We start from the raw sequence: 57671 nt of genomic DNA on the forward strand, positions 1-57671 counted from the left end.
GAACTAAAAATCATCGAATAATAGGCAAAATTTACTTATCACTAATGTTTTTCACCGCTATGGTAAGTTTATTGATCCCTGCAAAGGTTGGTAGTCAGCTTTTAAATCATTTTGGATGGATTCATTTATTTAGCTTACTAACACTCTATTCCGTTCCCACAGCAATAATAGCCGTAAAAAAAGGAGACATTAAAGCTCATAAAATAAAAATGAGAATGTTATACTTTGGAGCGCTTATAATTGCAGGAGGATTCACCTTAGCACCAGGTAGGTATTTACATAACTTGTTTTTTGAATAAAGAATAAGTATCAAAAAAGTTTAAAACGAAAAAAAGCATTCAATATAAAATTGAATGCTTTTAAATATTATAGAAAAGTAAATATAGCTTATGCTAAAGAAGCAATTTGCTTAGATAATTTACTTTTTAAGTTAGCCGCCTTATTAGAATGAATAATATTACGCTTAGCTAATTTATCAATCATACTAACAACAGTAGGAAATAAAGTTTCAGCCGCTTTCTTATCTTCTTCAGCACGTAACTTTCTTAACGCATTACGCATTGTTTTATGTTGATATTTGTTACGTAAACGTACTGCTTCGTTTCTTCTAATTCTCTTTAATGCTGACTTGTGATTTGCCATTTTATTTTTTGTTTTGTTTAATCAGGATATTATCCTAAATTTTTTAAAAGTAGTCCGTAGGGGAATCGAACCCCTGTTACCAGGATGAAAACCTGGCGTCCTAACCCCTAGACGAACGGACCAAATAATTATGTAATAAAACTTAAATTACTAAAAACAACTTACAAAAGTCATACTTAGTTAATCTGTAGTCCGTAGGGGAATCGAACCCCTGTTACCAGGATGAAAACCTGGCGTCCTAACCCCTAGACGAACGGACCAATATTTTGCGTAATTGCGGATGCAAAAATACAACTATTTTTCACTATTGCAATAGCAAATTATATTTTTTTTCAAAATTAATATGCCTTTGCGAATAATACGCGTTTAGTTGAAGGTTTTCCACTCACGATACACACACCACTTTCTTCTTTTGCTTCTATGGGAATGCAACGTATCGTTGCCTTTGTCTCATTTTTAATTTGTTCTTCTGTTTCTTTTGAGCCATCCCAATGCGCTGCAATAAAACCTCCTTTATTTTCTAAAATTTCTTTAAATTCTTCATAAGAATTTACTTCTGTGATATGATTTTCACGATAATCGAGTGCTTTATTGTAAATATTTTCCTGAATATCTTCTAGTAAAAACTCAATTTTCGCTACAATATCATCTGCATTTATAGTCTCTTTTTCAAAAGTATCTCTACGTGCAACTTCGTAGGTGTTATTTTCCATATCACGCTTACCAATTGCCAAACGAATAGGAACTCCTTTTAATTCATATTCAGCAAATTTAAATCCTGGCTTATATGTATCTCTATTATCAAACTTCACAGAAACACCTTTAGAGCGCAATTCTTTAATCAGTGGATCAACTCTATCTGAAATTTGATCTAATTGTTCTTCCCCTTTATAAATAGGCACAATAACCACTTGTATTGGCGCTAATTTTGGTGGTAACACCAAACCATGATCATCACTATGCGTCATTACTAAAGCCCCCATTAATCGTGTAGAAACTCCCCAAGATGTTGCCCAAACCAATTCTTGCTTACCTTCTTTTGAAGCAAATTTAACATCAAAAGCTTTTGCAAAATTCTGTCCTAAAAAGTGAGAAGTCCCCGCTTGTAACGCCTTACCATCTTGCATTAACGCCTCAATACAGTAAGTTTCAACAGCACCAGCAAAACGCTCGCTTTCCGTTTTAAATCCTTTTATAACAGGCACAGCCATGTGCTCTTGAGCAAAATCAGCATAAACATTCATCATTTGTTCCGCTTCTGCAATTGCTTCTTTTTCAGTAGCATGAGCAGTATGTCCTTCTTGCCATAAAAATTCTGCAGTACGTAAAAATAAACGAGTTCTCATTTCCCAACGTACAACATTCGCCCATTGATTTACTAATATTGGCAAATCTCTATAAGATTGAATCCATTTTCTATAAGTATCCCAAATAATAGTTTCTGACGTTGGTCTAACAATTAACTCTTCTTCTAATTTTGCTTCAGGGTCAACAATTACACCACTACCATCTTCTGCATTTTTCAACCTATAATGTGTTACTACAGCGCATTCTTTTGCAAAACCTTCAACATGGCTAGCTTCTTTGCTTAAATAAGATTTAGGGATAAATAATGGAAAATAAGCATTTTCATGCCCTGTCTCTTTAAACATTTTATCTAAAGCTGCTTGCATTTTTTCCCAAATAGCATATCCATAAGGTTTAATTACCATACAACCTCTAACTCCTGAATTTTCAGCCAAATCGGCTTTAACCACAAGTTCATTGTACCATTTAGAATAATCCTCGCTTCTCTTCGTTAGTTTTTTACTCATTATTGTAAGTTTGGCACAAAACTTGCGCCTTATTATATGAAATAGTTCGGTAAAACTAACTATTTTTACATTGTTCAACAATTAAATTTTTTAATGATGACTCATTCTCCTACCAGTAACAAAATCAGATTCGCAATATACACGCCAATTTTGGCTTTACTTGTAATTTCATGTGGTTCATATCAACAATCATCTTATTATGATAATGATGGTATTTACTCAAATGAAAACCAATATGTTTCAAGGCAACAACCGCAACAGGTTCAAAATACAGAAAACAAGTACGCTACTTATTTCGGACAAAAAGCAGATGAATATCAAGAAATTTTAGATAATGAAGACAATGAAATTTTTACTGATATTGATGGTTATTATAGCCAAGCTTACATTGAGGGAGAAGACGATGTTGTTTATGATGACGAGGTTTATTACGAAGATGACTATTACAATGGTTATGGAAATTGGGGTGATAACCCAACTAGTGTTTCCATTTCGTACAATGATAACTGGGGATACAATGGCTACAATAATTGGGGTTATTACGGTTACGGTTATAACAATTGGGGCTGGGGTGGTTACTACAATGGCTACTGGGGCAGACCTTGGGGATGGAACAACTGGGGTTGGAATAGTTATTACGGCTGGAACGGATTTTACGGATACAATAGACCTTATTACAGCAGATATAACAGTTACAATAGATTCAACAATAGGTATTTAACTTACAATAGAGCTAGAATAAACTCAATAAACGCTAGATATTCTAACAGTAGATCAAACGCGACATCAAGAAGAGCTTCATCTACCACAGGACGTTCATCTGCTACAACTTCTAGAAATTCACAATATAGAACTAGCAGAAGCACAAGAACGCAACCTACGTATACACGTTCAGCGTCTGGAAGAATTTATAGAACTGGCACAACAAGTAGAACATATACTCCCAGAACATCAAGAAGTACAACTACTTCCCGTTCAACATCAAGAACATATACTCCTAGAACATCAAGAAGTAGTTCTACAAGCAGAGCTAGCACACCTTCAAGGTCATCATCTTCAAGCCGTAGTTCTAGTAGAAGCTCTAGCAGCACCTCAAGAAGTTCTGGAAGTTCTAGCAGAAGTTCAAGTGGCTCTAGGTCATCTTCAAGTAGAAGAAATTAATTGATTAAAAATTTATTTAAATTCATAAAATGAAAAAACATATTCTTTTCATAGTAGGACTTACATGCTTTTTTTCAAATGCTCAAAACATTAATGATGTTCTTTTATACAGTAAAGACAACACACAAGGAACTGCCCGTTACCAAGCAATGAGCGGTGCTTTCGGGGCATTAGGTGGCGATTTGTCTTCATTAAATGTAAACCCTGCAGGATCAGCAGTTTTTAACAATAGTCAATTTACTATCTCTGCTTCAAACTACAATGTGAAAAATGAAGCATATATGAACGTTGATTTTGCTCCAAAAACTTCAACAAACGAATTTAACTTCAATCAAATAGGTGGTGTTATTGTTTTAAATAGCAAAAACCCTAATAGCAATTGGAAAAAAATTAGTTTAGGTTTCAATTTTGATAAAGTTCAAGATTTTAATAGCGAATACACAGCTTCTTATAATACAGCAAACGGCATAGATAATTATTTTTTAAGCTTTGCTGATGGAGAACAACTTGGTCTTTTACAAATACAGAATGGAGAATTTATTGAAGAAGCTTATTTAGATATCGGTGCCAGCTTAGGTTTCGGTAGTCAACAAGCCTTTTTAGGTCTATATGGGGGGTTAATTAATGCTATAGACCCTGATGATGAAAATAATATTGCTTACGAAAGCAATGCTACTTATACGACCGTAGATCAAGAATACAGAAAAGTTACGAGCGGGTATAATGATAGATACACGTTTAATATTGGAGGACAATACCGAGATGATCTTTATTTAGGAGCTTCAATAAATATTAATAGTATTTATTATGAGCAACTTAATGAGCTTACTGAAACTGGTTATGATGCAAGTTCTCAAATACAATTTGCATATTTTGACAACTTTTTAATTACCGATGGAAATGCTTTTTCTTTTGACCTTGGAGCTATTAAAAAAATTAATAATAACGTAAGATTAGGTGCTAGTTATAAATCACCAACATGGTACAGACTTGAAGATCAATTTTCACAACAGATTAATTCTGATTTAGCTGACAATGAAATTGACTTTATTAATTTTAATATTGTTAATCTATATGAAAAGTACACCATAAAAGTTCCTAGCGAATTAACAGGTAGTGTGGCAGTTATATTTGGCACTAATGGCTTATTAAGTTTAGATTACAGTTACCAGGATATGTCAAAAGCAGAACTTAGACCAGAAAGTGACCCATCATTTGAAAGCCAGAATGAATTAATAAGCGAAGAGTTGGGAGCAGTATCTACTTTTAGACTTGGTGGAGAATACAGAATTAAACAATTTAGCTTAAGAGGTGGTTTTAGGTACGAAGAAAGCCCTTATAACAACAATACTATTGGAGACTTAACAGGCTATTCCAGTGGTATTGGATTCAATTTTGGACCTAGTAAACTTGATTTGGCTATAAATACATATTCGCAAGATAGTAAAGAATCAGTTTTAAGCACAGATGCTACACCAACTTTAAATGTTGACCGTACAAACACCAATGTAACTTTATCATATACGGTGAATTTTTAATAAATTTAACACCATATAAATTTAATATCTAAAAGACTCACAAAAGTGGGTCTTTATCTTTTTAAACTAAAATGAGTTTGGAGTGGTCTTGCAACAATTAAACCATCTTCTTGATCGCCGGATTCAAACTTAAACCAATAATCAGAAGCTGGCATTTGTTTCCCTACAAAAGTACCATCCCAAGATGTATTAGCATCTAATTGCTTTAATAATTTACCATATCGATCAAAAATGTACACCACAGGATCGTCAAAAGTATCTATACCTTGAATGTTCCATGTGTCGTTAATACCATCACCATTAGGAGTGAAAAATTTAGGATAACCTACCATTAAAAATTCTTCTGGCTCAGTGATTCCACAACCATTCAAATCATTAATAGTAATTGTATTTAAACCTGGCGGGATATCATAAAACTCTGGATCTTCTTGAAATTCACCGTCGTTTAAAGCATATTCGTAAGAACCGTTTCCTCTCAAATCCTCAACAATAACTCTAATATTATTTTGATCAGGATCATTTGAAACATTTGAATTTACAATTACTATTTCTTCTAAAACCGGAATTGTAAATATGGTAATTAAAATATCATCTACATAGGTATCCGCCAAACTTGTAGCTATCTCAACAAAATACCTACCTGAACTCGCTAAGTCAGTTGTTACAATTAGCTCTTCTTCCGCTGGCCCAGTTGCCAAAACTGCATCAATTACTCCATCGTCTTCATAATCAACGCTCCAAGTAACATTTGCTATATCAGGTCCTGCAGGTGACCTTAAAGCACTTAAAGTAATATCTTCATCACCTTCACATGCAAAAATATCGAGCCCCAAAAACTCATCTCTTAACGTACAATCCAGAGCAGTATCTTGATCAGCTTCAACTGAACTACCTGTAAATGTTAATTCAAACGGTTCGGAATCTCCATCAAAATTTGTACTAAAATTATTTATTAAGATATAATACAGTTCGCCTTCTTGAACATCTAACCACTCATCATACGTATTTAAACTCTGCGTAAGATTAGGCATTCCTTCTTGTCCATTTTCAGGATTTACCCCTACACCTGTAAAGCTAGTTTCATTCACCTCATAATTACAACGAATGGGTTGCGCTGTACCATCACTTATAGTGGCGCAATCAACATCAGGACCATAAACAGCAAAATCCCATTCTGCTGTATCAGAAAGGGCTTCAATATCAAAACCAACTTCACCATCAGTTCCTGCTCTAAACACAAACCAAGATGTGTTATGCTCAATATTTGCAGAACTTACACTTCCTTTTTCCAAACAACCAGTTTCCGTAATAACCTCAGGGTCAAAATCTTCAATATCTCCTAAACCATCTGCAGTTCCTAAATACGGAGTATCTGCACATACAGGTATTGCTGTTCTACAATCTGGAGAATTTTGTGCGCTTACCGCAGAAAATAGTGCTAAAAATAGAAGGCTAAAAAATAATTTCATCTCGTTAAAAACCTGTTATACCTATAAATAACATGATTTACGCAATTTTAGTACAATTAGCCTTGAATAATTGCTTTTAATCGATGAAATACGCTTTAAAAGAGAATTACCTTTTTAAAGAAAAATGACTATTTAAGTATTTCGCTTCGGTTCTGGCGCCATCATTATTCACGTACGTGAGTTTAAACCAATAATCAGAAGCTGGCATTTGAATGCCATTATAAAACCCTTCCCAATCAGGATCTGTAGTTGATAATTGTTTAATTAACTTACCGTAACGATCAAATATTAAAACACTTGCATCGGTTAATTCATCCCAACCAGCAATAGACCAAGAGTCATTTATACCGTCGCTATTAGGTGTGAAAAATTTTAAAAAACCAATTACTACAATACTTTCAGAGACTTCACCACAACCATTTAAATCGTTTACGTAAACAATATGCTCACCAGCCAATACATCCTTAAAAATAGGTGATGATTGGTATGCTCCGTTATCAAGTTTATATTCATAATCACCGTTGGTGGTTGTTTCAATAGTCACAGAGTTTTCTTCCTGAAGATCATCAATAATTACGTTTGAAATTTCAGGACTTAAAGACACAATTACCTCAATTTCAAAAGTTTCACTACAAATTATAGCACCTATTGCATTTGTAATGGTTAGCTCATAAACACCTGATGATGGCACATTTATGGTAGCTGTATCTTCACCAGAATCCCACATATAACTGTAACTAGTATCAGGCGTATCATCACCAACAACTACATTAGATTCACCTTCACATTGATACACAACTAATGGAAAATCTTCTTCAATTTCTTCTGAAATAATGAGATTAAAGTCTTGCGAAACGTCATAACACTTTGGGTTTTCAAAAGAGCTTAACCTAACATAGACAGTCTCAGTACCACTAGTTTTAAAATGATTTACATCAAGTGCGTTTTCACCATTTACAGCATCATTAAAAGTTGCATAATACGAAACCACAAAATCGTCTGAACTTTGAGAGCCCAATACTTCAGCATCAAAACTTGTTAAATCAATAAACTCATCATCATAACAATAAGTGGAATCAACTACATCATTTGCAATAGGATTTAGAGTAAAATAAACCTGTACTTCACCAACAATATCTTCGGTAGTTGTACGTACCATAGCTCTATATAAAGCAGACTCAGTAACTTCTAAAGTTGCATTATTTTCTCCAATGATTTGCTCATAACCACTACCAATATCTTTAAACCAATCATAAGAAATCGCATCGCTAGTAGTTGCATCTAATTCTACAAAATCAGACTCACAAGCAGCAATTGGTGGGCCCAATAAAGTATTATTAATAAAACAATCTAAAGCATCATATGGGTTTGCTACAAAAATATTACCAGAGAATTGAATAGAAAAACCTGAGTTTACATTCGAAAAATTATTAATTAATAGGTAATAATCCTCACCAGGTTCAACCTCAAGCCAATCTTCATAATTAATATTTTCGGTATTACCAGTGGGGTCTTCTCCTACCCCAAGAAATTTATTTTCATCATCATTATCTAAAAAATTACAACGAACAGGTTCACCTAAATTATCACAATTATCAGAAGCATAAAGAGCAAAATCCCAATCTTCAGATTCATCTACGCTAATATTAAAACCTAATTGCCCTGACGCGCTTGTTCTAAATCTATACCAAGCCGAGTTAGATTCAATTGCACCCGATAATGTTTTCTCTAAACACCCTGAAGTATCAGCATCATCAAAGTCATCTACTCCATACCCATTTGTACCACTATTTACAGGCGTATTATCGCAAATTGTAACAGCAGTAGAACAATCTGGAGATACTTGTGCTACCAAAAAATTATACAAGAATAAAAAAGTAAAAAGTAGACAATATCTCATTTAAAATTGGTTGAGCGTAAGTTCAAAATTAAAAACACGACAAACGACGCACTAATTAATGTTGTGTAACAAGGTAAACATGCTGTTAAATATTAGATTATGTATATCTTTGCACGACTTAAGAGATGATTAAAAATGAAAATTGATAGCGCAATAGAAGAGCAATTTGACCAAATGGGTGATGATCACATATCTTCTTCTGAAGATACGCCTTTACGCGACAATGCTTTTGCATTAAGTGATGATGAAAAAATTGTCAAAATTAAAGAAAACGTTACTCAAATACTTGAAACACTAGGTCTTGACCTTACAGATGATAGTTTAAAGGGAACTCCTAACCGAGTTGCTAAAATGTTTGTAAACGAAATATTTTCTGGTTTGCACCCAGATAAAAAACCGAAGTCTTCTACATTTGATAACAAGTATAAGTACGGTGAAATGTTAGTTGAAAAAAACATAACACTTTACAGTACTTGTGAGCACCATTTACTACCTATAGTTGGGCGAGCTCATGTTGCCTACATATCAAACGGTAATGTCGTAGGTTTATCAAAAATGAACCGAATTGTAGATTATTTTGCAAAAAGACCTCAAGTACAAGAGCGTTTAAATATTCAAATAGTTCGCGAATTGCAGAAAGTTTTGAATACTGAAGATGTTGCATGTATTATTGATGCTAAACATTTATGCGTGAACTCAAGAGGAATCCGTGATATTGAAAGTAGTACAGTTACTGCAGAATATGGTGGTAAATTTAAAGAGGAAGCTACAAGACGTGAGTTCTTAAATTTTATAAAACTAGAAACTAAATTTTAAAGTTTTTATCTCGAATGCAATTATATAAAAGCCAGCCTTTAAAGGTTTACAATTCATTAAACGGACAAAAAGAAGTATTTGAATCAATTAGCGAAGGCTATGTTGGCATGTATGTTTGCGGACCTACAGTCTATAGTAATGTACACTTAGGTAACTGCCGTACTTTCATGTCTTTTGATATGATTTTTAGATACCTAAAACATTTAGGTTATAAAGTAAGATACGTTCGTAATATTACCGATGCTGGCCATTTAGAGAATGATGCAGACGAGGGTGAAGATAAGATTGCAAAAAAAGCTCGTTTAGAACGTATAGAACCTATGGAAGTAGTACAGCGATATACTGTAGATTTTCATACGATTCTTCAAAAGTTCAACTTTTTACCTCCTAGCATAGAGCCAACTGCTACGGGTCATATTATTGAGCAAATTGAAATTATAAAAGATATTATTGAAAAAGGTTTTGCATACGAGATAAATGGTTCTGTTTATTTTAATGTACCAAAATTTAACGACTCTCATAATTACGGGAAACTTAGTGGTCGTAAGCTTGAAGATATGATATCAAATACTCGTGAGCTTACCGCTCAAGACGAGAAAAAAAGTCCGCAAGATTTTGCCCTTTGGAAAAAAGCAGAGCCACAGCATATTATGAGATGGCCTTCACCTTGGGGAGATGGTTTCCCTGGTTGGCATCTTGAGTGTACTGCTATGAGCACAAAATACTTAGGCAAAACTTTTGACATTCACGGTGGCGGTATGGATTTAAAATTCCCACATCACGAGTGTGAAATTGCACAAGCAGAAGCTAGTAATGGTACTTCACCCGTTAAATATTGGATGCATGCTAATATGCTTACCATGAATGGTAAAAAAATGGCTAAATCAACAGGCAATAACATTCTACCTGAAGAAATATTTACTGGAGAAAATAACATACTCTCAAAAGCTTTTTCACCTACTGTTGTTCGCTTTTTTATGATGCAAGCACATTACACGAGCATATTAGATTTGAGTAATGATGCACTATTAGCATCAGAAAAAGGGTATACAAAATTAATGGATGCTATTAACGCTATTGAAGCTCTGAACACATCAAACACTTCTACTTTTGATGTTAGTGCATGGAGACAAAAGTGTTATGATGCTATGAATGATGACTTTAATTCTCCTACACTTATTGCTCATTTATTTGAAGCTGTTAAACAAATAAATGCTTTAAAAGAAGGTAAAGCTAGCATAACTGAAAGCGATAAAACACTTTTACAAGAAACCTTAAATGCTTTTGTATTTGACGTTTTAGGTTTAGAAAACAAAAATACTTCTGCTACAGACAGTGACAAATTACCTGATGTAGTTTCGCTATTAATACAATTGAGAAAAGAAGCTCGTGACAATAAAGATTTTGCCACATCCGATAAAATTAGAGATCAATTAGCTGCTTTAGGTATCCAACTTAAAGATGGTAAAGATGGCACAACATTTAGTGTATCTTAATACAGATGTTGCTTCATTTTTAATTGATATTCCCCTGGAGAAATATGTTGTTTGGTTTTGAAAACACGGTTGAAATAAGACCTGCTTTCAAAACCACACTCCATATAAATATCTTTTATCTTTCTTTTAGAATTTTGAAGAAGACTTACTGCTAGTTTTATTCTTTCATTATTTATAAAACCAATAGGTGAAAGCCCTAATTCATTTTTAAAAGTGCGATGAAAATGTGACGGACTCATACAAGCCTTTTTACTTAATTCTTCAACAGTTAAAGATTCATGTAGGTTTTCTCTAATATATTTCACAATAAATGTAAGCCTACTCTCCTCGGCTAATGCTAATGTTTCTGGCGTATAAATCATTCGTTCATTAGTCTGCAATATTCTAATAATTAGCTCTCGAAGCATATTATCTACAAAAAAATCTTTTGATTGATGGTTTTCTGTAAACAAAAAAAGTAGTCTTTGTAGTATTTGATATATCCCTAAGTCATTTACAAAATGAAAATTGTAATCCATTAACCCCCACTCATTACCGTTATCTTTCGGCATATTTTCATTCATTAACCTTAGCACATTCTTAATTTTATCTTCAGAAATAGCCATTGCTAAACATTTTGTTGGGTTTTTATATTTCGCTTCAGGAAAATCAATGCACATGGTTTCATTTGCTGGTAATATTAAAGACTCTCCTGGTAAAAAATCAAATGATTGATGCTCTCGTAAATGCATCACTTTTCTACCTACAATCATACTTGCTAAAACAGGCTGATCAAAACTCAACAGAACCTCGCTAGCTTGTTTATGAGTTTCAAAAATATGCAAAGCTGCACTCTTTAAAGTATAAGAAGTTTTATTTTCAACTAAAGACTCTAATTTTCTATTCTTTAGAAAATCATCGGACAACTCAATCATAACAAATAACGATTTAAATAATTTATCACCTTACATTATATTGAATATATAAAATTATAAGTTAAAAAATCTTAAATTAATAATAAATAGCAGAATTGTACATCAAATTGATAGAATTATTCAATCAATTTAAAAAGATGAAAACTAATTTTATAAGGTGATTGACAATCAACATATAACAATTCATATCACAGAAAATGTTATTAATCTTATAAAATATTTAAACTATGAGCAATATACAAACAGCAGAACGCAACACATTAGAAAAACCAAAATTCAAAAATCAATATGACAATTATATTGGTGGAAAATGGGTTTCACCTACAAATGGAAAATATTTTGAAAACAAATCTCCCGTAGACGGCAACAACTTCACCAAAATTGCGAGGTCAACGTCTGAAGATGTAGAAAAAGCAATTGATGCCGCTTGGAAAGCTGCACCTGAATGGAACAGTTCATCTGCAACCAAAAGAAGTAATCTGCTTTTAAAAATTGCTGATGTTATGGAGAAAAACTTAGAAATATTAGCAAGAGCGGAAACCTGGGATAATGGAAAGGCATTACGTGAAACAATGGCTGCTGATTTACCTTTAGCTATTGATCATTTTAGATATTTTGCAGGAGTTATTAGAGCCGAAGAAGGTTCTGTTAGTGAGTTAGACGCTAATACTGTAGCTTTAAATGTTACTGAACCACTTGGTGTTGTTGCTCAAATAATTCCTTGGAACTTCCCTATACTTATGGCAACGTGGAAGGTTGCACCGGCATTGGCCGCAGGAAACTGCGTTGTATTAAAACCAGCAGAACAAACACCTGTTAGTATTTTGGTTTTAATGGAACTTATTGAAGATATTTTACCAGCTGGTGTATTAAATATTGTAAATGGCTTTGGTGCAGAAGCAGGCAAACCTTTAGCTTCAAGTTCACGAATTAACAAAGTTGCTTTTACAGGTGAAACTACTACCGGACAATTAATTATGCAATATGCGTCAAAAAACATTACACCTGTTACGCTTGAATTAGGTGGAAAATCACCAAATATTTTCTTTGAAAACATTATGGATGCTGATGATGATTTCTTTGATAAATGTATTGAAGGCGCAGTAATGTTTGCTTTAAATCAAGGGGAGATATGTACCTGCCCTTCACGCATGCTTGTTCAAGAAAGTATTTATGACAAATTTATTGAACGCGTAGTTGAGCGTACTAAAGCAATTAAAATCGGCCATCCGTTAGACCCAACAACCATGATGGGTGCACAAGTATCAAATGATCAATATGAAAAAATACTAAACTATATTAAAATTGGTAAAGAAGAAGGTTGTGAACTTATCACGGGTGGCGAAGCTGCTTACAATGAAGGTTTAGAAGGTGGTTATTACATTCAACCAACTATATTAAAAGGAAATAATAAAATGCGTGTTTTTCAAGAAGAAATTTTTGGCCCCGTATTATGTGTCACTACTTTTAAAGACGAAGCAGAAGCTATTGAAATAGCAAATGATACACTATATGGTTTAGGTGCTGGTGTTTGGACTAGGGACACACACCAAGCATATCAAATATCGCGTGCTGTGAAAGCGGGTAGAGTTTGGGTAAACTGCTACCATTTATACCCTGCACATGCTCCTTTTGGTGGTTACAAAAAATCTGGGATAGGTAGAGAAAATCATAAAATGATGCTTAGCCACTACCGTCAAACTAAAAACATGCTAATTTCTTACGACAAAAAAGCGCAAGGATTCTTTTAAAAAAAATGATATGAATGTACCAAGAGTCTTAATTACCGATGAAGCAAAAAACATAGTATCACAACTAAAAGCCACACATGGTGAACTTATGTTTCACCAAAGTGGTGGTTGCTGTGATGGCTCTGCTCCTATGTGTTTTGAGAAAGATGATTTAATCTTAAATGAAAATGATGTTTTTTTAGGTATCATAGCAGGTTGCGAATTTTACATGTCAAAAGATCAATTTGAATATTGGAAACACACCCAACTATTAATTGATATTGTTGAAGGCCGAGGTGCTAGTTTTTCTTTAGAAATACCTTTAGGTTATCGGTTTATGACTAAATCACGTTTATTTACCGAAGTTGAAGAAAAACATTTAAAACCTATTTCTTTTGCTACAACATAATTATTAAATAATACTTAAAAACCCGCTATTCAGCGGGTTTTTCTTTTTTAGATTATTGTATTTTTGTTTAGAATATTTTCTGAATGAAAAAAATATTAATCGCTCCATTTATTTTGCTAGTTCGTTTTTACCAAGTGGTAATTTCACCTTATACACCAGCAAGTTGTAGGTATGTACCAACTTGCTCACAGTATACACTTGAAGCATTAAAAAAGCATGGTTTATTTAAAGGTGGTTGGCTAAGTTTAAAACGTATTATAAGTTGTAATCCTTGGGGAGGAAAAGGTCACGACCCTGTACCTTGATTAAATTAACCATTTACTTTTTATAAATTTATTTTTTCTTTACACAGCAACTGGCTGTCTAGCTGGTATTTTCTTATCTTAGCCCTTCAAAATTATTATAAATGTACTTTTTAGGTATTACTTGGAATCCGAATGACACTTTATTCAACATCGGTTTCATCCAAATAAAATATTATAACCTACTTTGGATCGCCGCTTTTGCTGTGGGATGGTATATAATGAAGAAAATTTTTCTGAAAGAAAATAAAACGCTTGAACAATTAGATTCTCTTTTTATTTATACTGTTTTAGCAACTATGTTAGGTGCTCGTTTAGGTCACGTTTTCTTTTATGATTGGGCGTATTACCAAAATCATTTATTAGAAATTTTACTACCAATTCGCGAAACAGCCGATGGCAATCTATTTGGTTTTATTAGTGGTTATGAATTTACTGGTTTCACTGGGCTTGCTAGTCACGGCGCAACGATAGGTATTATACTTGCTATATTTCTATACACTAAAAAACACCCTGAATTTAAAGTTTTATGGATTTTAGATCGTTTGGTAATACCATCAGCAATTGGTGCATTTTTTGTTCGTCTGGGTAACTTTTTCAACTCTGAAATTGTTGGTAAAACGGTAGAAAAGTCATTTATATTTGCAACAAAGTTTGTTCGTAATTCTGATGATTTACCTGCTTATAGAGCAATGCAATTAACTAAAGCAAAAACTGCAAATGTTGCTTATGATTTAATTGAAAACAACCCTAAATACGCTGATGTTTTAAATGCTATTCCATATAGGCATCCAGGACAATTATACGAAGGCATTTGTTATATTTTTGTGTTTTTAATTTTATCGTATTTCTACTGGAAAACTGATAAAAAAGATAAACCAGGATTCTTATTTGGTACATTTTTAGTGCTTTTATGGTCTGTTCGTTTCTTTGTTGAATACGTAAAAGAACGCCAAAACTCACTTGACGCATCCATGGAAGTATTAGCTATTGGGCAATGGCTAAGTATCCCTTTTATTATTATTGGCCTTTATTTCATGTTCAGACCAACTAAATCATAATTAAATGTTTAGAACGTTATTTGTTATACTTTTCTGCGCTTCAATCTGCATTACTTCATGTAAAGATGAGCAAAAAAATATTGTAAAAACTGAAGCGGTAATCTTTGAAAAAGAAGGTGAGCTTAAAATTTATAAAGAAAAGACAGATTCTATAATTGCGCAATTTGATATTGAAATTGCTGACAGTGATTATGAAACTGAAACAGGATTAATGTACCGAGAGTCAATGAAAAAAGATTGTGGTATGCTTTTTATTTTTCCTGATGTTGCTATGCATTCTTTTTACATGAAAAATACTGAAATCCCATTAGACATTATTTTTATTGATGAGAATATGCGCATTGCAAGTTTTCAAGAAAATGCCGAACCACATAACGAAATAGGATTATCATCTCAAGTTCCTGTAAAATATGTTTTAGAATTAAATGCGGGCTTAGCACAAGAACTTCTTTTAGAAGTTAAAGATAGTATCTCTTTTACAAAACAATAAATTTCCACTACCAGATGAATGACTATTTAATGGATAGCGTAACATCTGAACGTTTATTATTCAGAAAAATCACTTCTAATGATTTTGAAAAGTGGTTGCCCTTTCATAAAGACAAAAGAACTTCTGAATTTTGGTCAGGACTACCAAAAAACCCAATAGAAGCTTGTCATCAAGATTTTGATCGAACATTGTTTAGATATGAAAATAATTTGGGCGGCAAACTTGCGCTGATTAACAAAAGTAATGGTGAATTTATTGGCTTGTGTGGTTTATTGGTTCAAAAGGTCAATAATATAAAAGAAATTGAAATAGCCTATTCACTTCTGCCTGAATATTGGTATAAGGGTTTTGCAACAGAAGCGGCTCAGAAATGTAAAATATATGCGATTGAGAATAAATTAGCTAAGTCATTAATATCTATAATACATATTGACAATAAACCATCACAAAAAATCGCTCAAAATAACTTGATGAATATTGACAAAACAACCACATACAATAACAATCCTGTTCATATATTTAGAGTTCATATTTAATTTTCACTTACACAAGCATGCAACACTTTACAATATTTATTAATAACACTACTGATACATCAAGTTTCATTAACGGTATACTTGAAAAAAGAGCTACTTCTGTATTTGAGAAATTTAACGCTTTAAAAGGTTCAATTCTATCAAAAAGCAAAATAGATGAGTTTATTAATGAAGAAGAAAAACATGATATTAAAACGGTTACAGAAGGACTTTCACAGACCTTAAAGTCAATGTCTAGTGGTGAGCAAAAGAAAATTGTTTTAAAACATTTACTCACAACCAATCTTGACTATATAATCTTAGATAACCCTTTTGATAATTTAGATTTTAGCTCAAAAGAGCAACTTAAAATCACACTTAAAGAGTTAGCTTCTGAGATTACTTTTATTCTACTTATCAGCAGAAAAAGTGACGCCTTAGATTTTATAAAAAATGAATTTAAATTTCAAACTAATGGTAATTTAACTGAAGTTGAAAAAAATGAAGAAACTATAATTCATAAAGACTATTTTAAATTTAAAATACCAGGACCATTAGAAAAAATAGCTTACACCGATGACATTTTAATTTATTTAAATAACGTATCTGTAAGTTATGAAGACAAACCAATAATTACTAATATTAATTGGGCAATTAAAAAAGGAGAGTTTTGGCAGCTAAAAGGTAAAAATGGTAGTGGAAAAACTACGCTACTATCTATGATTACTGGTGAAAACAGTAAGGGTTATGGTCAAGATTTGTATTTATTCGGAAAAAAGAAAGGTAGCGAAGAAAGCATCTGGGATATCAAGAAAAAAATAGGTTACTACTCTCCTACTTTAACCAATAATTTTTATGGTGAACACACTGTGCAACACATGCTTATTTCTGGCTTAAATGATTCTATTGGCCTATACAAATACCCAACTGAGACACAAATTAGCTTAGCACAAGAATGGCTTAATGTTTTAAATATTCAACACTTAAAAAATAGTATTTTTATTGAACTACCCATTGGACAACAACGATTAATAATGGTAGCTAGAGCAATGATAAAGCATCCTTTATTACTAATACTTGATGAGCCTACTGAAAATTTAGATGATGAAAGTGCTTCTTTATTTGTTGCCTTAACAAATAAAATAGCTCAAGAAAGCACAACAACCATATTATTTGTTTCTCATAGAGATGAACCTGGTTTACTGCCTGAAAATATATTTGAATTGAAGAAAAGCAAAAGTGGCTCTTACGGAACTATTATAAAATAAAAGAGAGCTAAAATAAGCTCTCTTTCAAAAAAAGTATAAAATTTAATTGTCCTGAAACAGTTCACTAGGGATAACTAACTCCTATATTTGAAACAAGTTTTGTTTTTCAATAGCTTTCAACTCCTATATCGCTAGCCTAAAGTTTAAAAAACAAATAGATCTTTACGATTATCAAGATTAAGTTCTACTCTAATTACTACTATTTCACATCTTAATTTATTCGGAAACATTTAGCCATTGAAGACTTAACTTAAAAAAATCTTCAAGAAGTGGTTTACTAAGATTTTTAGTTTTTGTAAATAAAAGTATCACAACAACCTTATTACAGGCATAAAATATTCAACAATCAAATTAAATATAATCTCCTGCTTCACAAAAACTTATTTGAAAAAAAAATCAAAATAAGCCAATCCTAAATAATTAAAGTTTCTGCAACATTTGTAAGGAGCGCTTTTTAATGACTACTAATAAAAAACGAGTTTCTCCTGAACCTCATTTTTAGCCGTTTACCTATAAATCAAAATCTGTGATACTTCCGTGATACTTTTTAACTTCATTCGTATTTAATTATGAAAAACATCTTAATAATTGAAGATGATTTAGAAATAGTACAACTATTAGAAATTCATCTTACCGACCAAACATACAAAACCTCAAAAGCAACCGATGGCGCAATGGGACTTAAAATGGCCCTTGAAAATAATTACGATCTAATTATACTTGACTTAACACTGCCAAGTATGAATGGTATTGAAATATGTAAAAATGTTAGAGCCGAAAAAAGCACTCCTATTATTATGCTAACAGCAAAATCTGAAGAGATAGACCGTGTATTAGGACTTGAAATTGGAGCTGATGACTACATTACCAAACCTTTTAGTATTCGTGAACTTTTAGCGCGTATAAAAGCAGTTATGCGAAGAACAAATACTATTAAAGAAGATAAAAAAGATTCTTCATTAATTACCATTGACGGCTTAAAAATTGATGTAGACAAACGCAAAGTTTTACTTAACGAAGACAAAATAGAACTTTCTCCAAAAGAGTTTGAACTACTGGTTTTAATGGCTAACAATCCAGGGAGAAATTACTCAAGAACAGAATTATTGAATATTATTTGGGGATATAATTTTAACGGTTATGAACATACTGTAAACTCACATATAAACAGACTAAGAGCTAAAATAGAGTCTGACATGGCAAACCCACATTACATACTCACCACATGGGGAGTTGGTTACAAATTTAATGAAGATATATACTCATGAGTACAGAATACAAAACACTTACCCCTAAGTTAATTAAAAAACTATGGCTTGCATTTGGCTTTTTAGTACTATTGATGGGCGTCTCTTATATATTTATAACGGGTTATTACGCTAATAAATACAATAAGGCTACCATACAGCAAGTAAATGCAAATGTTGCAAACCATGTAATACAAGAGAAATTTTCAAATGCTTCACCATTTTTAGAAGATGGAAGTGTAAACAAACAATTGTTTGGTGATTTGATGCATGATATGATGGCAGTAAATCACAGTATTGAGGTTTACCTATTAAATGACATTGGTGAAGTTTTATATTCTGTGGTGCTTGATAATGACAGTTCAGTAACCAAAACAGTAGCATTAGCACCTATTAAAAAATTTATAGCTGCAGATGGTAAAATATTTATTGAGGGTGATGACCCTAGAAATCCAGATTCAAAAAAAATATTCTCTGTTGCACCATATAGTGTTGAAGAAAAAAAAGGCTTCGTATACATTATTTTAACAGGAGAAGATTTTTTAAATATTAGCGAAAACCTATTAAGCTCATATTTTAAACAATTAGGTTTTGGAGCAACACTTTTAACTATGGTATTCTCTGCAATAATTGGTTTGTTGAGCATCTGGTTCTTAACTAAGAATTTACGAATCATTACAAATACTGTTATTAGGTTTAGAGAAGGAGATTTAAATGCAAGAATTGAAAACCCAGAAGGTTCAGATATTGAAGTATTTGCACATTCGTTTAATGATATGGCAGACACAATTGTTGATAATATGGAAAAAATGAAATCAGTTGATACACTTAGAAGAGAATTAATTGCAAACGTATCACACGATTTACGTACACCGTTAGCAATTTTAAAAGGATACATTGAAACTTTACAAATTAAGAAAGATTCATTATCAGAAAAAGAAAAGGATAACTACTTGCAAATTACACATGATAATGTAGACAAATTATCTAATTTAATTAATCAGTTATTTGAGTACTCTAAACTAGAAGCTGAACAAATATCACCAATTAAAGAACCATTTTCTATCACCGAACTGTCTTACGATTTGATTGCTAAATTTAAAGTTATCGCTCAGAAAAAAGAAATAATCTTAACATTAGATTGTCCTGAAGAAAACTGTTTGGTTTTTGCCGATGTAAGTTTAGTTGAAAGAGCATTACAAAATCTTCTTGAAAATGCTATTAAGTATACTGATCCTTATGGGGCCGTAACTCTTTCATTAAGCAAATTATCTAAAAATATTGAAATTAATATTTCAGATACCGGAACAGGAATACCTGTAAATGAACAGCCTTTTATTTTCGATCGTTACAAACAAGTTGATAAAGCTAGTAAACAAGGTTCTGGCTTAGGTTTAGCAATTGTTAAAAAGATAATGGATTTACATGAAACTACGATTACAGTTTTAAGCAAGCCTAAAGAAGGAAGTTCTTTTGTATTTAATTTACCAGCATATCAAGGTTAATTAAGTACCAAATAGCTCTAATATTAAAAAGCCTTAGAAACCTTAGTTTCTAAGGTTTTTTAATTATCTAAAATCATAACTAATTCATTATTTACTACAATTAATAATAAACAACATTAAAAATCTAACTAACAACTTTAACTAGCTCTTACTAAATAAATAAAGCCCTGAAAGTTATACTTTCAGGGCTTCATTATTATAATTTAAAATGAAAATTAGAATCTATTCTTCTTTTCCACCTTTTTGAATTTTACTTTTTAATGTATCAAACATTACAGGAGTTGCAATAAATAATGAAGAGTATGTACCTACTAATACACCTATAATCATTGCAAACATAAATCCTCTTAATGAATCTCCACCAAAAGCGAATATTGCGATAAGCACAATAACAGTAGTTAATGAAGTATTCAGTGTTCTACCTAATGTACTGTTTAATGCTAAATTTGTGTTTTCACCAGCTTTCCAACCTCTTTCACCAACTATTTCTCGAATACGATCAAATACAACCACCGTATCATTCAGTGAGTAACCAATTACAGTTAAGATTGCCGCTATAAATGCTTGATCAATCTCCATATTAAAAGGCATTATTTTTCCGAAGATAGAGAATATGCCCAATACAATTAAAACATCATGGAAAACTGCAACTACAGCACCTAATGAGAATTGCCATTTACGGAAACGGAATAAGATATATAAAAATACCACTGCTAATGAACCTATAATTGCCCATAAAGCATTGTTCTTAATATCATCTGCAATAGTAGGACCTACTTTTACAGATTGCATAATACCTACCGTTTTTACATCACTAGCAACAGTAAACTCTTCATAAGTTAATCCGTCTGGCAAATATTTCTGTAATGTTGTATAAAGCTTTTTTTGAATTTCATTATCAACCTCAATACCTTCAACCTCTACTTTATAAGGTGTTGTTATTTTCACTTGATTGTCATCACCAAAAGTTTTCACATTAGTACCACTACCAAATACACTGTTTAATTCTGTTGCCATTTCAGAAGGACTTACAGCCTGTTCAAAACGAATTTGGTAAGAACGACCTCCAACAAAATCAACACCTTGCTGTAAACCAGGACCGAATAGTAATGAATACAACCCAACAACAACTAAAGCTGATGATAAAATATATGCGATTTTTCTTTTAGATAGGAAATCAACATTAATATTTTTAAATAAGTTTTTAGTAATTCCTGTTGAGAATTCTAATTTTCTGTCTTTACCAGATAAGTACCATTCGATTAACAATCTTGTGACAAATATCGCTGTAAATAAAGAAGTTAAAATACCTATAATTAAAGTAGTAGCAAAACCTTTAATTGGTCCTGAACCAAATATGAAAAGAATAATTGCAGTAAGACCAGTTGTAATGTTTGCATCTAAAATAGATGATAATGCGTTACTAAAACCATCTGCAATAGCTAAGGCTTTACCTTTACCATTTGCAATTTCTTCTTTTATACGCTCAAATATAAGTACGTTCGCATCAACCGACATACCAATTGTTAATACAATACCAGCAATACCAGGTAATGTTAATACAGCTTTTATACTTGTTAATACACCAAATATTAATAAGATGTTGAATAATAAAGCAATATCGGCAAAGGCACCTGCTTTACCATAATAGAAAATCATCCATAACAACACAAATAACATTGCAATTGCAAATGAATTGAAACCACTTGTAATTGCTTCTTGACCTAATGAAGGACCAACAATTTCTGATGCAATAATTTCTGCTCTTGCAGGTAATTTACCCGCTCTAAGAACATTTGCAATATCTTTTGTTTCATTGATTGTGAATGTACCTGTAATTTCAGTACGTCCACCAGATATACCACCTACTACAGAACAACCTGGAGCAGTGTACACTTTATTATCAAGTACAATTGCAATACCAGTACCATTAACATTAGCATCACTTGTAAGTTTTTGCCAATCTTTAGCACCTTTAGTATTCATACTCATACTAACTGCAGGTCTGTTACTAGTATCGAAAACATCACTAGCATCACTAACAACATCACCACTAATCCTTGGAGCAGCAGCTCTATTTGATTTTAAAGCATATAGTCCAACTACTTCAGCTCCTTCAGTTGGTCTTTCCCATAAGAATTTTACAAATTGTAATTCTTTAGGAATAATTCTTTTAATTTCTGGCATATTTAAATATGCGCTTATTTGAGCTGTATCATTAACTGATGCTCTAATAAATGAGAAACCATTTGGATCTGCAGGAATTAATAAATCAATTAATGGATTTACTTGACTAGCAAAATCAATAGAATCTTGAGATACATCTGAAAGTAAAGAATCTATCTCAGACTCTTGTTTAGAAACCGTTTCTGGCTCTTCAACCTCAACAATAGTTTTTAATTTTTCATTTACATCGTATAAGAATCTACTTAAATATTGATTGTCTGGTCTGTAAGTTTCCCAGAATTCTAATTGCGCTGTACTAGAAAGTAACTCTTGTGCTCTTGCTATATCTTTAGCTCCTGGTAATTCAACCAAAATACGACCTGAAGTACCTTCTCTTTGAATGTTTGGTTGAGAAACACCAAAACCATCAATACGTTCTCTTAATACTTCAAAAGCAGACACAATTGATTCGTCAATTTTAGTTCTAATGATAGGCTTTACCTCGTCATCAGACATTTGAAAATTAACAACATCACTTAATCCTTTATTAGCAAAAATTTCAGGAGAAGCTAATTTTGAATCTCCTTTTAAGTTTTCAAAAGCTTCAAAAAATAGATCTACATACGTATCACTACTATTTTTTGATGCTGTATCAGCTTCAGCTAAAGCCTTGTTAAAAGCTAAATTTTTAGTGTTATTTGCTAATCCTTTTAAAATATCTTTTACTGATATTTGTAAAGTAACATTAATACCACCTTTTAAATCTAACCCCTTGTTAAGCTCTTTTTTCTTCGCATCATTATAGGTTGTAAAACCTAAAATTGATTCATCTCCAATAGAGTCTAAATACTTGACTTCTAAATCTTTTCTTTGACTTAGGTAATCACTTTCAGTACTAGCTATACTGCTTGCTGCATTACTTGCCGCTTTCTTCTCAACACTGTTCGCGATGAACGTGTATGATAACTGGTAAATACTTACCAATCCAAACAAAAAAGCGAAAAGCTTTATAAGACCTTTATTTTGCATTAGTTACTATATTAATTTCTGGTTTTTTTTGTAAGCGTGCAAATATATCATTAAAGAAAGGAAATGACAATAATTTTTTGCATTTATAAGCAAGGGCAGTTATCACATTGACAACTGCCCTTTCAATTTTATTAAAATAAAGCATTAAAGCTCTAACAATGCATTTGTTTTCTTAACTCCTGCAGCACTTTCTTGTATCTTTGTTTTGTCAGCGTCACTTAATGGAATATCAACTATTTGCTCGATTCCGTTTTTACCTAAAATAACTGGAACACCAATACAAATATCGCTTAAATCATACTCACCTTCAAGATAAGCTGAACATGGGAACATTTTCTTTTGATCACAAGCAATTGCTTGAACCATACTAGAAACCGCAGCACCTGGAGCATACCAAGCACTTGTACCTAGTAATTTTGTTAATGTAGCACCACCAACTTTAGTATCAGCCGCTACTTGCTCTAATCTCTCTTCTGACAAAAATTCAGAAACTTTAATGCTATTACGTGTTGCATGCCCAGTTAATGGAACCATACCTGTATCACTGTGTCCACCGATAACCATACCGTCAACATCTGAAATTGGAGCCTCTAAAGCTTCAGCTAAACGGTATTTGAAACGTGCGCTATCTAAAGCACCACCCATACCTATAATTTGATTTTTAGGAAGACCTAAAGTTTTGTGTACTAAATACGTCATTGTATCCATAGGGTTACTTACAACGATTAAAATACAATTAGGAGAATGCTCAATAATACTAGAAGAAACCATTTTCACAATTCCGGCATTAATACCTATTAACTCTTCTCTAGTCATACCTGGCTTACGTGGAATACCTGATGTGATTACAGCTACATCACTACCTGCTGTAGCAGCATAATCATTAGTTATACCTGTAATTTTTGTATCAAAACCATTTAAAGAAGCTGTTTGCATTAAATCCATTGCTTTACCTTCTGCATAGCCCTCTTTAATATCTAATAATACTACTTCAGATGCAAAATCTTTAATCGCAATGTACTCAGCACAACTTGCACCAACAGCACCTGCTCCTACTACTGTAACTTTCATTTTATATTTTTTTGTATTGAATTTATTATATTCAAAAGTACTGAAATTTAATAGAATAACTGTTGTAGAAATTGTTTTTTAAACGACGTCTTTGTTAGTTTTTACTTAAAATTAAAACCCTCTTTTGTTAAAAAAACCTACCATATATCGAAAAATCAATCCAATTAACACCGTACATCGAAAAAAAAATTGAAAACCAGTCATCTTCACTAAATTTAAATTCCCAAATTAAACCTACTTATTATGAAAAAGCCCCTGTTTTTCATGGCACTTTGTGCTACAACAGTTTTTGTGAGCTGTTCAAAGACTACCACAATTAATGATGATCCAATTATTGGTATTTGGACAAATACCATAGAACTTAATTCATCTACTACAGAGAAAACTTCAGAAACTGAATACGAATGGATTTTTAATGATGCCTATTTAGGCCGTTACCACGAATATAGTGACGACGTATTAATTATGCAGACAGATTTTTCTTGGAGTATTGAAAATGGCTTATACACAATTCAATACCCAGGAACCGATTTACCTGAAGAAACTGCCACACTAATAGAGTCATCTACACTACAAGACAGTGACGGCGAAATATTAGCCACTAGAGAATAGTTATAATAAAAAAAAAAAAAAAAAACGTATTAAGTAATTTATGAATTTTCAAAATGACTTAATACTCATTGTGTACGCATTTCTGAAAAAACTTCTGTAAGCATTCCAGACAATTTTTTTTCTGAGATAGGCTTTACGATATACCCTGTTAACTCTTCGTATTCTAGTGCACGCTTTTTATCTGCTGGCATTTCTGAAGATGTTACTAAATAAATAAAGATTTTATCATCAAAATTTACTTTTAGCTTTTTGAACTCATCTAAAAAGCCCCAACCGTCTAAAAATGGCATATTAACATCTAAAAGTATAACTTTAGGAGCTAGCTGCTTATCTTCATCACACTTTCTTATAAAGTCTAAGGCCTGTTCACCATCAGTAGATGTGTAAATTTCCACTCCGTTTGAGAGCTCTCTTAACACTCTTTGTATAAGGTATAAGTATATTTCATCATCATCTACAATTAATACATTTTCTTTTCCCATATTAAAATTTAATTTTGAATGTTGTTCCCTTTCCTACTATACTTTCAACACTAATTTGAGCGTTCAAAGCTTCAAGTTGTGATTTTACTAAAAATAACCCCATACCCTTCCCAGAAGTATTGCGATGAAACCTTTTGTACAACTTAAACATATTTTCACCATGTCGGTCTAAATCTATTCCTCTACCATTATCTTTTACATAAAGCACTTTACGTGAATCTTCAATTTTGGTTGAAAAAATTATATGAGAATCCACATCATCCTTTTTATATTTTATCGCATTAGATAATAAGTTCTGTATAACACTTTTTAAGTAAAATTTTGAAAAATTTATCACATTCCAAGCTTCCAATTCTAATATTACATTAAAATCACCTAAAAGTGTTTCAGGAAAATCATTTTTAATTAATGCTATTTGGTCATTTAACTCAATAGACTCTATAACAACCTCGTTCTGCTCAAGAATAGTCACGTATTCTCTAATATCCTCTGTTAAAACTGTTACACTTGTTGATACATCGATTAACTTAGGAAGCAATGTTCTCACATTATCTATATTATCTTCCTTCTTAATCATATCAACAATTATCGACATACTAGTAACCGGAGCTCTTAAATTATGACACACCAAATAATTAAACTCTTTCAATTGATTATTTCTAACTTTTAATCGAGTATTGATCTCTTTTATCTTATTGTTTGTAATCTGCAATTGTTCTTTATTTTTTTCCAATGAATTGTTTTTTTCTTGCAATTCAACATAAAACTGACCTTCTCTTTCCCTGCTTTTTACAAAAGTAAATGCAATTATCGCCAAAGTTAATATTGCGAAACAGTTGAAAATCACAAACTCATTATAAACATGGCCTAGCGTTTTTTTTAATAGTTTAGGATAAATTTCATGAACAATTATCCAATTAGAGGAACTTATAACTTCTGGCTGACTTTTTAAGTTTCCTCCTAGTTTTGATAGCGTATTCTCTAAGGAAAAATTTTCAAAAGTCCATAAACTATTTTTTTCAATAAAACTTGACTCATGATTAGCAAAACCTTCAATATTTAAACTGAATTTTTCTAATACTTCTTCTGAGTCATTTTTTAATTTATAACCCAAATCTAATGACGTGGTATTTGAGGTTATAATATTATAATCGTCATCTATTAAATAAAAGTTACTATTTGATATTTGCGATTTTAAAAGACTCAAAATTCTAGTCATTTTAAAATTTATGACAACAACACCTATTTTTTTATCTGTTGAATCAAAAATTGGAGCAATTCCTCTTAAAACTGGTTTATATGGCCTTTCATACACTCCATTTTCTTTATTTAAATCAATTGAAGTAAGATAAATTTGTCCTTTTTTCAACTTAAGACCATTAATAACATAGTCTCTATCTGACTTATCTTGCAGCATTCCACGAACCATATCACCCCCACGCTTCCTTTCATACCTAACAAATTCACGTCCGTTTACATCTATAAAACGAAATTGATCATAATCTGTAAATCCATTTATAAAATTAATGTAAGGACCTATAAAACGAGATCGGTTTTTACTGGTATTAAAACCTACAGGATATTCAATATTACTCCAATATTGTGTGGAATAAATTAGAGAATTACATAAATCGGATAAAAAATTCTTTTTATAAGCTACTCCCCTCTTTTCTATTTCCTCTAAATTCAAGTACTGTTCTTTCTTTTGAACTACACCTAGAATAATGGACAATACCAATAATGGAATATATAAAAGAGTAAATATTTTAAAAAACTTTCTCCACATAAAATACAACAGATTACATCAATTTTTTACTTTAATCCAAAACCAATTACGGGAGACACTTTGAGTAAATATAATTAATTTTAGATTCAAATATAATAAAAAAGGTGTTTTTTATTTATAAAAAACACCTTTTAAAGTAGTAAAAATACTACATATATATTTCAATAATTATCATACAAAATAAGCAAGTAAAAATCTTACTTACATCAAGATAATCACCTAAATCCAAAGTTTACACCTACTGACAAACTATTAAATTCCGCTATTGCATAATCCGCATGAAGTCTAAAGAATCCTAATTTTAATTTAGTACCGATATTTGCCGTAACACCACTAGCTTCCTTAGTTAAAGAGAAAGGATCTGTAATTGTTTGCTGAAAAGGACCTGAAGTTACTTCGTAAGTTCCTAAAACATCTGTTTCTGATTTACCCGTTAAATAACCAATACCACCATAAAAATTGATTATTGGCATTTTTGTAGATACAACAGCTTGAAAAACCCACGTATTTACATCCGTTTCTATTCTTTGATCTTCTCCTGACACAATACCTGTATCTGTAAAATCATAACTTCCATCTAAGTGCGTATACCCTATAACACCAGAAATTGCAATTGGCCATACTTTTTCTAAAGGTAACAAACTCGTAAACTCATGTTGCAATCCTACACCATAAAAACCCATTGATGCATTATCTGTATCTATTTTTGGCAAAAATCGCGCTTTAACTTCAAAACCCTTAATTAAACCTACACTTACTTGAACAAATGCTGATGGAACAAAATTTATATTTTCCGATGCCAAACCTGTTGGAAGCTCAAATTCTTCTCTAAAAAGTCCATTTTCATCTTCTACATACACCATAACATTTTCAATATCACCTAAACCTGTAGAAACAGATTTTGAAGTACTGCCATCAACAAATTGAAGATTATCATAGTCTGCTGTATTTAAAACAAAAGCTTTTTTATCTTCATTATTTTTAAAAGAAGCCCCATTTGCTATAATTGAAATTTCAAAACCCGCCAATGGTTTTGAACTTGCCGAATTATACCACCCATTGGATATACTGTAAATTAAGCCTTCAGAAACTGGTGCCATATAATCGTTTGTAAAGCGTTCCGCATCATCTACGCCGGCCGCAAAAACTTCATTAATATTAGCTTGAGACATTAGTAATGTACTGCACAACAGTAACACAAAAAATAAAATAGATTTCATAATTTTTACATTTTGCCTTAAAACTAAAAAACTCGCACTGTTAGTGCGAGTTTTTGTTGTGTAACTATATTTTTTTATGCATCAATGTTCGCATAAACAGCATTTTTCTCAATAAACTCTCTACGTGGCGGAACTTCATCACCCATCAACATAGAAAATACACGATCCGTTTCCGTAGCATTATCAATAGTAACTTGTCTTAATGTTCTAAACTCAGGGTTCATTGTTGTATCCCATAATTGTTCAGCATTCATCTCACCAAGACCTTTGTAACGTTGTATACCAACACTACCATTAAAACTCTCAGCGATTTCGTCACGTTCTTGATCATTCCAAGCGTAACGTTTTTTCTGTCCTTTTTTAACTAAATATAAAGGTGGCGTTGCTATATATACATGACCGCCTTCAATTAATTCTCGCATATATCTAAAGAAGAATGTAAGAATTAATGTTTCAATGTGGCTACCATCGACATCGGCATCACACATGATTACTACTTTATGATATCTTAATTTATCTAAATTTAAGGCCTTACTATCTTCTTCTGTTCCGATAGTTACCCCTAAAGCTGTGTAAATATTTTTAATTTCTTCGTTTTCAAAAACCTTGTGTGTCATCGCTTTTTCAACATTCAAAATTTTACCTCTTAATGGCAAAATTGCTTGAAACATACGATCACGCCCCTGTTTAGCAGTACCACCCGCCGAATCTCCCTCTACAAGGAATACTTCACAATTTTCAGGATTTTGGTCAGAGCAGTCTGATAATTTTCCAGGTAAACCACCTATACTCATTACCGTTTTACGCTGTACCATTTCACGCGCTTTTGTTGCTGCGTGACGTGCTGTTGCCGCAAGAACTACTTTTTGAATAATAGTTTTTGCATCTTCAGGATTTTCTTCTAAATAATTCGTTAGCATTTCAGACACTGCCTGACTTACTGCACTTGAAACTTCTCTGTTACCTAACTTAGTTTTTGTTTGCCCTTCGAATTGTGGCTCACCAACTTTTACAGAAACAATAGCCGTTAAACCTTCTCTAAAATCATCACCTTGAATTTCAAATTTTAGCTTATCTAACATTCCTGAAGCATCAGCATACTTTTTTAAAGTACCTGTTAAACCTCTTCTAAAACCAGATAAGTGCGTACCACCTTCATGTGTATTTATATTGTTTACATATGAATGTAAATTCTCAGTATACGAAGTATTGTACACCATAGCAACTTCAACAGGAATTCCGTTTTTCTCACCCTCCATAGATATCACTCCATTGATCAGTGGCTCACGATTTCCGTCTAAGAATTTTATAAATTCTTTTAATCCCTCTTCAGAAAAGAAACGTTCTTCAAGAAAACCACTCGGGCTCTCTTTATCTTTCTTTCTTTTATCTGTCATGGTAATTGAAACACCTTTGTTCAAATACGCTAACTCACGCATTCTATTTGAAAGGGTCTCATAACTAAACTCCGTAGTTTGAGTAAATATAGAATCATCAGGGTAAAAAGTAACCTCAGTACCTCTATCTTCAGTTTCGCCAATACTCTTTACAGGATATTGCGCTTTACCTTTTTCATATTCTTGTTCATAAATAGTTCCATTACGAAATACGGTAGCTTTTAAATGTGTAGATAATGCATTAACACAAGATACACCCACACCGTGCAAACCACCCGATACCTTATATGAATCTTTATCAAACTTACCACCAGCACCAATTTTAGTCATTACAACTTGCAATGCTGACACTCCTTCTTTTTTATGTATATCTACTGGAATACCACGACCATTATCTCTAACCGTAATAGAATTATCTTCATTTATCGCAACACTTATTGTATCACAATGACCACCCATTGCTTCATCAATAGAGTTATCTACAACCTCATAAACTAAATGGTGCAAACCTCTAACGCCAACATCTCCAATATACATGGAAGGACGCATACGCACATGCTCCATACCTTCTAGAGCCTGGATACTATCTGCTGAATAATTATTCTTTTTTTGCTCGTCTTTATTTGCTTCTTCGCTCATAAATAAAATAGTTTCAATATAATTTTAGCAATCTTACAAATATAACGATTAGCGAGTTGACTAAATTGTTTTACAAAGCCTAGTATACACTAAGTTATTAACAATAGCTGTAAAAAAACTAAAGTTTAAGGACTTTTCAGTGAATTTCCATACTATACCCAGTGATAACCATAAAAACTAAAGAAGCACCCTTACGAGTGCTTCTTACGGACTAAATATAATTAATACTGCAAACAGTGTTAACTCATTGATAAAAATATTACGCTTTTACATAAGCATCATCATGTACATTCGCAACTGCTCTACCAGAAGGATCGTTCATGTTTTTGAATGCTTCATCCCATTCTAAAGCAATTTTAGTACTACAAGCTACTGATGCTTCTTGTGGCACACATAATGCAGCTGCATCTGAAGGAAAATGCTCTTCAAATATTGAACGGTAATAAAACTCTTCTTTTGATGTTGGGGTTTGTAATGGGAATCTGAATTTAGCGTTTGCTAATTGTTCATCAGAAACTTCGGTATTTACCACTTCTTTTAAAGTATCAATCCAGCTATAACCAACTCCATCAGAGAATTGTTCTTTTTGTCTCCAAGCTACACTTTCAGGTAACATATCTTCAAAAGCTTTACGAACAACCCATTTTTCCATACGCTCTCCGTTGATCATTTTATCTTCAGGATTAATACGCATAGCTACATCCATAAATTCTTTATCTAAGAATGGCACACGACCTTCAATACCCCAAGCAGCAAGTGATTTGTTGGCACGTAAACAATCATACATGTGTAATTTGCTTAACTTACGAACAGTTTCTTCATGAAACTCTTGCGCATTTGGTGCTTTATGAAAATATAAATACCCACCAAACAACTCATCTGCACCTTCACCCGAAAGCACCATTTTAATACCCATAGATTTAATAACCCTTGCCATTAAATACATAGGAGTAGAAGCTCTAATGGTAGTAATATCATAAGTTTCAAGGTTATAAACTACATCTTTAATAGCATCTAAACCTTCTTGTATTGTAAATTTAATTTCATGGTGCACAGTTCCAATATGATCTGCTACTTTTTGAGCCGCAGCTAAATCAGGCGAACCATCTAAACCTACTGAAAACGAATGTAATTGTGGGTACCAAGCATCTTTGGTATCACCACTCTCAATACGCTTTTGCGCATATTTTTTTGCAACTGCTGAAGTTACAGAAGAGTCTAAGCCTCCTGATAATAATACTCCGTAAGGCACATCAGACATTAATTGTCTGTGAACTGCAGCCTCTAAAGCTTCTTTGATTTCTTGTATGCTAGTTTCATTTTCTTTAACTGCATCATATTCCATCCAGTCTCTAGAGTACCATTTTTTCAATTCTCCATCTGAACTATGTAAGTAATGCCCTGGAGGAAAAAGTTCTATTTTAGTACAAGTACCTTCTAAAGCTTTTAATTCTGAAGCCACATAGAATGTACCATTTTTATCCCATCCCATATATAAGGGAATAATACCCATATGATCTCTTGCTACAAAATACTCGTCTTTTTCAACATCATAAATTGTAAAACCAAAAATACCATTTAACTCGTCAATAAAGTCAACGCCTTTTTCTTGGTATAAAGCAAGTATTACTTCACAATCTGATTCTGTTTGAAAGTCATACTTTCCTTCAAACTGTTTTCTTAATTCTCTATGATTATATATTTCACCATTGGCAGCAAGTACCAATTTATTGTCTTTACTAAATAACGGTTGTTTTCCTGAAGCTGGATCTACAATTGCTAAACGCTCATGTGCCAATATTGCTTTTTCATTTGCAAATATTCCGCTCCAGTCTGGTCCTCTATGTCTAATTTTCTTAGACATCTCTAGTAACTGAGGTCTTAAATCCTCAGCACTCTCTTTTACATCAAATGCACATACTATTCCACACATATCTTTCTATATTAAAAGCAATTCTTAAGCAAAGATGCACTTTAAGCTTCTACAAAAAAACCTTAATTCAATAAATGATTTCATTTTATAACTTTAAAAACAGTTATAAAATGAAAATGTAATGTAATAATATGATTTACATTAAAAATCTCTTTTTTTGTAAGTTTGATAAAATACTCCGACCTTAGTATTAGATAAAAAACAATTATAAAGCCTTAACACTAAAAAAAACGATGAAAAAAATTATTGCAGTAACAACATTATTAGTTTGTTTAGTATTTACTACTAACGCAAATGCACAGAAATTTAGCAGTTTAGACAAAAGTCCTTTAGATGCTGCTGCCTACCCAACAAGCTACAAAAAAGCTGAAAAAGTAGTAAAAGTAATTTATAGTAGACCACAACTTAAAGGACGTTCTGTTGCTGAGCTTGCTCCTGCAGGTGCGGTTTGGAGAACAGGTGCAAATGAATCTGTTGAAATAACTTTTTACAAAGACACTACATTTGGAAATAGCTTAGTTAAAGCTGGTACATATTCTTTATTCACAATACCTGGCGCTAAAGAGTGGACAATTATATTAAACTCTAAATTAAACCAATGGGGTGCTTATTCTTATGACGAAAGTGCTGATGTAATTAGAGTAAAAGGTACGGTTAGTTCTGGCGCCGATTCTCTTGAAGCTTTTTCTATTGCTTTTAATGAAGAAGGTAATGGTGCTGCTTTAGTTTTAGGATGGGGAACTGTTAGAGTTTCTGTCCCTGTAGCGACTAAAATGTAATAGCATTACACCTATAAACATCAAAACCCGAAGTACTTACTTCGGGTTTTTTAATATAAAAGTATTACTATCATCACTTTTAAAAGAGATATAGTGTTTACATTTGTTATTATGTTAAAGGAATATTTAAAGGCTATTACTTTATTTCTTAAAAGCTCTAACCTCTACCGAGGTATAGTGCAAACTATAGCTGTAATTACACCATTAATTGCTTTTTATTTTTTTAGCGATATTACCTATGCAATACCTATTGCTATTGGTGTTTTTTTAAATGCTCCTGGCAATATACCCGGCACACTTAAAAGAAAAACTCTTTCTACTTTAGTGAGTATTACACTTACTATGATTGTGACTGTTCTCGTCTCTTTTTCACAAGTCCATTTTGCTTTATTAATTGCCACTTTGGCTGTACTTACATTTTTTATTTCTTTAATATCTGCTTACGGATTTAGGGGGTCATTAATCGCATTTTCGGGTTTATTAGCCATTGTATTAACACTTGCTAATAATATATCTGGTAATGCAATATGGGTTCATACCGGATTAATTGGCGTTGGTGGGCTTTGGTTTTTACTCGTTCTATTTATTTTTCATTGGATAGCACCAAAAAAAGACGAAGACCAATTAATTTCTGAGACATTATACCTAACAGGTAGTTACTTAAAAATTAGAGGTAAACTATTGCTTAAAAAAACTAAAAGAGATAAACTTTTAGTTGAAATATTAAAAATACAAACACAGCTTAATGAAAAGCACGAAGTTTTAAGAGAGCTTCTTTTAAGTGAACGAACAAAAGTTGGCCGAACACACTTTGATGAAAAACGTGTATTGATATTTATATCTCTTATTGACATTCTTGAATTAGCTCTTGCCAATACATTTGATTATACTAAAATTGATACTATCGTAAATGACAAACATCTTTTAAAAGAGTTTAAAAAATTGAATTTAACAATGGGAAAACACCTGCAAGTGTTATCTGAAAAGTTAATCAATAAAAAAAAGGTGCAAAGTAAAACAGAACTTTTAGATGGATTAAGTCTTGTAGAGAAATCAATTGAAAATTACAAAAAATCAAATGACCTGACTGACTCTACACAACGAAGAGAGGCTATTATAATACTTAGAAATTTATTTGATTATCAAGCACAACAAATAGCAAAAGTTCGTGCCATAAGACGCGTAATGAATAATGTTAATGGAGCTAAAAAAGTAAAACTTAAAACAAACGAAGCTTCCCAATTTATAACTCCGGAAGAATACAGTTTAAATATTTTAGCAGAACACTTTAATATCAACTCCCCTATTTTTAGACATGCACTGCGGTTAACTATTACTGTACTTATTGGTTTTTGCTTCGGAACCTTGGTTGGCCTTAAAAACCCATATTGGATTGTATTAACATTAATTGTTTTAATGCGACCAAGTTACGGACTAACAAAAGAGCGTTCTATTAATAGAATTGTGGGTACAATTATTGGCGCTTGTTTTGCTAGTATAATTATTTTTATCACCTCCAATACTATTGTATATATGGTTTTGGCGACGTTATCACTAACTATTGCTTTAGGGTTAATACAACAAAGCTACAGGTCTGCTGCTGCTTTTATTACTATAAATGTGATTTTTTTATATGCTTTGATTGAACAAGATAGCTTAGCTGTAATTCAATTTAGAGTGATTGACACAGCAATTGGTGCTACACTCGCAATACTTGCAAATTATTTGATTTGGCCAACATGGGAGTATATGAACTTAAACCCTATTCTTATTGAAACAATTCAAAAAAACAAAGTTTATTTACAAGCGATAAAAGAAATTTACCACACCAAAAAAATTAATAATTTAAATTACAAAGTACCTAGAAAAGAAGCTTTTTTAGCAATTAGTAATTTAAATGCTGCTTTTCAACGCATGACACAAGACCCAAAATCTAAACAGAAAGAAATGGGCCTTATTTATGAAATAGTAACTCTTAATAACACTTTTGTATCTGCATTAGCATCCATGGGAAGCTTTATCCAAAATCATGAAACCACATCATCAAGCGCCAATTTTAATGCTTTTATTTTACACATTGAAAATCAATTAGAAAATACTGAGACGTTATTAAACAAAGACAAAACCGCAGTAATTAAAGAACATTTAAATATTGACACTGCTCAAAAAGCGCTGAAAAATTCATACACCAGACTATCAAAACTTAGAGATAAAGAAATTGAAGCAGGTAAAATTGTTATTGATAAAAAAATGCGCCTTTATTTACAAGAAGCGCATTTAATTCAAACCCAGTTGAACTGGTTAAAAGTGTTATCAGAAGATATTCAAAAATCTACTAAAAAGTATGTAAACATGTTTGAAACCAAATAAACTATTTTACCTTTTTACCTGATATATATACAGAAGTTGCTTTTACATGTGCTGTTTCTTCATCAGGTATTGCCATAATATCTTTATCAAGAACCGTAAAATCAGCAAGCTTACCAACTTCAATACTTCCTTTTTCATCCTCTTCAAAATTGCTATACGCTGCCCAAATGGTCATTCCTTTTAAAGTCTCTTCTCTTGTTAATGCATTTTCAGACTGAAAACCACCTTCTGGATAATTTTCTATGTCTTGCCTAGCAACTGCGGCGTGAAAAGTTAAAAATGGACTTACTTGTTCTACAGGGAAATCTGTACCTAACGCAATAATTCCTGCTTTATCTAATAAAGTTTTAAAAGCATAAGCACCTGACATTCTGCTTGCTCCCAATCTATCTTCTGCCCAATACATATCACTAGTTGCATGTGTTGGCTGTACTGATGGTATAATTCCTTCTTTAAAATAATCAAAATCTAGCGTATCTAAAATCTGTGCATGCTCTACTTTCCACCTTCTATCATTAGTACCTTTTAATGCATTCTTATAAGCTTTTAAAACTACTACATTTGCAGAATCACCTATTGCATGTGTATTCATTTGAAAATCGGTAGTTGCAATTCTGTTTGCTAAATTCTCAATTTCATCAACCGGTGTTACCATCGCACCAAAATGATTATCGTGATCCGAATACGATTTTTTCAATACAGCTCCTCTTGAACCTAGAGCACCATCACCATATACTTTTACAGATCTTACATTTAGTTTTTCGGTTTTAACAATTCCCTTATTTAAGTAATAGTCCAAATTTTCAGGATAATTAGATACCATTGCGTAAATACGAATTTTCAAATCTCCTGCTTGCTGTAGACTATCAATTAACTCAATAGTTTCTCTTGACAATCCTGCATCGTTAACCGTTGTTAATCCATTTTCAATAGAAATTCGTTCTGCATCTTTTAATGCATCAATCATTGTTTGTTTAGAGGGCTCTGGAATTATAGCGTCTACAAGTGACATTGGTCCATCAACAATAATACCCGTTAATTTTCCGTCGATTTTATAAATTTCACCACCAACAGCTTCAGTTTTTAATGTTATACCTGCTAAATCTAATGTTTTCTGATTCACTAAATATGCATGACCATCAATACGCTCAATCGCAATTGGAGTATCAGGAAAAATAGAGTCCAAGTCTCTTTTAGTAGGGAATTCTTTTACCTCCCAATCATTTTGATCCCATCCGCGACCGTAAATAAATTCTTTTTTGTTTTTATCTTGAAAAGCTACAATACTATCAACTACAGCTGAAAAACTGGTAGTTCCTTCTAAATTAACTGCTTGTTGATTCAATCCCAATCTATAAAAATGACAATGCGCATCTATTAAACCAGGCACTATTGTTTTACCCTTAGCATCAAATTTTTCTGAAGCTTCATATTTCTTTAATAATTCATCGCTAGTACCAACTGCAATGAAATTACCATCTTTTACGGCAAATGATTCGGTTTTTGAAAACCCATTATCAACCGTGTATACATTTGCATTCACTACAATTAAATCTACTTTTTCTTTTGGTGTTTCACATGCCATAAGGCAAATAGCTATCGCTATTATTAGTTTTTTCATTAATAGAATTGATCTTTTATTACTAAATATTTATAAGTACAAATTACAACAAGTAAGCAATACTTGCAATTTCGATTTTAGAACTATAACAGCGACATTTATAAAATGCTTTTAATTAAGTTTGCAATTCTAAAATTTTAAATATGATTTCTGTAGATAATATTGCGGTAGAGTTTAGTGGTGACACACTTTTTAGTGATGTTTCATTTGTTATAAACGAAACAGACAAGATTGCCTTAATGGGTAAAAATGGAGCTGGAAAATCTACTATGATGAAAATTATCGCAGGAGTTCAAAAAGCAACTCGTGGTAATATCCGTTTCCCAAAAGAAGCTGTTATTGCTTATTTACCACAACATTTATTAACTGAAGATAATTGTACTGTTTTTGAAGAGGCTTCTAAAGCTTTTGCTCAAGTTTTTGAAATGAAAGCTGAAATGGATGACTTAAACAAACAGTTAGAAACCAGAACTGATTATGAGTCTGACCAATACATGTCACTTATTCAGCGTGTATCTGACTTGGGTGAAAAATACTATGCTTTAGAAGACATAAATTATGAAGCTGAAGTTGAAAAAGCTTTAGGTGGCTTAGGTTTTAAACGCAAAGATTTTCATAGACAAACGAGTGAATTTAGTGGTGGTTGGCGTATGCGTATTGAGCTTACCAAAATACTTTTACAAAAACCCGATTTAATTTTATTAGATGAGCCTACTAACCACGTAGATATTGAATCCGTAATATGGCTTGAAGATTTTTTATTAAACAAAGCTAAAGCTGTAGTAGTTATCTCTCACGATAAAACATTTATTGATAATATTACCAACCGTACTATTGAGGTAACTATGGGTCGTATTTATGACTATAAAGCAAACTATTCACATTATTTACAATTGCGTGAAGACCGCCGTAGTCATCAAATAAAAGCATACCAAGAACAACAGAAATTTATTGCAGACAACCAAGCGTTTATAGACCGTTTTAAAGGCACCTACTCTAAAACCAATCAAGTAACATCACGTGAGCGTATGCTTGAGAAGTTAGAGATCATTGAAATTGATGAAATAGACAATTCATCATTACGCTTAAAATTTCCACCAGCACAGCGCTCTGGCGATTACCCTGTTACTGCCACAGATTTATCTAAAAATTACGGGGACCATGTCGTTTTTAAAAATGCAAACATGAGTATTTCTCGCGGAGAGAAAGTATCGTTTGTAGGTAGAAATGGTGAAGGAAAGTCAACCATGATAAAAGCTATTATGGGCGAAATACCATTTGATGGAACATGCGAACTTGGTCACAATGTTAAAGTAGGATATTTTGCCCAGAATCAAGCGTCACTTTTAGATCCTGATTTAACCGTTTTTCAAACGGTAGACGAAGTTGCAAAAGGTGATATTAGAACCCAAATAAAAAATATTTTGGGGAGATTTATGTTTGGCGGTGAAGACATTGAGAAAAAAGTAAGCGTGCTTTCTGGTGGAGAAAAAACAAGATTAGCTATGGTTAAATTATTGCTTAAACCTGTGAACCTATTAATACTTGATGAGCCTACTAACCATTTAGATTTAAAGTCAAAAGATGTTTTAAAAGAAGCACTGTTAGATTTTGATGGCACTCTAATACTAGTTTCTCACGATAGGGACTTTTTGCAAGGTTTATCACAAAAAGTATTTGAATTTAAAGACAAACGTGTTATTGAACATTTTGAAACTATTGATGCCTTCTTAAAAAGAAACCGCATCGAGAATTTAAAAGAAATAGATTTAAATTAACTAATAAGCCCAAACAATTATGTTTGGGCTTATTAGTTAGTTTAACATTATAATTAGTGATTATTTTTCTAAAGTAGAACTTGCATAATTGTCTGTATAACTTTCAGATACAACAAACTCAACTCTTCGGTTTTTTAATTTTCCCTCTCTAGTTCTATTATTTGCTATCGGCTCAGAATCTCCAAAACCTTTGTATTGCACGCGGTTCCTATTCAGACCATTTTCAATTAAAAATGAAGCTACAGATTTTGCTCTTTTCTCAGACAATACTTTGTTGGCATATGTATTTCCCACAGCATCTGTATGACCATAAACAAATATATTTTTTTCAGGAAAAGCTTTTAAATAAAGTAATACTCTTTTTAATTGCTCATTATTTTCACAATCAACAATTGCTTCATTTTGTTTAAATAAAAGATTATCAACTACATATTTCTGATCCCAATTTATTGGTTCATCTTCTTGTAATGAAACCATATCTAAAAAATAATAAGCAGCCTTTCTAGGTGCATTTATAATTTTAAGCCTTCTAGTTTTTACATTAGATCTAAAATTGCCAATGGTCATATAATTTTCAGTACCATTAGCAACATAAACTGCAGATACTTCTTGCCAACCATCAGACTTTGTGTATAAATTATACTCTGGAATTGCTACTATTTTTGCTTCGTAACTGCTAGCCAGTTGTTTTACATCAATAAATTTAGAACTGTTTTGATCTAGTGCCTTCTGAGTAAACAACACATCAAATTCATCAACTGCAAATTCAGTTTTTTCAGCTCTACTCACCATAAAAGAAACAATATAAGTTTTTCCTTTTATTAATGGCTTTTTAATTTTTGTAGAAAGATATTCTCTATAATCATTCTCAGCAAATAAATATATTCCTGCATAAACATCGCCATCATAAGCTTCTTGATTACCAATAAAATTATTACCTGTTGGCACAACGTTACTACAAGCACTAAAACTATCTGTACTACCTTTTGAGGCGTTCAACCAGTTATTTGTAATTTCATCAAATGCCCCAATCTTATTCGGACATTTATCTAAATTTTCAAAACTAGGATTATTAATCAAATTTTGAGAATTCCCGTAGGTTGCTGCTAATAAAAAAAATCCTAACAAAATAAATGAACGTGTCACTATTGTAAAAATTTTCATAGTTGGTTTGGTTAATTTGGTTTTCACAGAAATTTTAACGGAAGGTATTTTATAAAATTGCAGTAAAAATTTCACTTTTTTTTCCAAAAAAAGGTGTAAATCATCCGTAAGGCTTTATTTTTAAGCATTTTAAAAAAATATAGAAAACTGAAAATAATTATAAAAAACTGAAATTTAAATATTTTTGTAATACTATACTTACGTAAATATTCGATGAATAGCATAAAAGAAAAGTTGAAACCNNNGGTTTCAACTTTTCTTTTAAATTTATCTAGAGTAGTTATTTAAATTAAAGAGTAAAATAACTATAGCTTATTCTTCATAATATGTGTTAGCGTAATTACTATTTGGTTTTGATATCATAAACTCTACCCTTCGGTTTTTAGATCTCAAATCTTGCTCATCATTGCTGACTACTGGTTTTTTAAATCCAAAGCCTTTCCAAGTAATGCGATTCTTTTTTAGACCAGACTTAATTAAAAATTTAGCAACTGTAGCTGCTCTTTTATTTGACAAATCTTCATTGTACTCTTTTCCGCCCATAGCATCTGTATGACCATATAAATGAATATTTAATTTTGGATTATTTTTTAAAAAGAGTACCAAATCAGCCAACTGTTGATTGTAATTTATTTCAATATTTGTTTCATCAAAATCAAAAAATAAATCATCAATAACATATAATTGATCTTGATTGTATGAAGGTATCATACTCACTGAAACCATATCAATAAAATAATATGCAGATTTACGAGAAGCTTTTTTAACTTCTTGCTTAAAGGTATTTTTATCACAATTGAAATTACCCAAGGTTAAGTAGCTCTCATTGCCTTTTGCCATTATAGTCGTTGAAACCTCAACCCATTCTTCAGAATCTGTTAGGTAATTTTTTAATGGTATTTTTTTATAATTGATATTCGATGAACCATTAAAATATCTAACATCTAAATTTTTTGAGGTATTTAAACTCAATTTACTTTTAGTAAATAGCACATCAAACTCCTTTACCGAAAATGCTACATTTTCAGCAAGGTTGACCATAAAAGACACTTTATAGAGCTTGTCTTTTTCCAGTGGCTCAGTTAATTCTGCAGTAATATATTCTCTATAGTCCTTTGGTGCATATAAATACATACCTGCATAGGCTGTACCATGATAAGGCTTCTGTGAACCTATAAAGTTATTTTGAACAGGAAGTTCAGTACTACATGTACTAAAATAATCAGTGGTACCTAATGTGGGTTTGTGCCAATTTTTAGCATCGACATCTAAAGTTCCAAATTTTTCAGGACATTTTAAATTATCTTCAAAACTTGGATTTTTAACTAAATTTTGTCCTTTTACTGAAAAGCTGATAAACGCTAAAAACAAAAACACGATTTGGGAAAAATGCTTCATTTAATTATTCTTTTAATTTTCTGACTACAAATTAATAAATAATTAACGAAAATTCTTACAATTTGGTATTTGAAACAACTTTTTGTATCGCTGGAGTAACAAAAACATACGTTGAAAGGTATTTTCAAATGAAATTAACATTATTAAAACAACTAAAAACCACCATTTTTTACCACATATAAGCATTGTGATAAAGATGGTGGCTTAAAGTTATACCGTTATAATTAATTTCTTAACAATTAAAAATCAAACTTATACGTTGCTCCTGCCAACAATTGAAACCCTTGAACAGGATAATTTGCCCAACGTAAATAATCGCTATTACCAATGTTATTTGCTTTAGCAAAAAATGAAAGTTGCTCATTAAACCTATATCCTAAATTTGCATTCACATCAAAATAGCTATTTAAAGTTAATACTTCTGAACTTGTATCTTCTAAACCATCTGCTACTACTGTACTTACTAAATCTTCACGTTCGCCCACATAAAAGATATTTAACCCTGCAAACCATTTTTCTCCTATTTGGTAGTCTGCAAATAACGATCCTTTTACTTTTGGTAAATTCCAAGCTGGATTATCTGTTTCAGTATTATATGTATATGCTTCTCCACTAACTCCTAAAGTAAAGTTCCTTCTAATATCAAGATTTAACTCACCAAATATGCCTAACGTTCTAATATCATCATAAAAAACTTCAAATGAATTACGGTAAGTATACCCTTTTTCATCATCTCTAAACTCGTTTAAAGGATTCCATTTATATAAAGGACTTTTATTTTCTGCTTTGTAAGATGCTTTTGCATTATAACTCAAATTTGGTAACAACTGCCCTTTAATACCAACATAAGCATTATACTTTCTATCAGTGGGCTCAATACTTAATGTTGGAGAAACGTATGGGTTTTCTTCTACAAAACCATAAAATGAGTTCTGTATTAATTCCCCTTGAATACCTCCATATGCAATAACTGTATCATCAACCAACCTATAACTAGCCGTAATATCTGGGTAGATGTAAAAATTACTTTCGCTATTTTCATTATCCATTCCGAAAACCACATTAACACCTAAATTCAAAGTTAAATCATCTCGTAATATTCTAATACTTGGTCCTATTCCTACTTGAAATAAACTATAATCAATTCCTCCTGTATTTTCTATACTATTTATATCGGCATTTGAAAAGCTACCACCCAAATAATCTAATTTTGCTTTAAACGTCAAATTTTCATCTTGAACAGGAAATTGGGCTGTTCCATTTAATACTACTCTATTTTCTGCCGAGCTTGTTGCATCCCAAAAACGACGCACAAGAACATCTGCACTTTCAAAATAAGCATCATCAACATTAATATGGCCTGCAATTTCAGCATTATAATAATTCTGGGTTGGATCAATAGCATCAATCTCTTCATCAGTATAAACACCTTCAGGAACTCCATACCAATTGTACAGCTTGTGTTGTAAAACTAGATCTGTTCCCCAATCTAAATAACGGTCTGTTTTAGAATAAGAAGCTGCTAGTTTTGTGTTGTAAAACACATTTTTAAGTGCCATACTATCAATTGGCGCACGAGAAGAATGATGTGTAAGACCAATGTCTAAACGCTCTTCTCTACTTAATGCTCTACTTGTGTATAAATCTGCCACAGCATTATCATACGTGCCAAAACCTAGTGATGCATATGAATTATATAAAACTGGCGGTGGTATTCTCTCAACTTTTGACGCCTTACCTTTTGCCGGTGTAAAAGTTGATGCTACAGGTACAGAGTTAATACTATAGTTGATCTTCTTTTTCTTTAAAGCAATAGAATCGTTTAAAACAGGAACTGATTTTATTTTAAACGCATCAGAAATTGTTGGTTTATAAGCCTTAACCACTGTTACTGTTTCAGTACCAATACTATCTTTTTCTTTATCTTGAGCTATGGCAGACTGTAAAAAGCCTAACAAAGCAAATGTGAATATTTTTATGTGCTTGTGCATATAGTGTCTCTTTTGCAACGTGATTTTAATTTTCAGGATTTACAGATGAATTGCGTTGTGCTTCTTTAGATTTTATTCTAAAAGCTTCTTTTTTAGCTTCTTCAACAACAGCAGGATATTGATCAAAATTAGCAATCACACTATCTAAAATATAAGTTGCTTGGTAAGCATCGCCTAACTCATCAAAGTTTTTTGCCATTAAAATTAAACCTTTACCACCCCACTCTTTATAAGCAGCATAGTCTTTTGCTAATTTTTGAACTGATTCATTTGACGCTTCAAAATCACTTGCTTGATTTTTAAAATACGCATCATAGTACAAGGCTTCTGCCGCAATCTCTCCTGTAGCTATTGGCAATACTTTCGCATAAGCTTCTTCAGCTTTTGCTATATCATTTGTTTGAATTGCAGACCGTGCGATCATTATTTGCGCATCACTCTTAATACGATTGTCAATTTTTGAGGTAGCTAATACTTTTTCAGCATAAACTATTGTTTTGGTATAGTTACGCTTACTGTAATACCCTTTCATTAGATTAGATTGTGCAAAAGTTACATTCTGTTGAATATTTGCTGTTTGCTCTAACTGCTCTAAATAAGGTATAGCTGTTTCGTAATCATTGTTATTCGTATGTATTTCACAGACTCTAGTTAATGATTGTTCTGAGTATTCACTAGAACCTTTTGTTATTACATTCTTATAATTTACTAAAGCATTGTCTTTTTCACCTTTACCGTAATACAATTGCGCTAAATTAAAGTTAGCTTTGAGAGAGTGAATTCCTTTAGGGAATTCTTTTAAATACTTTTCATAACCACGGATTGCAACTTCTGTATTGCCTTCAATATATTTTTGATCAGCAGATTCGTATGTTGCATTATCAAGTTCCGCATCAGTAACTTCAACAAAATCTAAACCTCTCACCCAAGCAGCATATTCATCAACTCTACCTAAATCAACATAAATAAGTTTTGCTGTAGTAACCGATTGCACTGCCTCTTGTGTATTAGGATAATCGCGAACTACTGTTTTAAATTTTGATAAAGCCTCTTCATTACGGTTTGTATTATAATATACCAAGCCTTGACGAACAATTGCTTTTGGCACTAAAGAACTAGCTTTGTATTCTGTAATTAACTTATCGTAAGCACGCAAACCTTCTGATTCTTTATTTGCACCAACATAAGTACTACCTAACTCAAATAAAACATCATCTTTTAAAATAGAGTGTGGATAACGTGAAATAAAAGCATTTAATTCTTCTATTTTAGTTTCAACTCTATTTACAAAACCATAACTAATTGCTTTTTGAAAAGCAGCATAATCTTTTCCCGTACCTGAGCCCGCAAGTGCTTTGTTATAGGCTTCCATTGCAGGCCAGTACTTACTAGACACAAAATAACTATCACCTAAACGTAAATACGCATCGTGTTTTTTATCTGCATTGGTGCTAACATTTATATAATCATTAAAATACGATGTTGCATTAGTATAATCTTTAAGTTTGAAGTAGGTATATGCTAAATTATAATTAAGCTCTTCATATTCCGGAATTGTACGTACAAACTTGTTGTTTTTCACAAACAAATATGCCTCTAAAGCTTCATTGTAGTTGTTACTATTGTATGCTGATGCCGCTTTCCAGAAACTAGCTCTTGATTCATAAACACCATTTTCTGCATTATCTAAAGATTTATCAAAAGCCGTAATTGCGCCAGCATAATCCGTTGCTGTGTATAGTTCTACTCCGTAATAAAAAGCTACTTTTTGGTACGTTTCTTTACTTGCATACGATTTGTTATTCTCTAACAACTCCATTGCACCTGAAAAGTTTTTTGAAGTTATGTATGAGTCTACCAATAATTCTTGAATTTCTGCTTGATGCTCATCTTTCGGATACATCTCTAAGTAGTTCGTTAAAACACTAGACACATTCTCATAAGCATTTCCTATCTCATAACTTAAACGAGCATAATTTAAAAAAGCATCTTTTTGAATTTCTTCTGAAAAACTCATTTGTGATGCATTTCTAAAAGCATTTAAAGCTTCAGGCTTTTTATCTAATTTTAAATAACATTCTGCTAAATGATAATAAGCGTTTTGTGCTACACTATTATCACCGCCAATAATTTTATTAAACTGCTGAATTGCATTTGAATAATCACCTTGTTTGTAATAGCTATATCCTAATAAATAATAATCTGTATTATTCCACTTACCTTTTTGCCCATTGTATTCAAGCAAATAAGGAATAGCATTATCGTATTGCTTTAAATTAAAATAACTCTCCCCAATAATTTTACTTAATTGTGATTTCTCATTTCGGTCAGACTTCGGATATTGTTTTTTTGCTAATGCAATAGCCTCTTCAAATTTCCCTAATTTAAAGTTTAAATCTGCCTGGTAATATGATAGCTTCTCTTCTAAAACCTTTTGATCTGTGATTTCATCAAAACGCTGATTTGCACCGTCATAATCATCTTGTTGATAAGCGATATATCCTAGGTAATATTTAGCTTGAGAACCATAAACTGGTGACGTAGTTACTTTATCTAAATAGCTTTTTGCTTGCTCTTTATTGTTTGAAGAAAACAATGCATAACCGTAATTAAAATTATACTTGTCTAGCTCATTACGTGATAAAGAGTTTTGGTCTACTTTTTTATACCATTTTAGAGCATAAGGATATTTTCCTGTTTCAAAATAATACTCAGCAACATCTGCATAAGCAGAATTTCGTTTTGTAGACGTTGGGTATTCCGTTACAAAATCTTCCATCAACTTATCAGCTCCATACTGGTTAAGCCTTACTGCCGCATTTGCTGCATAATAAGCACTATTAGCCTCCGTTTCAGGGTCTTCAGTGTTCTCTTGCACTTTTTGAAAAATAGCTTGAGCTGCTTGAAACTGCTCATTTCTATAAAGTGTCAACGCTTGTTGATACTCTTTTTGATCGTGGGTATAAATTTTTGATTCTTGCGCACCTAATAAGTGAATAGCCCCTAAGAAGCTAAGCAGTAGCGCGGTTTTTTTCTTTAGCATAGTGTTCTCCAACAATTAAGAAATACCTTATAATTAATAATACAACGACAAATATTGTACCTAAGTATGTAAATTTAGCTTTTATTTTAACAACTAAACTATAAGCACTAATAATCCGATACTTAAACTAAGGGTTTAAAATAATTTTATGCTCTTTTTAACAATTAGGCTATATAAATTCACCTTATTACCTTAGAAAAGCACCGTTTTTGTTTTAAAGATTTTTGCGTAACAGTGATTCTATTTCCGTATTAACTTACTACTTTTATAACAACAATATTCAGCATGGCAGAAATCATATTAAAATTAAAAGATGTAGCTGTTTTCCAAAAAGAAAACTTAGTACTAAATGATATTAATTTAGAAATTAAGAAAGGTGAATTCATCTATTTAATTGGAAAAACAGGAAGCGGAAAAAGTAGTTTTATGAAAACACTTTATGGTGATTTGCCTTTACAACAAGGCGAAGGCTCTATTGTTGATTTTGATTTACGTAAATTAAAAGAAAAAGAAATTCCATTTTTAAGACGAAAAATCGGTATTGTTTTTCAAGATTTTAAATTGCTACCCGATCGTACTATTAACAACAATTTCTTATTTGTTTTAAAAGCTACAGGCTGGAAAGATAAATCTAAAATGGACGCACAAATAGCCGAAGTTTTAACTAAGGTTGATATGAAAACTAAAGGTTTTAAATTTCCGCATGAATTGTCTGGTGGAGAGCAACAACGTATTGCTATTGCACGTGCTTTGTTAAATGACCCTGAACTTATTATTGCTGATGAGCCTACGGGTAATTTAGACCCGCAAACTAGTGTTGAAGTAATGAAAGTTCTACAAGACATTAATAAAAATGGGCGTACAATAGTTATGGCCACTCATGATTATGCTTTATTATTAAAATACCCCTCTAAAACATTAAAATGTGATGGTAATAAGGTTTTTGAAGTAGTGCAAAAAGCGGTTTAATAAATAATACATAGTTAATATATGAACATTTAACATATGTGCAATTATTTGTAAATTACTAGCCCCTAAACTCAACCAATGATATTCAAAAAACGAACATACCAGCCCGATAAAAAATCAAATGCTTTTATTGGTGTACTCTTATTTCTTGTTTCCATAATATTACTAACCATAACAGCCCCTTTAGGGTTTATTTACGGCATATTTTACAATCTATTTACCAAAGGATTTAGAGGTATTGGCGAATTTTGCTTAAAAATGGCCATCTCAATTGACCAATTGGGCAATGTGGTTATGCAACATTTATTAAATGTACTTTGGATTAAAACCGGAGGTTATAAGTTTGGAAATAGAGATGAAACAATTTCAAGTGCTATTGGTAGAAACAAACAATTAGAAACCCTAACGTGGTCAGGAAGGCTTATTGACACTATTTTAGATAAACTAGACCCAAACCATTCACTAAACTCCATAGATTATTATGTTGAACCTACGGAGCAAATCATTGACAAACTAGCGTGGATAAGAATTGAAAACCATCAAATATTAAGCATACAAGCAAAAGGGAAAACAAAATTTTACATTCCGGGCGGGAAACGCAAAAATGGTGAAAAAGATAAAACTGCCCTTTTAAGACAGGTTAAAGAAAACTTAGATGTTGCAATTTCACCCGAATCTATTGAATTTATTGGTGTTTTTGAAGCTCAAGCAGCCGGAAAAAAGCCAGGTATACTTGTTCGTTTAACTTGCTATTCTGGCTCATATTCAGGTAAATTAAAAGCTGGTTCTGAAATTGAAAAATATACTTGGCTAAACTACGATGACAAAGAAAAAGTATCAGAAGTTGATAAGCTTATTTTTGATTATTTGTATCATAAAGGCATTCTAGCCTAATAATTCCGCATATTTTTTCGTTACTTTATAGCTAATAGAATAATTTTTTCATGACATTACTCGGAATTGACATTGGAGGTTCTGGAATTAAAGGAGCCTTAGTAGATACAAATACAGGAGAATTACTTACAGAACGCTACCGCATAGAAACACCAAAATCTAGAAAGCCAGAAGAAATGGCACTAGTAGTACAACAAATAGTAAAACATTTTGATTACCACGGACCAATAGGTTGCGGTTTTCCTACAATTATAAAAAACGGAGTTGCAAAAGCTCATGGAAATCTTAGCAAAAAATGGCTCGGTGTCAATATTGAAGAACTTTTCAATGATTATACAGGTATGCCTGTAACCGTAATAAACGATGCTGATGCTGCTGGTTATGCAACTATGAAATACGGCACAGGAAAAGACGAGATGGGTCTTGTATTGATGATTACTATTGGTACAGGCTTAGGTAGTGGCGCATTTTTTAACGGAGAATTAATTCCGAATTTTGAATTAGGACAAATACCTTACAAAAAATACAGCAAATTTGAATTGTATGCTGCTGCATCTATCAAAGAAAAAGAAAAGCTGAGCTATAAAAAATGGGGAAAACGTTTTAATAAATTTTTAGAGCACGTAGACCTAATAACTTCACCTGATTTAATTATTTTAGGTGGTGGAACTTCTAAAGATTTTGATGAATATAAAAAATACATTAAAATAGACACACGCGTTGTCCCTGCAGAATTAAAAAACTATGCCGGAATTATTGGTGCTGCATGCGCATCGTTTGCGAAAAAGAGATAACAGTATAGAATTCATTAAAAGCAAAAAGCTTCAATCTTTCGATTGAAGCTTTTTTTATTCGGTGAAAATTCCAAATATATTACTCGATAACTCTTGCTCCTTCAGGCTTAGAAAAATAATTTTCTGGAACGTTAGGTGAAAATGATAATTGAGATACTTCAATTTTAGTGATATATTCTCCTAAATTACCGTCTTTAGACCAGTGTGTTTTTAATACTGTTGGAAAATCAATTCCATCAACTGTTTCCCATGCTGCAATTTCCATAATTTTTTCAGGTGCATGACCTCCATTAGGAAAATAACCTGGGTATGAAACTATATATCTAATTGCGCTCATAACATGCGTACTCTTATCAAAATAAATAACATAGTAATCATCAGGAGCATCACCAGTACCAGAAGCAAATGTAACTTTAATTACATCTTGCATAACACCTTTGTATTCTTTATCATCTAAAAGCTCAAGGTTAACACCTTCACCATCTAAAACAAATGGGTGTGCAAATAAATAAATAGGTGTTAAAGCCCAAAATTTAGTGTCGTACTTAAAAGCTGTACTATCTGCCTTAATCCAAGCTTCTTTACCATCCCAACCAAAAATAGCTGTCGTGTCTTCAATACTATTATGTCTTGCCTTATTATTCCAAGTATCAACTGTTTGGTAAGAATCTCTTGCTATTTTATCTTTATCTAAAGGTTGGTAGTTAAATCGAAAAGACAAATAGCCATTATTGAACCATTTTTTTAATCCACCTTGAGCTTCCATTCCATTCCATAACACTTTACCTGCTTCGCTGGCGTTCAAACGAGCTTTAGCTTTTTCAACTCTTTTATTTACCCAAGATTCAGGAATATCATATGCCACTTTTTCAATTTCTGGCGTAGCACTTTCATTTATTTTCTCTTTTTTAGGTTCATTTTTACAAGCTGCAAACGCAAGTAAAAACAATACCATAACAATTTTAATACTGAATTTCATTTTTCTCTTTTTAGATTGATTAATTGTAGTCGTACTATATCGTAATTCATTTCAGTAAATATCAAAAAAAATCCTAAGATTTTCACCTTAGGATTTAATTGCATCAATAATTAAATTAATTATGCTATTTTATTACGCTTACGCTCATTTTCTGTTAAGTAAATTTTACGCAATCTTAAATGAGAAGGAGTCACCTCAACATACTCATCTTTTTGTATATATTCTAAAGCTTCTTCTAATGAGAATTTGATAGCTGGTACAATTTTAGCTTTATCATCTGCTCCTGAAGAACGTACGTTAGATAACTTCTTAGTTTTAGTGATGTTTACAGTCATATCATCACCTCTTGAGTTTTCACCTATAACTTGACCTTCGTAGATATCTTCTCCTGGATCAACAAAGAACTTACCTCTATCTTGTAATTTATCAATAGAATAAGGAATTGATTTACCTGTTTCCATAGAAACTAAAGAACCATTTTGACGTTGAGGAATATCCCCACGCATTGGTTGATACTCTAAGAAACGGTGTGCCATAATAGCCTCACCAGCAGTAGCAGTTAATAATTGGTTTCTAAGACCTATGATACCACGTGAAGGAATTAAGAATTCGCATATCATACGATCTCCTTTAGCTTCCATACTAGTCATTTCTCCTTTACGCATAGATACCATCTCTACAGCTTTACCAGAAACTTCTTCAGGTAAATCAATAGTTAATGCTTCAACAGGCTCACATTTAACACCATCAATTTCTTTGATAATTACTTGTGGCTGTCCAATTTGAAGTTCGTACCCTTCACGACGCATTGTTTCAATTAATACAGATAAGTGTAATACACCTCTACCAAATACTAAAAATTTATCAGCACTATCAGTTTCATTAACACGTAATGCTAAGTTTTTCTCTAATTCATTTTCTAAACGATCTTTAATGTGACGAGAAGTTACAAACTTACCATCTTTACCAAAGAAAGGAGAATCGTTAATTGTGAACAACATACTCATCGTTGGCTCATCAATAGCAATTGTTTTTAATGCCTCAGGGTTTTCAATATCAGCAACAGTATCACCAATTTCAAAACCTTCAAGACCTACAATAGCACAAATATCTCCTGTTTTAACTTCTTCTACTCTTAGTCTACCAAGACCTTCAAAAGTATAGAGCTCTTTTATTTTTGTTTTTACAATAGAACCATCTCTTTTTACCAAAGAAACTTGTTGTCCTTCTTTTAAACCACCTCTAACTAATCTACCAATAGCAATACGACCAGTAAATGAAGAGAAATCTAAAGAAGTAATTAACATTTGAGTATTTCCTTCTTTTGGTTCAAAAGTTGGAATATGCTCGATAACCATATCTAATAATGGCTCAATATTTTCAGTTTCGTTTTTCCAATCTTCACTCATCCAGTTATTTTTAGCTGAACCGTAAACTGTTGGAAAATCTAGTTGCCATTCTTCAGCACCTAATTCGAACATTAAATCAAAAACTTTCTCATGAACTTCTTCAGGAGTACAGTTTTCTTTATCTACTTTATTTACAACTACACATGGCTTTAACCCCATATCAATTGCTTTTTGTAATACAAAACGTGTTTGAGGCATTGGACCCTCAAAAGCATCTACAAGCAATAAAACACCATCTGCCATATTTAATACACGCTCAACTTCACCACCAAAATCGGCGTGACCAGGGGTATCAATTATGTTAATTTTAGTGTCTTTATAAACAACAGATACGTTTTTAGAAGTAATTGTAATACCTCTTTCACGTTCTAGATCGTTGTTATCTAAGATTAAATCACCTGTGTTTTGATTTTCTCTAAACAACTGACAGTGATACATAATTTTATCTACCAAGGTAGTTTTCCCGTGATCGACATGGGCAATAATGGCAATATTTTTTGTTGCTGACATATATACTTAATTATTAGGAACTTTTCCCGCTGAATTTTCCGCAAAGGTACTCTATTTTTTTTACTGTCACACAAAGTTTGTTTTTTTTTAGATGACTGATTTATAGTGAGTTCAACAAATATCAATTCGGTATAAAATCAACTATCTTTGTTCTTTAATATTTCACACACTATGAAACTAGATAAAATACCCCAAATTAAGCATACAGATAGTAATAACTTTTTTCTGCTTTGTGGTCCTTGCGCTATTGAAGGTGAAGATATGGCCATGCGTATTGCTGAAAAAGTAGTTACTCTAACTGATAAGTTGAATATTCCCTATATTTTTAAAGGAAGTTTTAAAAAAGCAAACCGTAGTAGAGTAGATTCTTTTACTGGTATTGGCGATGAAAAAGCTTTAAAAATATTGCGTAAAGTATCAGAAACTTTTAAAGTGCCTACAGTTACAGATATACATACTAATGAAGATGCTGCCAAAGCTGCAGAATATGTTGATATACTACAAATACCTGCTTTTTTAGTTCGCCAGACAGATTTAGTTGTTGCAGCGGCAAATACAGGTAAAACGGTAAACTTAAAAAAAGGGCAGTTTATGAGTCCGGAAAGTATGAAACATGCCGTTACTAAAGTAACAGATTCAAACAACGAACAAGTTATGGTAACTGATCGTGGTACTATGTTTGGCTACCAGGATATGATAGTTGATTTTAGAGGAATACCAACTATGAAACAATATGCGCCTGTGGTTTTAGATGTTACTCACTCATTACAACAACCAAACCAAACTAGTGGTGTTACTGGTGGCAGACCTGATATGATTGAAACCATTGCCCGAGCTGGTATTGTTACTGGTGCTGATGGTATTTTTATGGAAACACATTTTGATCCCGCAAATGCTAAAAGTGATGGTGCTAATATGTTACATTTAGATTATTTAGAAAGATTGCTAACTAATTTAGTTGCTATTAGAAAGACTGTAAACGGTTTACAGTAGAAATTATAAAACAAAAAAAGGCTTTTAAGATTTATTCTTAAAAGCCTTTTTTATAATATAAAACTATATTTAATTAATTATCACAAATAGGAATTGTAAACGTTCCTTCAAAAATACTTTCTGGACTTATTGATGATTCAGATTTATTTAATGACATTTTTCCTGATATTTCAGTATCAGAAATCATCGTTATTTCAATTGATTGTTGTAGACTATTAAATGGTGTATTATCGCCATCTTGAGTGACAATATTTACATCATTTTGCTCTCCTTCTTCTTTTAAAACAGTTACGCTAATTCTCAATCCGTAATCGAAAATATCAGTTTCACAAGTTACTGACTCATTCGTTAAATTAAGTACATACACTTCTTCATCACTAAAATTAGTACTTGAGAAGGCCATACCTCCCATAAAAGTAAAAGCTTGCCCTTCTACAGTACCTGTTAATATTTGATCTTCAATTTCAGTAGTACCATCCTCCATTTTATCTGTAGAACAGCTAAACATATTAATAATTAACACTCCTAGTGCAAAATATTTTTTCATTGTTACAATCTAATTGGTTTAGATGATAGTAACGATTATAAAGCATATTTATTATTTATTTTAATGGTAAGAAAAGTAACCACGAAACTCACAACAATATTTAACGATTGTCGTTATTCTAATAAAGGATAATTTGAAACATCTTGTTCATAGCGTAAAAAGTAATAAAATCTACCTTTTTTTATGGTATTTAACTCTTATTGGCTCAGCTTTACTAGTTGTAAGAGTCGCTACTACGCAAACAATTTTTTTTACGTTTTTATGGTGGAATTTGTTCTTAGCAATAATACCACTGGCACTTTCTAAAGGTTTAAAACACTTCAAATTAATAAAACAATCAGTACCGCTAAGCATTCTGTTTTTTGTATTATGGTTACTTTTTATACCTAATAGCCCTTATATAGTTACTGATTTAAAACATGTAGACAACAACTATGGCATTCAATGGTTTGATTTTATCTTGATATTTATTTTTGCCGCAAACGGATTAGTTTTAGGCGCCATTTCTATTCAAGATATATACCATATTTTACATAAAAAATATAATAAGAATATCTCAAAATTTGTAGTAATTAGTACTTGCTTATTAGGTGGTTACGGAATATTCTTAGGTCGCTTTTTAAGATTTAACTCCTGGGATGTAGTCACAAAGCCTTATACTCTTTTACAAGGTATCGTCAATAGTTTATATTATATTGAAGCTTGGATATGGACTTTTGTTTTTGGTGCCTTTATGTGGCTATCTTATCTATTAATTGCAAAAACGGTTTTAAAATCTGAAAAATTAAATAAGAAATAAGCTATTCTAAACCATCAACATACTCTTGCAAATAGCTAAATCGTTTAGTTAACTTTCCATTTTCAGTCATTCTTGCGCGTTCTAAAACACCATTTTTATCATCATTAAAAAATGCAGGAATCACATTCTTTAAAAATGCTTCACCAAAACCCACACTAGCATCACGCGGTAACTCGCAAGGTAAATTATCTACAGCCATAACTGCAATCGCATTTGTTTGCTTAAAATCAGTTTCTGATTCCGATTCTGGATCATATCCATAAATAGGATCTGCTATTGTTGAAGGCTTTATAGTACAAGCCACTGGACCATCAATATCACAACTTACATCAGCAACAACTTTAATTTTAAATTTCGAGTCTTTGGCATCTTTTCTTGTAAATAAATACGGAGCACCATCTGCATAAAAATGACCCGCTATGTAAAAGTCTGTCACTTTTGCAAAGCGAAAAAAGTCTGATTTGTATTCATCTGGATTTGCAAAAAAATCAGCTTTATTACCACGAACACCATCTTTACGTTTGTTGTATTCCGATGCATCAATCTGGCAATATACAGGCTCATCAAAATCATCAACCAAATACGATGCAACAGTTACTTTTTTTAAATTCATTGCGTCAAGCATTTCTTTCGCGCCATTACCTACTCTTCCTTTTCCGGTTAATAGAATTTTAATGTTTGGAAGTTTAATTTTATTTAGCTCAGAAATTAATGCCTCTTGATCGGTCAAATTTTCAGCTTTAGGCAATTGAAACAAATTGAATTTTAAACCAAATGTTCTAAAACCATTGTATGCGCCAACTATACCCGCATACCTACCAAAAGCAACTAAACGTTGTTCTTTTTCATTAATTATAACCTCATGATCATACAACTCTATATTCTTATTTAAAACAGCCAATAATAAATCTCGATTATAAGGTTGTTTTTTTATGGTATGTGAAAAGAAAAAGTATTTTTTATTCGGAATTAAGTTTTCAATAGGAACCTCCTTAACACCCAATAATACATCGCAATCTTCCATAGCATCAGACACTGTAATACCAGCATTCTTATATGCATCATCTTTAAAAGTTCTAATGGATGATGGCTCAACTAAAATGCTTGCTTTGTCAAATTTCTTAAGCACTTTTTTACAAGCATCAGGTGATAAAACAACACGTTTGTCTGGCGGGTTTTTTCGTTCTGTAATAATTCCGAATTTCATAGAATGTATTTTTATAACTTTTGATTGATGACTACTTGTAAATTTAACTTATGACAAGATGACTAACAAAACTTTTTTTGGAATACTTTTTGAAGTACCTTTGCCGACCGCTGTTTTAAATAGTTTTATTTTTTACAGCATTATTAAGTTCATTGAAAAGAACGAATATAGTAGTTCTTAAACAAACTACTACAGATACAAAAGTATCTAGTTCATGGGGCCGACTGGTTTTGACAGCGAGACCAATTGGAATGTAAGCATGCCGAGCGCTGGGATACAGCTCGTAAATCTCATTTTCCACACTTTTAATTGGCGAAAACAATTACGCTCTTGCCGCTTAATCTGAATTATAGTAAGATTAGCCTCGTCTCTACAAGGTAGAGAAGCGAGATGTTCCTGAATAGCCCTTGTTGATGGCGATTCTTTATGGAGCACCAGAAATATCAACACAAGGGTAGTATTGCTTTGATACTGCCACTAAAATTTAAAGAAGCTAAGTGTACAATAGGCCGTTTTCAGTCGGTTGTGCATCGAAAACCAAATGAAAACTAAGCACGTAGAAAGCATTGTAATTGCTTGTTTGGACGGGAGTTCGATTCTCCCCGGCTCCACTAAAACCCTTATAAACGCTAGTATTTATAAGGGTTTATATTTATCGTTGACAATTTTACTTCTCCTAGTTTAATAATTCCTAATTTTTCGTTTTTTAGAAAACATATTTAAAATCTGATTTAATCAACTTTAGTTGCAATCGGGATAATATTCCTTCATAAAATTTTATAACTATGCATGATATAATATCAATCAAAATAAATGAATTATAAAAAAGCTAATGTTTTGGAGCCCATAAAACTACTCCTTATTTTTACAGTGCTTTATTCTTGTACTTTAAAAGGGCAAAATATTACGAGGCAGGAACTTAAAGACACTTTACAAAATACACCCTATTTTACAATACATAAAGACAATTATTTTATTACAGGTGTACCTACAAACAAAGCTATTAATAGCAATACTGCCAATGCTAAATATCAAATTAGTTTTAAACAATTAATTACTAAAAATGTTTTACCCTGGGAAACTTATTTATTTTTAACCTATAGTCAAAAAGCTTTTTGGGATATATATAAAGACTCCTACCCTTTTACAGAAATAAATTTTAACCCAACTATTGGTTTAGGAAAAGCATTTTTTGATAAAAATAACCGGTTAAAAGGTTTTGGTTCCTTTTTCTTAGAACATGAGTCAAATGGTAGAGATAGTATTTACTCTAGAAGCTGGAATAGACTGAGTCTTAAGTACAGTACAAATATAAGTCCTAAAACCATTTTAACTGTGAAAGGCTGGATTCCATTTAGTTACAAAGCAGGGAATTCTGATTTATTAGATTATGTTGGACTCGGAGAAGTAACAGCTTCACATGATTTTATACGAAACAAACTTATTTTTGAAATCAAAGCAAGAAAAGGTTTAAAGTGGGATTTGAAAGGTTTAATTAGATCTCGATTTTATTACCGACCTTTTAAACACAACTCAAATCAATATATAATGCTTGAATGGTTTGCTGGTTACACTGAGAATTTAATTGATTACGATCAATTTACATCAATGGTTCGTGTAGGCTACGTTATAAAAACTAATGAGCTTGATTTTTTAAAAGGGAAAGATTCATTTTAGTTACTTATCGAAAAACAATAGCTCTCAAATATTTAAAACTTATTGAGGATAACCTTAAAAAACAAAAGTTTATTTCTCTCACCTATTTTTAATGTTAAATATTATATCATAAACTAAATTCCAAACTAGAATAAATC

46 protein-coding genes, 2 tRNA genes and 1 other RNA gene (2 of these 49 cut by a window edge) are annotated in these 57671 nt (G+C 32.1%); 25 read left to right on the plus strand and 24 right to left on the minus strand.

Annotated elements, in window-relative coordinates; translation table 11 throughout:
- A protein-coding gene (locus KO500_RS10940) for a DUF2306 domain-containing protein (protein WP_215956589.1) crosses the window boundary here: on the plus strand, nucleotides 1–299 show its 3' portion. It extends 91 nt beyond the left edge of the window; 299 of the gene's 390 nt are visible here — the last part of the coding sequence; its start codon lies off the left edge, out of view; it ends in the stop codon at nucleotides 297–299.
- Nucleotides 300–387: 88 nt separating this feature from the next.
- Here KO500_RS10940 and rpsT read toward each other — a convergent pair whose 3' ends face one another.
- From rpsT to proS, 4 genes are all read right to left on the minus strand, one after another.
- A complete protein-coding gene (rpsT, locus tag KO500_RS10945) occupies nucleotides 388–642 on the minus strand; it encodes a 30S ribosomal protein S20 (protein ID WP_215956590.1) in 255 nt (84 codons plus the stop codon).
- 50 nt (nucleotides 643–692) lie between these two features.
- Nucleotides 693–764: transfer RNA gene (locus KO500_RS10950), tRNA-Glu, on the minus strand.
- A 66-nt stretch (nucleotides 765–830) separates the two neighbouring features.
- Nucleotides 831–902 (minus strand) — tRNA-Glu (locus KO500_RS10955).
- A gap of 78 nt (nucleotides 903–980) precedes the next feature.
- Entirely contained in the window at nucleotides 981–2456 is a 1476-nt protein-coding gene (gene proS, locus KO500_RS10960; RefSeq protein ID WP_215956591.1) for a proline--tRNA ligase, read from the minus strand.
- A 96-nt stretch (nucleotides 2457–2552) separates the two neighbouring features.
- Between proS and KO500_RS10965 the strand changes: the two genes are divergently transcribed.
- Nucleotides 2553–3617: a hypothetical protein gene (locus KO500_RS10965; protein WP_215956592.1), complete on the plus strand. Its 1065-nt coding sequence runs from the start codon at nucleotides 2553–2555 to the stop codon at nucleotides 3615–3617.
- Between the two features lie 29 nt (nucleotides 3618–3646).
- Entirely contained in the window at nucleotides 3647–5155 is a 1509-nt protein-coding gene (locus KO500_RS10970; RefSeq protein WP_215956593.1) for an OmpP1/FadL family transporter, read from the plus strand.
- Nucleotides 5156–5208: 53 nt separating this feature from the next.
- On the opposite strand, the gene KO500_RS10975 is transcribed toward KO500_RS10970, so the two are convergent.
- Both KO500_RS10975 and KO500_RS10980 read right to left on the minus strand, forming a co-directional pair.
- A complete protein-coding gene (locus KO500_RS10975; protein WP_215956594.1) occupies nucleotides 5209–6624 on the minus strand; it encodes a T9SS type B sorting domain-containing protein in 1416 nt (471 codons plus the stop codon).
- Nucleotides 6625–6730: 106 nt separating this feature from the next.
- Nucleotides 6731–8524 carry a T9SS type B sorting domain-containing protein gene (locus tag KO500_RS10980; protein WP_215956595.1) on the minus strand — a complete coding sequence of 598 codons (1794 nt, stop codon included), beginning with the start codon at nucleotides 8522–8524 and terminating at the stop codon, nucleotides 6731–6733.
- 135 nt (nucleotides 8525–8659) lie between these two features.
- On the opposite strand from KO500_RS10980, the gene folE reads away from it, so the two are divergent.
- Both folE and cysS read left to right on the plus strand, forming a co-directional pair.
- Complete coding sequence (folE, locus tag KO500_RS10985) at nucleotides 8660–9340, plus strand: GTP cyclohydrolase I FolE (protein WP_215956596.1); 681 nt, start codon at nucleotides 8660–8662, stop codon at nucleotides 9338–9340.
- Between the two features lie 14 nt (nucleotides 9341–9354).
- Nucleotides 9355–10836, plus strand: coding sequence for a cysteine--tRNA ligase (gene cysS, locus KO500_RS10990; protein WP_215956597.1), 1482 nt, complete (start codon nucleotides 9355–9357; stop codon nucleotides 10834–10836).
- Here the strand turns inward: cysS and KO500_RS10995 are convergent.
- On the minus strand, nucleotides 10833–11750 hold the full coding sequence (locus KO500_RS10995) for an AraC family transcriptional regulator (protein WP_252732483.1): 918 nt from the start codon (nucleotides 11748–11750) through the stop codon (nucleotides 10833–10835). The genes cysS and KO500_RS10995 overlap by 4 nt on opposite strands.
- 227 nt (nucleotides 11751–11977) lie before the next feature.
- Between KO500_RS10995 and exaC the strand changes: the two genes are divergently transcribed.
- The 9 genes from exaC to KO500_RS11040 all read left to right on the plus strand — a co-directional run bounded on the left by exaC (nucleotide 11978) and on the right by KO500_RS11040 (nucleotide 20277).
- Entirely contained in the window at nucleotides 11978–13501 is a 1524-nt protein-coding gene (gene exaC, locus KO500_RS11000) for an acetaldehyde dehydrogenase ExaC (RefSeq protein ID WP_215956598.1), read from the plus strand.
- 10 nt (nucleotides 13502–13511) lie between these two features.
- The gene (locus KO500_RS11005) at nucleotides 13512–13889 is read left to right on the plus strand and encodes a DUF779 domain-containing protein (RefSeq protein ID WP_215956599.1); all 378 of its coding nucleotides are present in this window, start codon (nucleotides 13512–13514) and stop codon (nucleotides 13887–13889) included.
- Nucleotides 13890–13972: 83 nt separating this feature from the next.
- Entirely contained in the window at nucleotides 13973–14194 is a 222-nt protein-coding gene (yidD, locus tag KO500_RS11010) for a membrane protein insertion efficiency factor YidD (RefSeq protein WP_215956600.1), read from the plus strand.
- 101 nt (nucleotides 14195–14295) lie between these two features.
- The gene (gene lgt, locus KO500_RS11015) at nucleotides 14296–15252 is read left to right on the plus strand and encodes a prolipoprotein diacylglyceryl transferase (protein ID WP_215956601.1); all 957 of its coding nucleotides are present in this window, start codon (nucleotides 14296–14298) and stop codon (nucleotides 15250–15252) included.
- 4 nt (nucleotides 15253–15256) lie between these two features.
- The gene (locus KO500_RS11020; protein WP_215956602.1) at nucleotides 15257–15742 is read left to right on the plus strand and encodes a DUF192 domain-containing protein; all 486 of its coding nucleotides are present in this window, start codon (nucleotides 15257–15259) and stop codon (nucleotides 15740–15742) included.
- A gap of 29 nt (nucleotides 15743–15771) precedes the next feature.
- Nucleotides 15772–16278: a GNAT family N-acetyltransferase gene (locus KO500_RS11025; RefSeq protein ID WP_252732484.1), complete on the plus strand. Its 507-nt coding sequence runs from the start codon at nucleotides 15772–15774 to the stop codon at nucleotides 16276–16278.
- 17 nt (nucleotides 16279–16295) lie between these two features.
- Nucleotides 16296–17525, plus strand: a complete 1230-nt coding sequence (locus KO500_RS11030; RefSeq protein WP_215956604.1) for an ATP-binding cassette domain-containing protein — start codon at nucleotides 16296–16298, stop codon at nucleotides 17523–17525.
- 569 nt (nucleotides 17526–18094) lie between these two features.
- Nucleotides 18095–18793, plus strand: a complete 699-nt coding sequence (locus KO500_RS11035) for a response regulator transcription factor (protein WP_215956605.1) — start codon at nucleotides 18095–18097, stop codon at nucleotides 18791–18793.
- Nucleotides 18790–20277, plus strand: coding sequence for a sensor histidine kinase (locus tag KO500_RS11040; protein WP_215956606.1), 1488 nt, complete (start codon nucleotides 18790–18792; stop codon nucleotides 20275–20277). Before KO500_RS11035 ends, KO500_RS11040 begins: the two co-directional genes overlap by 4 nt.
- 222 nt (nucleotides 20278–20499) lie before the next feature.
- Here KO500_RS11040 and secDF read toward each other — a convergent pair whose 3' ends face one another.
- Both secDF and mdh read right to left on the minus strand, forming a co-directional pair.
- Nucleotides 20500–23472 (minus strand): protein translocase subunit SecDF, encoded by a 2973-nt coding sequence (gene secDF, locus KO500_RS11045; RefSeq protein ID WP_215956607.1) that lies wholly within the window; start codon nucleotides 23470–23472, stop codon nucleotides 20500–20502.
- A 144-nt stretch (nucleotides 23473–23616) separates the two neighbouring features.
- Nucleotides 23617–24543, minus strand: a complete 927-nt coding sequence (gene mdh, locus KO500_RS11050) for a malate dehydrogenase (protein WP_215956608.1) — start codon at nucleotides 24541–24543, stop codon at nucleotides 23617–23619.
- Nucleotides 24544–24786: 243 nt separating this feature from the next.
- Here mdh and KO500_RS11055 point away from each other — a divergent pair, with 243 nt between their 5' ends.
- A complete protein-coding gene (locus KO500_RS11055; RefSeq protein ID WP_215956609.1) occupies nucleotides 24787–25155 on the plus strand; it encodes a hypothetical protein in 369 nt (122 codons plus the stop codon).
- Between the two features lie 65 nt (nucleotides 25156–25220).
- Here the strand turns inward: KO500_RS11055 and KO500_RS11060 are convergent, their stop codons facing one another.
- The 5 genes from KO500_RS11060 to asnB form a co-directional block, all read right to left on the minus strand.
- On the minus strand, nucleotides 25221–25637 hold the full coding sequence (locus tag KO500_RS11060) for a response regulator (RefSeq protein ID WP_215956610.1): 417 nt from the start codon (nucleotides 25635–25637) through the stop codon (nucleotides 25221–25223).
- Between the two features lies 1 nt (nucleotide 25638).
- Nucleotides 25639–27423: a sensor histidine kinase gene (locus tag KO500_RS11065; protein WP_215956611.1), complete on the minus strand. Its 1785-nt coding sequence runs from the start codon at nucleotides 27421–27423 to the stop codon at nucleotides 25639–25641.
- A gap of 215 nt (nucleotides 27424–27638) precedes the next feature.
- The gene (locus tag KO500_RS11070; protein ID WP_215956612.1) at nucleotides 27639–28643 is read right to left on the minus strand and encodes a DUF6588 family protein; all 1005 of its coding nucleotides are present in this window, start codon (nucleotides 28641–28643) and stop codon (nucleotides 27639–27641) included.
- A gap of 74 nt (nucleotides 28644–28717) precedes the next feature.
- On the minus strand, nucleotides 28718–30679 hold the full coding sequence (gene gyrB, locus KO500_RS11075; RefSeq protein WP_215956613.1) for a DNA topoisomerase (ATP-hydrolyzing) subunit B: 1962 nt from the start codon (nucleotides 30677–30679) through the stop codon (nucleotides 28718–28720).
- Between the two features lie 259 nt (nucleotides 30680–30938).
- Complete coding sequence (asnB, locus tag KO500_RS11080) at nucleotides 30939–32612, minus strand: asparagine synthase B (RefSeq protein ID WP_215956614.1); 1674 nt, start codon at nucleotides 32610–32612, stop codon at nucleotides 30939–30941.
- Between the two features lie 233 nt (nucleotides 32613–32845).
- On the opposite strand from asnB, the gene KO500_RS11085 reads away from it, so the two are divergent.
- The gene (locus tag KO500_RS11085; protein WP_215956615.1) at nucleotides 32846–33391 is read left to right on the plus strand and encodes a DUF2911 domain-containing protein; all 546 of its coding nucleotides are present in this window, start codon (nucleotides 32846–32848) and stop codon (nucleotides 33389–33391) included.
- Nucleotides 33392–33502: 111 nt separating this feature from the next.
- A complete protein-coding gene (locus KO500_RS11090) occupies nucleotides 33503–35761 on the plus strand; it encodes an FUSC family protein (RefSeq protein ID WP_215956616.1) in 2259 nt (752 codons plus the stop codon).
- A 1-nt stretch (nucleotide 35762) separates the two neighbouring features.
- Here KO500_RS11090 and KO500_RS11095 read toward each other — a convergent pair whose 3' ends face one another.
- Nucleotides 35763–37382 (minus strand): amidohydrolase, encoded by a 1620-nt coding sequence (locus KO500_RS11095; RefSeq protein ID WP_215956617.1) that lies wholly within the window; start codon nucleotides 37380–37382, stop codon nucleotides 35763–35765.
- Between the two features lie 143 nt (nucleotides 37383–37525).
- On the opposite strand from KO500_RS11095, the gene KO500_RS11100 reads away from it, so the two are divergent.
- Nucleotides 37526–39160 carry an ABC-F family ATP-binding cassette domain-containing protein gene (locus KO500_RS11100; protein WP_215956618.1) on the plus strand — a complete coding sequence of 545 codons (1635 nt, stop codon included), beginning with the start codon at nucleotides 37526–37528 and terminating at the stop codon, nucleotides 39158–39160.
- A gap of 60 nt (nucleotides 39161–39220) precedes the next feature.
- Here the strand turns inward: KO500_RS11100 and KO500_RS11105 are convergent, their stop codons facing one another.
- The 4 genes from KO500_RS11105 to KO500_RS11120 form a co-directional block, all read right to left on the minus strand.
- Complete coding sequence (locus tag KO500_RS11105; RefSeq protein WP_215956619.1) at nucleotides 39221–40324, minus strand: OmpA family protein; 1104 nt, start codon at nucleotides 40322–40324, stop codon at nucleotides 39221–39223.
- A gap of 312 nt (nucleotides 40325–40636) precedes the next feature.
- On the minus strand, nucleotides 40637–41722 hold the full coding sequence (locus KO500_RS11110) for an OmpA family protein (protein ID WP_215956620.1): 1086 nt from the start codon (nucleotides 41720–41722) through the stop codon (nucleotides 40637–40639).
- Nucleotides 41723–41961: 239 nt separating this feature from the next.
- Nucleotides 41962–43713, minus strand: a complete 1752-nt coding sequence (locus KO500_RS11115; RefSeq protein ID WP_215956621.1) for a TonB-dependent receptor — start codon at nucleotides 43711–43713, stop codon at nucleotides 41962–41964.
- A 25-nt stretch (nucleotides 43714–43738) separates the two neighbouring features.
- Complete coding sequence (locus KO500_RS11120) at nucleotides 43739–46756, minus strand: tetratricopeptide repeat protein (protein ID WP_215956622.1); 3018 nt, start codon at nucleotides 46754–46756, stop codon at nucleotides 43739–43741.
- A 285-nt stretch (nucleotides 46757–47041) separates the two neighbouring features.
- Between KO500_RS11120 and KO500_RS11125 the strand changes: the two genes are divergently transcribed.
- The 3 genes from KO500_RS11125 to ppgK all read left to right on the plus strand — a co-directional run bounded on the left by KO500_RS11125 (nucleotide 47042) and on the right by ppgK (nucleotide 49413).
- Nucleotides 47042–47725, plus strand: a complete 684-nt coding sequence (locus KO500_RS11125) for a cell division ATP-binding protein FtsE (protein ID WP_215956623.1) — start codon at nucleotides 47042–47044, stop codon at nucleotides 47723–47725.
- A gap of 78 nt (nucleotides 47726–47803) precedes the next feature.
- Entirely contained in the window at nucleotides 47804–48619 is an 816-nt protein-coding gene (locus KO500_RS17560; RefSeq protein WP_215956624.1) for an NUDIX hydrolase, read from the plus strand.
- A gap of 50 nt (nucleotides 48620–48669) precedes the next feature.
- Nucleotides 48670–49413 carry a polyphosphate--glucose phosphotransferase gene (ppgK, locus tag KO500_RS11135; RefSeq protein WP_215956625.1) on the plus strand — a complete coding sequence of 248 codons (744 nt, stop codon included), beginning with the start codon at nucleotides 48670–48672 and terminating at the stop codon, nucleotides 49411–49413.
- A gap of 79 nt (nucleotides 49414–49492) precedes the next feature.
- Here the strand turns inward: ppgK and KO500_RS11140 are convergent, their stop codons facing one another.
- The gene (locus KO500_RS11140) at nucleotides 49493–50392 is read right to left on the minus strand and encodes a hypothetical protein (protein WP_215956626.1); all 900 of its coding nucleotides are present in this window, start codon (nucleotides 50390–50392) and stop codon (nucleotides 49493–49495) included.
- A 119-nt stretch (nucleotides 50393–50511) separates the two neighbouring features.
- The gene (gene typA / locus KO500_RS11145) at nucleotides 50512–52311 is read right to left on the minus strand and encodes a translational GTPase TypA (protein WP_215956627.1); all 1800 of its coding nucleotides are present in this window, start codon (nucleotides 52309–52311) and stop codon (nucleotides 50512–50514) included.
- Nucleotides 52312–52482: 171 nt separating this feature from the next.
- On the opposite strand from typA, the gene kdsA reads away from it, so the two are divergent.
- The gene (gene kdsA, locus KO500_RS11150) at nucleotides 52483–53304 is read left to right on the plus strand and encodes a 3-deoxy-8-phosphooctulonate synthase (protein WP_215956628.1); all 822 of its coding nucleotides are present in this window, start codon (nucleotides 52483–52485) and stop codon (nucleotides 53302–53304) included.
- A gap of 73 nt (nucleotides 53305–53377) precedes the next feature.
- Here the strand turns inward: kdsA and KO500_RS11155 are convergent, their stop codons facing one another.
- The gene (locus KO500_RS11155) at nucleotides 53378–53851 is read right to left on the minus strand and encodes a hypothetical protein (protein ID WP_215956629.1); all 474 of its coding nucleotides are present in this window, start codon (nucleotides 53849–53851) and stop codon (nucleotides 53378–53380) included.
- 133 nt (nucleotides 53852–53984) lie between these two features.
- Between KO500_RS11155 and KO500_RS11160 the strand changes: the two genes are divergently transcribed.
- Nucleotides 53985–54650 carry a DUF1361 domain-containing protein gene (locus tag KO500_RS11160; protein WP_215956630.1) on the plus strand — a complete coding sequence of 222 codons (666 nt, stop codon included), beginning with the start codon at nucleotides 53985–53987 and terminating at the stop codon, nucleotides 54648–54650.
- Between the two features lies 1 nt (nucleotide 54651).
- On the opposite strand, the gene KO500_RS11165 is transcribed toward KO500_RS11160, so the two are convergent.
- Complete coding sequence (locus KO500_RS11165; protein WP_215956631.1) at nucleotides 54652–55857, minus strand: NAD(P)-dependent oxidoreductase; 1206 nt, start codon at nucleotides 55855–55857, stop codon at nucleotides 54652–54654.
- Nucleotides 55858–56073: 216 nt separating this feature from the next.
- Here KO500_RS11165 and ssrA point away from each other — a divergent pair.
- Together ssrA and KO500_RS11175 are read left to right on the plus strand one after the other, a co-directional pair.
- Nucleotides 56074–56471, plus strand: a transfer-messenger RNA (tmRNA) gene (gene ssrA, locus KO500_RS11170).
- 199 nt (nucleotides 56472–56670) lie between these two features.
- The gene (locus tag KO500_RS11175; RefSeq protein ID WP_215956632.1) at nucleotides 56671–57534 is read left to right on the plus strand and encodes a phospholipase A; all 864 of its coding nucleotides are present in this window, start codon (nucleotides 56671–56673) and stop codon (nucleotides 57532–57534) included.
- Nucleotides 57535–57612: 78 nt separating this feature from the next.
- On the opposite strand, the gene KO500_RS11180 is transcribed toward KO500_RS11175, so the two are convergent.
- Nucleotides 57613–57671 carry the final stretch of a DUF3592 domain-containing protein gene (locus KO500_RS11180; RefSeq protein WP_215956633.1) on the minus strand. 409 nt of this gene lie beyond the right edge of the window, so 59 of the gene's 468 nt are visible here — the last part of the coding sequence; its start codon lies beyond the right edge, outside the window; its stop codon occupies nucleotides 57613–57615.

Source organism: Cellulophaga baltica (assembly GCF_018861125.1).
Classification (GTDB): domain Bacteria; phylum Bacteroidota; class Bacteroidia; order Flavobacteriales; family Flavobacteriaceae; genus Cellulophaga; species Cellulophaga baltica_A.

What these genes read in the sequence shown, in the direction of transcription:
- KO500_RS10980 (WP_215956595.1), bottom strand. Translation starts at nt 8,524, where the DNA reads ATGAGATATTGTCTACTTTTTACTTTTTTATTCTTGTATAATTTTTTG.
- rpsT (WP_215956590.1), bottom strand. Translation starts at nt 642, where the DNA reads ATGGCAAATCACAAGTCAGCATTAAAGAGAATTAGAAGAAACGAAGCA.
- KO500_RS11110 (WP_215956620.1), bottom strand. Translation starts at nt 41,722, where the DNA reads ATGAAGCATTTTTCCCAAATCGTGTTTTTGTTTTTAGCGTTTATCAGC.
- KO500_RS11165 (WP_215956631.1), bottom strand. Translation starts at nt 55,857, where the DNA reads ATGAAATTCGGAATTATTACAGAACGAAAAAACCCGCCAGACAAACGT.
- KO500_RS11175 (WP_215956632.1), top strand. Translation starts at nt 56,671, where the DNA reads ATGAATTATAAAAAAGCTAATGTTTTGGAGCCCATAAAACTACTCCTT.
- KO500_RS10975 (WP_215956594.1), bottom strand. Translation starts at nt 6,624, where the DNA reads ATGAAATTATTTTTTAGCCTTCTATTTTTAGCACTATTTTCTGCGGTA.
- KO500_RS11120 (WP_215956622.1), bottom strand. Translation starts at nt 46,756, where the DNA reads ATGCTAAAGAAAAAAACCGCGCTACTGCTTAGCTTCTTAGGGGCTATT.
- KO500_RS11140 (WP_215956626.1), bottom strand. Translation starts at nt 50,392, where the DNA reads ATGAAATTCAGTATTAAAATTGTTATGGTATTGTTTTTACTTGCGTTT.
- KO500_RS11115 (WP_215956621.1), bottom strand. Translation starts at nt 43,713, where the DNA reads ATGCACAAGCACATAAAAATATTCACATTTGCTTTGTTAGGCTTTTTA.
- mdh (WP_215956608.1), bottom strand. Translation starts at nt 24,543, where the DNA reads ATGAAAGTTACAGTAGTAGGAGCAGGTGCTGTTGGTGCAAGTTGTGCT.
- KO500_RS11125 (WP_215956623.1), top strand. Translation starts at nt 47,042, where the DNA reads ATGGCAGAAATCATATTAAAATTAAAAGATGTAGCTGTTTTCCAAAAA.
- proS (WP_215956591.1), bottom strand. Translation starts at nt 2,456, where the DNA reads ATGAGTAAAAAACTAACGAAGAGAAGCGAGGATTATTCTAAATGGTAC.
- KO500_RS11060 (WP_215956610.1), bottom strand. Translation starts at nt 25,637, where the DNA reads ATGGGAAAAGAAAATGTATTAATTGTAGATGATGATGAAATATACTTA.
- gyrB (WP_215956613.1), bottom strand. Translation starts at nt 30,679, where the DNA reads ATGAGCGAAGAAGCAAATAAAGACGAGCAAAAAAAGAATAATTATTCA.
- KO500_RS11100 (WP_215956618.1), top strand. Translation starts at nt 37,526, where the DNA reads ATGATTTCTGTAGATAATATTGCGGTAGAGTTTAGTGGTGACACACTT.
- ppgK (WP_215956625.1), top strand. Translation starts at nt 48,670, where the DNA reads ATGACATTACTCGGAATTGACATTGGAGGTTCTGGAATTAAAGGAGCC.
- secDF (WP_215956607.1), bottom strand. Translation starts at nt 23,472, where the DNA reads ATGCAAAATAAAGGTCTTATAAAGCTTTTCGCTTTTTTGTTTGGATTG.
- KO500_RS17560 (WP_215956624.1), top strand. Translation starts at nt 47,804, where the DNA reads ATGATATTCAAAAAACGAACATACCAGCCCGATAAAAAATCAAATGCT.
- typA (WP_215956627.1), bottom strand. Translation starts at nt 52,311, where the DNA reads ATGTCAGCAACAAAAAATATTGCCATTATTGCCCATGTCGATCACGGG.
- folE (WP_215956596.1), top strand. Translation starts at nt 8,660, where the DNA reads ATGAAAATTGATAGCGCAATAGAAGAGCAATTTGACCAAATGGGTGAT.
- KO500_RS10965 (WP_215956592.1), top strand. Translation starts at nt 2,553, where the DNA reads ATGACTCATTCTCCTACCAGTAACAAAATCAGATTCGCAATATACACG.
- KO500_RS11065 (WP_215956611.1), bottom strand. Translation starts at nt 27,423, where the DNA reads ATGTGGAGAAAGTTTTTTAAAATATTTACTCTTTTATATATTCCATTA.
- KO500_RS11070 (WP_215956612.1), bottom strand. Translation starts at nt 28,643, where the DNA reads ATGAAATCTATTTTATTTTTTGTGTTACTGTTGTGCAGTACATTACTA.
- KO500_RS10995 (WP_252732483.1), bottom strand. Translation starts at nt 11,750, where the DNA reads ATGATTGAGTTGTCCGATGATTTTCTAAAGAATAGAAAATTAGAGTCT.
- KO500_RS10970 (WP_215956593.1), top strand. Translation starts at nt 3,647, where the DNA reads ATGAAAAAACATATTCTTTTCATAGTAGGACTTACATGCTTTTTTTCA.
- KO500_RS11040 (WP_215956606.1), top strand. Translation starts at nt 18,790, where the DNA reads ATGAGTACAGAATACAAAACACTTACCCCTAAGTTAATTAAAAAACTA.
- kdsA (WP_215956628.1), top strand. Translation starts at nt 52,483, where the DNA reads ATGAAACTAGATAAAATACCCCAAATTAAGCATACAGATAGTAATAAC.
- KO500_RS11020 (WP_215956602.1), top strand. Translation starts at nt 15,257, where the DNA reads ATGTTTAGAACGTTATTTGTTATACTTTTCTGCGCTTCAATCTGCATT.
- KO500_RS11105 (WP_215956619.1), bottom strand. Translation starts at nt 40,324, where the DNA reads ATGAAAATTTTTACAATAGTGACACGTTCATTTATTTTGTTAGGATTT.
- KO500_RS11155 (WP_215956629.1), bottom strand. Translation starts at nt 53,851, where the DNA reads ATGAAAAAATATTTTGCACTAGGAGTGTTAATTATTAATATGTTTAGC.
- KO500_RS11055 (WP_215956609.1), top strand. Translation starts at nt 24,787, where the DNA reads ATGAAAAAGCCCCTGTTTTTCATGGCACTTTGTGCTACAACAGTTTTT.
- KO500_RS11085 (WP_215956615.1), top strand. Translation starts at nt 32,846, where the DNA reads ATGAAAAAAATTATTGCAGTAACAACATTATTAGTTTGTTTAGTATTT.
- KO500_RS11005 (WP_215956599.1), top strand. Translation starts at nt 13,512, where the DNA reads ATGAATGTACCAAGAGTCTTAATTACCGATGAAGCAAAAAACATAGTA.
- KO500_RS11090 (WP_215956616.1), top strand. Translation starts at nt 33,503, where the DNA reads ATGTTAAAGGAATATTTAAAGGCTATTACTTTATTTCTTAAAAGCTCT.
- KO500_RS11095 (WP_215956617.1), bottom strand. Translation starts at nt 37,382, where the DNA reads ATGAAAAAACTAATAATAGCGATAGCTATTTGCCTTATGGCATGTGAA.
- exaC (WP_215956598.1), top strand. Translation starts at nt 11,978, where the DNA reads ATGAGCAATATACAAACAGCAGAACGCAACACATTAGAAAAACCAAAA.
- asnB (WP_215956614.1), bottom strand. Translation starts at nt 32,612, where the DNA reads ATGTGTGGAATAGTATGTGCATTTGATGTAAAAGAGAGTGCTGAGGAT.
- cysS (WP_215956597.1), top strand. Translation starts at nt 9,355, where the DNA reads ATGCAATTATATAAAAGCCAGCCTTTAAAGGTTTACAATTCATTAAAC.
- lgt (WP_215956601.1), top strand. Translation starts at nt 14,296, where the DNA reads ATGTACTTTTTAGGTATTACTTGGAATCCGAATGACACTTTATTCAAC.
- KO500_RS11030 (WP_215956604.1), top strand. Translation starts at nt 16,296, where the DNA reads ATGCAACACTTTACAATATTTATTAATAACACTACTGATACATCAAGT.
- KO500_RS11035 (WP_215956605.1), top strand. Translation starts at nt 18,095, where the DNA reads ATGAAAAACATCTTAATAATTGAAGATGATTTAGAAATAGTACAACTA.
- KO500_RS11025 (WP_252732484.1), top strand. Translation starts at nt 15,772, where the DNA reads ATGGATAGCGTAACATCTGAACGTTTATTATTCAGAAAAATCACTTCT.
- yidD (WP_215956600.1), top strand. Translation starts at nt 13,973, where the DNA reads ATGAAAAAAATATTAATCGCTCCATTTATTTTGCTAGTTCGTTTTTAC.